The organism is Methylomicrobium album BG8 (genome assembly GCF_000214275.2).
GTDB lineage: Bacteria > Pseudomonadota > Gammaproteobacteria > Methylococcales > Methylomonadaceae > Methylomicrobium > Methylomicrobium agile.
Genome location: NZ_CM001475.1, coordinates 1,489,712 through 1,544,565, shown reverse-complemented (window position 1 = coordinate 1,544,565; position 54,854 = coordinate 1,489,712). Strand labels below are relative to the sequence as shown.

The following is a 54,854-nucleotide window of genomic DNA, read 5'->3' as shown; positions in this document are numbered from 1 at the left end:
GCACATAGCGTGATCGGGTGGAGGTAACGGGATTGCGCCCGTTACCTCTTCCCCTCGGATATGCGGTTTTCCGCATCCGGCGGTTGAACCTGGCGACTCAAGTGGTCGCAAAATCGGATGGCCCCTAGGCCCCAACGTCGTAATCGGGCGTTGTTCAAGACGGTTTGCAGCACGGGGCTGCGCGCCAATCGCCATGTCCCAACCGAAACGCTGGCCTGTTTCAAGGGGTACGGCTTTATCTTCAGCCTGCGCAAAGCGTGCAGCCGGCCGTGCCGATTGTGCCTGCGCATCCCACTTTCCAGGATGATAATCGGACGCCGGTATTCGCAAAAACAGAAGGAGTTCCACCGCCCCCGGATGTAGCATTGCCAACCGGCGACACGGTCATCCCGCTTCAAGCTGAACTTGGATTGTTTATTTCACAGCCGATAGCGGAGCGGTTCCGCCGAATCATGATTGCCAATTGGCTACAGTTTGACCGGGTAAGATTCGCTGTAGGTCGAACCTTTCGTGCACGCATCCCGCGCGGTCGGGCTTTCGCAAGACGTGTCGCCGATTTCCGCCTTCAGGATTCCCGCCGACTGCGGCACGAAATAAAAGCGGAAATTCGGGTCGGAACTGATCGCGATATCGGTTTTCGCGGTCAGCACCGGCTTGCCGTTGAAGGTGACTTTCAGCTGCTCAATGAAATGCGATTTCTTCACGAAACGCGTCAGCTGATCCATCTGCATGCCGGTAATGTTCGGATGGCTGATCAACAGTTGCGCCAGATTCGGCTCGCCGGCTTTCACATCGCCGTCCAGCCTGAATTTCATTTTGCCGAGCCGTTTCATCGAAGCGTCCAGATCGGCCCCGATCGGAACGGAGCAGCCGCCGCTGGCTTTCACGAATTTTTTCGTCATGATCAGCCTGCCGTCGTTCATTTCCGCGATCGCCCGGATGTAACTGTAGGTGTTGACCCGGACCCGCATCGCCAGATCGGCCTTGCCGCTGTCGGGCGTCAGTTCGAACTCGCCGACGAACGGAAACGGATTCTTGTCGACCAGCACGAGAATTTTCCTGATATAAATGTCCTGCGTCTGCGGAATCTTGCTGACGATTTTCAGCGGCACCAGCGCCGGATCCTCGGCCCGGGCGGGTGCTTCCAGCTCGATCACATCGTTGCTTTCGGTGATCGTTTTACCGGAAAAATACTGATTTCTCAGCGTCGCGTTCCATTCGTTTTCATCACCTTCGGCCATTGCGGTCAACGGCAAGGCCAGCAACAGCACGATAGACAGGAGTCTCGATATTTTCATTTTCTATATCCGATGGTTCAGTAACTTTTCCATTATGGGCCTTGAGGCAAACGAGAGCAACCTCGCCGGTGCATGACTCCAATACAGCCGAACCGCTATTCCGTATTTGCTTTAAAATACCGCCAACCCTTACCCCGCTTTCTGTTTCCATGACGATAAAACTCCTGCATTGCCATTCCGCAACGCCGAACGATTCGATAGACTCCTTGAGCGTCGAGATTGAACGCGACGCGGAAGCCGGTCTGACGCTGCGCTACCGGCTTGCAGGCCACCTGGAAAAGATTCTGATTCCCGCGGCCAAACCGTCCGCTGCCGGCGACGGCTTATGGCGGCATACCTGTTTCGAAGCCTTTGCCGCCGCTGCCGGAACTTCCGCTTATCGCGAATTCAATTTTTCGCCGTCAAGGGAATGGGCCGCCTATGCGTTCGGCGATTATCGCGCGCGCAGGCCCTGGAGCATCGGCACGCCCCCCGTTATTGAAGTCTCGCAGCCGCAGGATCAACTGCTGTTGACCGCCCGCATCGCGGCAGACGACCTGCCCGCCGGCGACCGCCTAACGCTGGGCCTGACCGCGGTTATCGAATCGATCGACGGCAATCTGTCTTATTGGGCCTTGCACCACCCGGGCGAAAAACCCGATTTTCACGACCGTGCCGGCTTCGTCTATCCGCTCGACAGCATACTTTCCGACAACCCTTTAAAATAGCGACCCGCCCATGAAATTCGGCATAGACCGCTTACTCGAAGACCGCCGCCTGCGCGCGCCGCTGGCCGGCCGACGCATCGCCCTGCTCGCCCATCCCGCCTCGGTGACCGCCGATCTGACGCACAGCCTGGACGCCCTCGCCCGCCTTCCGGACCTGAAGCTCGGCGCCGCCTTCGGCCCGCAGCACGGCCTGCGCGGCGACAAGCAGGACAACATGATCGAATCGCCCGATTTCGTCGATCCAGTGCATGGCATTCCGGTGTTCAGTCTGTACGGGGCAGTGCGCCGACCGACCGAGGCGATGATGGACACGTTCGACGTACTGCTGGTCGACTTGCAGGATCTGGGCTGCCGGATTTACACCTTCATCACCACCCTGCGCTATGTGCTCGAAGCCGCGACCCAGCATCGAAAGGCGGTCTGGATTCTCGACCGCCCGAACCCGGCAGGACGTCCCGCCGAAGGGTTAGCCCTCCGGCCCGGCTGGGAAAGTTTCGTCGGCGCGGGACCGATGCCGATGCGCCACGGCCTGACGATGGGCGAAATGGCGCGCTGGTTTGTCGCCACATTCAAGCTTGACGTGGATTGCCAAGTGATCGCGATGGAAGGCTGGGACCCGGAGGCCGCGCCCGGCCACGGCTGGCCGCTCGGCGAGCGCGCCTGGATCAATCCAAGCCCGAACGCGCCGAATCTCTGGATGACCCGCTGCTATGCCGGCACGGTGATGCTTGAAGGCACCACCCTCTCCGAAGGCCGCGGCACGACCCGGCCGCTGGAGTTGTTCGGCGCGCCCGATCTCGATGCGCGCCGTTTGATCGAAACGATGCATTCGCTCGCTCCGGTATGGCTCGAAGGCTGCCGTTTGCGCGCATGCTGGTTCGAGCCGACTTTCCACAAACATGCCGGCAAATTGTGCGCCGGCCTACAGATCCATGTCGAGAATCCGTCATACCGCCATGAGCGGTTCCGCCCCTGGCGCCTGCAGGCGTTGGCCTTCAAAGCCTTGCGCCGCCTACAGCCGGATTATCCGTTGTGGCGCGATTTTCCTTACGAATACGAACTCGACCGTCTGGCGGTCGACGTAATCAACGGCTCGCCGCTGCTGCGCGAGTGGGTCGACGATGCCGGCGCGGCCCCAGGGGATCTGGAGAAACTGGCCCAGCGGGACGAAAACGCCTGGCTGGCCGACAGGCTGGAGTTCCTGCTTTACTAAAGACTGGGTCGATACCCCCATCGCGATATAACCCCGTCCCCACTGTTTGAAAATTCTCCAAACACAAAATCATCCTCCCTGTCCATCCCACTTTAAACGTTACGGACGGAATAAATATCCCGTCCGGCATGCCGCACCGTAGGGTACGCTGTGCATACCATTGGAAGTTGACAAGGTACGCAAAGCGTACCCTACGTGACGGAGCTTGCAAAATAGGGGGTGTTTAAAAGACGTATCTGCCCCGCTGCCGCCACGAGGTGTCTCATGGCGCGCGCCGCCATTTTCCAGGCGCATGATTTTGCTCTCAAAGCCGATGAACGCCGGGCTTGAACGGCTGTCATAAATTTGTGATTATAATTTCTCAGCCCGGCGGCGCAGAAGCCTCTCGCTCTCATTTTTGCTTAACCAGGAATAACATCACCGCGATTTGCGTAACGAAATCAGCCGAAAACTTCGAATTTAACGATGAGGCCATCATAGAGCCGGACAGTGCGCGTCGCCGAACTGAAACCCACGATAACAATAGCCGTCTGACTTTGAAGATGAGTCCGGAGCTTTTAAACCGGACCGGGAGTTCGCAAATGACAGAAGAACAAAAAATTGCCATTGACCGCGCATTGATCGCACCACGACCAAGACGCAAGAGAAGCTCGACGCAGGAATTTGTTCACCGTTTTTTTGAAGAAGCCGATATCCGCCTCAACGGCCACAGGCCTTTCGACATCCAGGTGCGCGACCCTCGATTTTACGAACGCGTGCTGACGGACGGGCCGCTCGGTTTCGGCGAAGCCTACACCGAAGGGTGGTGGGACTGCCACGACATGGCCGAAATGATCGCCCGCATTACCCGCCACGACATCGAAAAAAACCTGAAACTCTCCTGGAAACTGTTGTGGGGAGTTCTCCGCTCCCGCCTGGTCAATCTGCAATCCCGAAGCCGCTCGCCTACCGTCGGCCGCGATCACTACGACAAAACGCTGGACGCCTACGAATGCATGACCGGCAAATGGCAGGCATTGAGCTGCGGCTACTGGAAATCGGCAAAGACGCTGGACGAAGCCCAGGAAGCCAAATTCGACCTGATCTGCCGAAAGCTCGACATCAGCCGCCACGACCGCGTGCTCGACATCGGCTGCGGTTTCGGCTCGTTCGCCAAATTCGCCGCGGAAAAATACGGCTGCAGCGTGACCGGCATCAATATCTCTCCCCAGCAGGCCGAACGCGCGCGCAGCAACTGCACGGGACTTCCGGTCGACATCGTGACCTGCGACTACCGGGACACCCGACACTATCTGTCCGAAAAGAAATTCGACAAACTCGTTTCGATCGGCATGTTCGAGCATGTCGGCAATAGAAACTTCCGCACTTATTTTCAAATCGCCAACCGCTGCCTGAAAGACGACGGCCTCTTCCTGTTGCATACGATCGGTTCGAACGTTTCGCTGCACCATAACGATCCCTGGTTCGAAAAGTACATTTTTCCGGGAGGGCTTCTGCCATCGATCAAGCAAATCGGCGCGGCGATCGAGAACGTCTTCGTTATGGAAGACTGGCATAATTTCGGCTACGACTATTCCTTGACGCTGAACAGTTGGTACAAAAATTTCGCCGCGGCCTGGTCCGGTGACCCAAACGACCCGTTTTACCGGATGTGGACCTATTATCTCCTGTCCTGTTCGGGCTATTTCAAGGCCCGGCGCGTACAGTTGTGGCAGGTCGTACTGTCCAAATCCGGCCATAGCGGCGGCTATACCAGCATTCGATAACCGCCCGGACTCACGCTTCGAATGCCAGGGAAGGCGCTCTTTCATCGTCAAAATCCGGCCTTCGGCGTATACTGGCGCGGTTTTCCACGAACTCAGCCTCCGCCATGCGCCTCCCGTTACCGTTCGACCTGCTCGCGTTTGCAGGCAGCAGCGGCCTGATACTGATCTACTACCTTTTTTTGCGGCTGCGCACCCGCCGCGATCCCGATTTCAGCGTACACCGGTTTAACCGGAAGGTGCGCGCGGCGTGGGTCGATATGGTGGCGCAGAGCGGCAAGATGGATGTCCTGGCCGTGCAGACGCTCCGCAATTCGGTCATGGCGGCCAATTTCATGGCGTCGACTTCGGTGCTGCTGATCATCGGCACGCTGAATCTGAGCGACCGGATCGAAAAATGGGCCGGCGCCTGGCATCCGGAGACGGCCGCCGCAAGCCGGGCGGGTGAATTATGGCTGATCAAGCTCGGCCTGTTGCTGCTCGTTTTTTTCATCGCCTTTTACTGTTTTACGATGGCCATACGCTTTTTCAATCATGTCGGCTACATGATCAACCTGCTGGCAGGACTGCCCGAAGCCGACATTTCGCACGCGCAAGTCTGCACCTATCTGAACCGGGCGGGAGCCTACTACAGCTACGGCACGCGCAGCTTTTTTTTCAGCCTGCCGCTGATTCTCTGGTTTTTCGGTCCTTATCCCCTGATTCTGGCAACGATCGTGCTGATTGCGGCACTCTACAAGCTGGATCGGGCGCCCTGACGGCGCCTGACAGGCGTTGCGCGTGTCATCGATCTTTAGCATGCCGTTTATGGCGGCCTGCGCTACAATCATTTATTTGCAGAAACCCAATGAAAGATCAATCCTCCGCTTTACCAAGGGCTTTCGTTTTCGGAATCGCCGGGCTGTTGCTGCTCGGCTGTTCGACGCTGGCCGAAAAGACGCCTGCACGAGCCGAAATCAAAAACGTGATCATGGTCATCGGCGACGGGATGGGGCCGCAGCAGGTCGGCCTGCTGCTGTCTTATGCGCGGCAGGCGCCGCACGGCGTACTGAAGAATCATAAAACCGCGCTGGACAGGCTGGTGGCCGAAAGCGGACGTATCGGCGCTTCGCTGACCTATCCCGACGGCGCGCTGGTCACCGATTCGGCGGCGTCCGCGACGCAGCTGGCATCCGGCAAATTCGCCAAGACCGAAATGGTCGGCCTGGACGCGGACGGATATCCGGCGGAAAGCGTCATCGAGAAAGCCAGACGCTGGGGCAAGGCGACCGGCCTGGTCTCGGACACGCGCATCACCCACGCGACGCCTGCCGCGTTCGCCGCACACGAAACCCACCGCAGCCGCGAAACCCGCATTCCCGAAGACTTGCTGGCCGCAAACGCCGACGTGATGCTGTCCGGCGGCCTCGATTATTGGCTGCCCCAGGCCGCCGCCGAAAAGAATTCGGCCATTCATCGGGAAATGGAGGCCAATATCGAGCATGCCTTTCGAATCGGTTCGGCGCGCAAGGACGGGAAAAACCTGCTGAATGAAGCCCGCAAACAAGGCTACCATCTGGTTTTCAATGCCCGCCAATTGCGGCAGGCATCCGGCAAAACCCTGGGGCTTTTCGCCGGCTCCGGAATGAGCGACGGCATCGCCGAAAGCCTGAACCGGCGGAACGCCGGCCATGCCGAACCGACGCTCGCAGAAATGAGCGAACAGGCATTGAAAATCCTGGAACGCAACGAACGCGGCTTTTTTTTGATGATCGAAGCCGGCCAGATCGATTGGGCGTCGCACCGGAACGATACGGGACTCCTGCTGCATGAAATGCTCCGCTTCGATGCGATGCTGCACAAGGTGCTGGACTGGATGGGCGGGCGCGAAGATACGTTGCTGATCGTGACCGCCGATCACGAAACGGGCGGCTTCGGCTTCGGCTACTCGGGCAAAAACATTCCCGCTCCCACAACATTGGCGAGCGGACATGTTTTCAAACCGAACTTCAATTTCGGCAATCCCGAAATTCTCGACAGGCTGTATGCGCAAAAGCTCAGCTATCACGACATCTTTGCTGAATTCGACGCCCTGCCGCCCAACCAAAGAACAGCAGCCGCGCTGGCCGAACGCGTCAACCGTCATACCGAATTCAAGATAAGCGCCAGCGAAGCCGCAAGCATTCTGGCAACCGAGGCGAATGCGGGCCACCGTCCCGATCATCCCTCCCTGAGCGAGAAAACCGTTCCCAAACTGGCCGCCAAAACCGCATTTTTCGTCTATACGAAGGACAACCGCGAAAATCTTCTGGCCGAGCTTGTCGGCGCCCGGCAGCAGGTCGTCTGGGCCAGCGGCACGCATACCAGCACGCCGGTTTTTGTATTTGCGAAAGGGGCCGGACGGGCCGTCGAGCCGTTCGCAAGCATTTTGCATCATACGGACGTCGGCCGCCTGACGATCGAGGCGTTACGGCCGGAAGATACCGCAGACTGAGGCAGTCTTACGCCTATTTAGGCACGATTCATCAAACTGTCATCGAATCGTCGCGCGATCGTAACGAACCTGCCGCACAATGTAATCCTTCGAAACTCGACAGGAGCATTGTCATGCAAACGCTCAAACGCAGCCCTTGGCAAAACGTCCGCCTCAATCTGCTCTATTCGGCGCTGGGACTGCCGGCGTTCAGCCTGCTGGTCGCCTGGTTGGTCGAACGGCTCGCCGAGGCTTTATTCCTGAAGTGGTAGATCCAGGTTCTTGTCCCGTATAAATTACGGGCGATACGATACTCCTCCTCGGATACCGTCCGGTCAGGACGGTATGCTCTCGCTCTGCATTCCCGAGCCGCAGAGTGGTTCGAACGGTACTCACCGTGATCCATCCTTTGCCCAGCTTGGGTACTCCCCGTTGTAGGGTACGCTGTGCGTACCTTTTCATCCCCATGGTACGCACAGCGTACCCTACAACTGCCTGCCGCCGGCCCGCCTGGGAGGCGTTCAGCCGGCCCCCAATGCTCGACCACCCGCCATTAACGTCAAAATCGAGAACGGCTTGGGGCCTTCTCCCTTCATCTCTCCGCATGCCTGCAATTTTCGCTGCGGAAACGGCTCCCTCATTCTCTTTATAGTTGCAAACGGTCTAAAATCAGGCTTCGAGCGGTTACCGAAGGAAGCAAATCCGTTAGCCTGATTTCAAGAAAAACCGGGCCATAAGCCGAAGCAATCGCGCCATAATCTCTATTATCTTGATTTAACAAAGCTTAACCGGAAGCACGCCTGCCCTTGGGCCATCAATCGTCAGAAAACCAAATGATCGATTATTTAGAATATACTAATGCTATTTTTCCAAACCTTATTTATCCCCGTTTTTTATTCTGAAGAGGCTGCAAATCATGGAAAATTTCACCCCCTACTCCGCCCTGGCGGGCGGCGCCCTGATCGGGATCGCCAGCGCAATGCTGTTGTTTTTCAACGGACGCATTGCCGGCATCAGCGGGATCATGAACGGCGTGTTTTTCGCGCCGAAAAACGATAGGACCTGGCGGCTGCTGTTTCTGGCCGGCCTCGTCGCCGGCGGAGGGCTCCTGCAATGGCTCGTCCCCGGCTTCAATGTTCCGCGTCAGGGTTATCCGGCCGAATTGCTGGCGATCGGCGGCTTTCTGGTAGGCGTCGGGACCCGGATCGCAAACGGCTGTGTCAGCGGCCACGGCGTCTGCGGAATCGCTCGCCTGTCGATCCGCTCGATCGCGGCGACGCTGACCTTTATCGCCGCCGGCATGCTCACCGTCTACGTAATCCGCCACCTGTCGGAGCTGACCGCATGAAGACTTACGCAATCACATTTCTGAGCGGGATTTTATTCGGCGCGGGCCTGGCGCTTTCGCACATGATCGATCCGAACAAAGTGCTGAATTTTCTCGATGTGACAGGCCGCTGGGACCCCAGCCTGCTGTTTGTGATGATCGGCGCGCTGGCCGTTGCGATGGCTGCGTTCCGAATCATCCTGAAACGCCCCGCGCCGCTCTGGTCCGGGTCTTTTCAACTGCCTCAAAAGACCGCCATCGATCCGAAACTGATCTTCGGCGCGGCCATTTTCGGCGTCGGCTGGGGCATGAGCGGTTACTGTCCCGGCCCTTCGGTCACCGGCCTGAGTCTGTTATCCCGGGAGTCGGTGATCATGGTCCTCGCGATTTATTCCGGCTTTTTCGTCACTCACCGCCTGCTGGACAAGCCCTGATCCCTCCCATCCGGCAACGCCCCTTGCCCGGACGTTGCCGCCTCTTTTCGGCATCTCGATCCGCCTTCGATTTATCAGGTGTCCGAAGGGAACAGGAATGTTAGAATTTCCTTTTCGCACGCTGCCTCGGCGCGGCGTCTTTTTTGCCCGAAAAAAATACCCTCGTATCCATGAAACGACTGATCGAAACCAAAATCGTAAACCCACTGCTCGAACAATACGGTGTTCCGTCCTATAAAACCGTCGGCTCCGCAGGAATCGATCTGGTAGCGTGCATTGCAGAGCCCGTCGCGATCGGCGGCCGGCAAAACCGGCTGATCGGCACCGGCCTTGCGATCAATATCCAGGATCCCGGCCTGGTCGCGGTCGTCGCGAGCCGAAGCGGGCTGTGCCTGAACCATCAGATCCGGGTCGGCCAGGGCGTCGGCATCATCGATTCCGATTACCACGGCGAAATCGGCGTAATCCTGCACAATGACGGCGAAAACGATTACACGGTCAATCCGGGCGAGCGGATCGCGCAGCTGCTTTTCATGCCGGTCGTCCAGGTGGCGCTTAAACTCGTTCCCGCATTCACGACCGTTACCGGCCGCGGAACCGGCGGCTTCGGCTCGACGGGAAAAGCCTGAAAAACCTGATGTTTTTTCCTGTTACCGGTGATTCTTAAACCGATTTGAAAGCGCCTGCACAGATGCCGCCCGGAGACGCGAGCCTCAAATCACTTTCCCAGGTACCGTACCGCGTGTTTCGGCTCCGTGCCAGCGCGACGGGAAAAGCGGGTTCTGGCCCGATCGCGGCCGATTGGCGCCCCGGACTTAAAACCCGCCCGTCCGATTTCCATTCATTTTAGGATATAGAGGATGTTTCGACTTTTCTCTTATTTGGCCGCCGCATCCCTCCTGCTGCTTCTGATTTCGAATGCGGGCGTCTTCTGGATCGCATCCCACGCAATCAAGCAATCCAGGGAGGCAGCGCTCGGCGCCCTCGCCCAAGGCATCGGCCTGTCGATATCCGCACAGATCGAGCTGCTGGATAAAAGTCTGGACAAACTGGCGCAAGCTCCCGAAACGCTACAGGCCATCGCCAGCCAAAATCCGGAAACGCTGCGGCAAGCGGCTGGCCGACTGCTGCCGCTGCTCCCGAACGCTCTCAGCGTCAGGCTCCTGCTGCCCGGCATTACCGAGCTGGACAACAATGGCTCGCCGCCGATGACTTATGCCGATCTGAACATGGTTCGCGAAACGTTTTCGAACAACCGCAACCCGCTGCCGGCCGTTCAAGGCGAAAACCCGGGCGCCCGGCATCTGGCGATAGCCCGAAAGATCGTCCAGGGAGAACAGACGGTCGGCGTACTGTTGGCCGGTTTCGACGACGACCTTATCCGCAAAAGCATCGCGCGGGCCAAGATCGACGAAGGCTATATCCGCCTGCACCAGGGCAAGCTCCCGTTAAGCGCCGCCGGTCGTGCGCCGGAAGAAAAAGGAGAAGGAGACGGCCGCCTGCAGATTCCGGTAGCGAACACCGACTGGGTTCTCCATTACGGGCATGTCGATGAGAACGCGCCCGTCACGCTCGACGCCGGCTTGATGTTCGGCTTTATTCTGGTTCCGTTGGGGCTGATGACGGTTTTATTCCTGCTGAGCTACCGTCGACTATCGAAGATGCTGAGCGAAGATCTGAGCAGTACAATGCGCGCCTTCAAGGACCTGATGAAAAACAATTTTCAGGGCAATTACGCGACCCGGCTCGGCGAAATGAAAGGTTTCATCTCGATTTTGTCCCAGTACAAGCGAGTCATGGACCACGACGGCAACGAAGTGGCCGTCCCACCGAAGCAGGCGATAGACTCCGGCCTCGGATTTACCGATTTTTCCACCGACACCGATTTCGGGTTCGCCATAGAACCGGCCGCGAAAGCCGCCCCCAAAGCACCGGAGAGCTCCAAAGTCTTCAAAAAACCGGCCGCCGGCCAGAAACCGGAACCGCAGGCCGCCAGCACTCCCCCCGTTCTGGATAAACCGCCCGCCCCAAAAACTGCGGCTCCGGCCGAAGCCGTCGACGATCCGAAAAACGCCATTTTCCGCGCCTACGACATTCGGGGCATTGTCGGCGAATCCTTGACTCAACACATCGTGTACGATATCGGCCGGGCGCTCGGGACCGAAGCCAAATCGCAGGGCTGCCGCACGATCGTACTGGGCCGCGACGGGCGGAAAACCAGCCCCGGCCTGGCGACCGCGATCGCCAAGGGAATCCTTTCCACCGGCTGCAGCGTGCTCGATATCGGGATGGTGCCGACGCCGGTACTCTATTTTGTTGCCCACCACGCCGAAGACCGTTCCGGAGTCATGATCACCGGCAGCCACAATCCGGCCGAATATAACGGCATCAAGATGGTGATCCAGGGCGAAACGCTGGCCGAAGAACGTATCCGGAACCTGAAAAAATGCATCGACAGTCAGGCCTATACGGTCGGTGAGCCCGGCGCGATCGAAAAAAACAGCCGCTTCGCCAACGAATACATCGGCACCGTATCCGAGGACGTCCACTTGGGCAGGCCGATGAAAATCGTCGTCGATTGCGGCAACGGGGCAGCCGGCGAGATCGCGCCCAAATTGCTCAAAACGATCGGCTGTGAAGTGATCGAATTGAACTGCGAGATCGACGGAAACTTCCCGCATCATCATCCCGACCCGAGCAAACCCGCCAATCTGAAAGAACTGATCATGGCGGTCGCGCATTACCAGGCCGACCTGGGCCTGGCCTTCGACGGCGACCGGCTTGGCGTGGTCGACTCGAACGGCAAGATCATCTGGCCGGACCGGCAGATGATGCTGTATGCGCAAAACGTGCTGGCAGCGCGTCCCGGAGCCGAAATCATTTTCGACGTCAAATGCAGCCGCCATTTGGCCAGCCACATCAAAGACCGCGGCGGGCGCCCGACACTCTGGAAAACAGGCCACGCGCTGATGAAGGCCAAACTCCGCGAAACCGGCGCGGCGCTGGCCGGCGAGATGAGCGGCCATATATTCTTCAATGACCGCTGGTTCGGCTTCGACGACGCCTTATACGCGGCGGCCCGCCTGATCGAAATCCTGTCCGAAGACAGCCGCACCAGCGCGGAAGTTTTCGCCGAGCTGCCTGACAGCTTCAATACGCCGGAACTGAGCATCATGCTGAAAGAAGGCGAAAATGTCCAATTCATCGAAAAGCTGAAGCAGGTCGCCGCGTTTTCCGATGCCGAAGTCACCACCCTTGACGGCATCAGAATCTACTATCCGGATGGCTTCGGCCTGGTGCGGGCCTCGAACACGACGCCTTCGCTGGTGATCCGCTTCGAGGCCGATACCCGCGAGTCATTGACAAAAATTCAGCAGCACTTCAGGCAGATGATTAAAACCGTAGATTCTGATTTAGTACTTCCCTTTTAATTATGGAATCCCAAAAAACGATGCAAAACCGAAAAGCCCACCAGATCGCCGATGTCCTGATCGAAGCCCTGCCTTATATTCAACGCTTCAAGGGAAAAACCGTAGTCGTCAAGTACGGGGGTAACGCGATGATTGACGAAGCGCTCAAACACAGTTTCGCCCGCGACATCGTGCTGATGAAACTGGTCGGAATCAATCCGATCGTGGTGCACGGCGGCGGCCCGCAAATCGGCCAGTTGCTCGCGAAACTGGGCAAAACGACCGGCTTTGTCGACGGGATGCGGATTACCGACAGCGAAACGATGGACGTGGTCGAAATGGTGCTCGGCGGACTGGTGAACAAAGAGATCGTGAATCTGATCAACATCCACGGAGGCAAGGCGATCGGTCTGACCGGCAAGGACGGCGACTTCATCCGGGCAAAAAAAATTCATCTGACCAAGGCAGACCCGAATGCGCAGTCGCCGGAAATCATCGACCTGGGCCATGTCGGCGAAGTCAGCAGCATCGATCCGTCGGTCGTCGAAATGCTCGGCCAGAGCGATTTCATTCCAGTGATCGCCCCGATCGGCGTCGGCGCGGACGGCCACTCGTACAATATCAACGCCGATCTGGTTGCAGGCAAGGTCGCGGAAGTGTTGAAGGCGGAAAAACTGATTCTTTTGACCAATACCGCCGGCATTCTGGATAAGGAAGGCAAGCTGTTGACCGGCTTGACGTTGAAAGACATCGACGAGCTGATCGCGGACGGCACGATTTCGGGCGGCATGATTCCGAAGACCCGCTGCGGAACCGATGCGCTGCGCGGCGGCGTCGGCAAGGTGCATATCATCGACGGCCGCGTCGAGCATGCGGTGCTGCTCGAATTATTCACCGATCAGGGCGTCGGCACCTTGCTGCTGAGCCGTTAGTCGGCCTTCGCGTCCGTTACGGCGTTTTCGATATACGTTCTGAAAGACGTCCGGATGTCGCGCACTTTGTCGCCGGCGCAAAGTTCCCTGCCCAGCGACGACTGCCGGCAGCGGATGTCGAGAAACAACTGTTGCTGATGATTGCCCATGTCGACCTTCGACACGGACAGGCTTAAATCGGAGTCTGCCGCCGGTTCGGCCGTCATCAGCAGCTTATCGTTGTCGATGTCGGTCGGCGTCGTCGAAAAGCGGCGCACGAACTGATGCGCGCTTTCCCAGGCCTTTGCGCATTGGCTGGCGCTATTGCAAAGATACAGGCCCAGTTCAACCGCGGCTTTCATTTCCGCCGTTTTGCCGCTCAACGCCTGCGGCGCCTCGGTATCGGAATGCGTCAGAAATTTATAGCGTTCGATATCCGCTTCGAACACGGCTTTTTCCTGTTTTTTCTTGGTTTCCTGATTGTCGATCTCTGCCTGTACCGCTTTGACTTGCGCCTTCGCCTTATCGATATCCCGGGTTAACGGTGCAGGAATCTTCTCGCCGCTGCGCTCGAGATGGGCCGCACGCTGAAGATGATTTTCCAGCTCGACCTCCGCCTGATGTTTGTTGCCGCGCAAAAACCCGATCCGCCCATCGATCGCATGCATTTTTTTCTTTAACGTATCCTGCATATCCCTTAAATTGCGGAACGTGCTCAATAAGACTTTGTCGTTCGCCTTTTGCCGGGCGATGAGGCTTTCCTGCTGCTTTTTCAAGGCTTCGAGGCGCCGGTCGAGCTCGATCTGCTCCCTGGTTTTTGCCTTCTCCGTAATTTGGACGACGCGGCCCTTTTCGCTCAGTTCTTCGCGCCGGTGTTGAACCTGTTCCGGCGGTACCTGATCGGACAAAAACGTTTTACCGTTCTCGTCGACCCAGCGGTACATTTTCTTGGCATGAGCCTGCCCCCCGGCCAGGCAAAATGCGGCAAACAACAGGCTGATAAAAAAAGCGCGGTCTTGCATGACGTTAAAAGAAATAAAAATGCCTTCTAAAGTATAGTGAAAGTTCCGCATCTTAAAACGGCTGCCGAGGTTTGTTTCTCCCCTGCGGGCACGGCATGTTCCCGCAGTGAGAAGAGCGATTACCAGGCGATCAGAGCCGCCAGCTGGCTCAACGGGGGAAGGATGACCATTCTGGCGACCTGCAGAAACAGTAGCGCGGCGAGCGGCGACAGATCGATGCCGCCCAGATCGGGAATGACTCTTCTGAAAATGTTCAGCACGGGCTCGGTCAGGCTGTAAAGAATCGACGAAGCCGCGTCGAACCGGCCGGGATTCAGCCAGCTCAACAAGGCACGGGCGATGATGGAGAAGATAAAGACATTGAACAATAAATTGATCAGTTCCATGATCGCGATCAAAGTCAGGGCGCCGATCCCCAGCGCCCCGCCCTGCAACAGGCCGATCAGAAAATTCGCCAGTATCTGCAGGAACAGCATCAGAATCAGCGAAGATGTGTCGATCTTGCCGATCGGCGGAATGTACCGGCGCATCAGGCGCAGCGGAGGCTGGGTCGCCCTGACCAGAAACTGCGAAATCGGATTATAAAAATCGGCGCCGCACCACTGCAGCAGGAAGCGCATCAATACCGCCAGAATGTAAAGCGAGGACAGCGCCTCGATAATCAGGACGAGCGGATCGGTAAAATAACTTGCACCCATTAATTGAACTCCGGTTGGTTGGACATTTCGACCGAACGGTCGCGTGCCGCATGGAGCGCTTTCGAAACCAGTGCCTCGAAACCGCCTTGCTGAAAGGTTTCGATCGCCCGCTGAGTCGTGCCGCCCGGCGAGGTCACGCGTTTGCGCAACAACTCAGGGGTTTCGCTCGATTCCAGCGCAATTTTTGCCGCGCCCAAGGCGGTTTGCAGCACCAGCAGGCGCGCCGTTTCCTCGGTCAGGCCCAGCTCCGCCGCCGCTTTCTCCATCGATTCCATCAGCAGGAAGTAATAAGCCGGTCCGCTGCCCGATACGGCCGTTACCGCATCCAGTTCTTTTTCATCCTTGACCCAAAGCGCAATACCGACCGCACGCAAAATGTTTTCGGCCATGCTGCGCTGCTCGGCACCGACTTTGTCGTTCGCATGCAGGGCCGTGGCGCCGGTCAGCACCAACGCCGGCGTATTCGGCATGCAGCGGACGATCGCGATGTCCGGCCCCAGCCAGGCGCTGAGGCTGCGCTCGCCGATGCCGGCGGCAATCGAGACGACCAGTGGTTTACGCTGCTGAATCGCCGGCGCGATCTGTTTCGCCACATCGCGCATGATCTGCGGCTTCACCGCCAGCACGACGACGTCGGCCTCGCTGACTGCCGTTTCGTTCGATGCGGTCACGTTGACTTTCAGACGCTCCGCCAGCGACTTGAGCTGCTCGGAGTTGATGTCGGAAACCCAGATGCTGGAAGGCTCATGACCGGCAGCGATCAGGCCGCTGATCAGGCTCGTCGCCATATTGCCGCCGCCGATAAATCCAATTTTTTGTGTTTTCATTTTCACCCTGTGTTGATTTTCCGAAAATATTTTACCCTATATAAGGTTCGGAACATCAATCACAAGGTTATCGTGAGAATTTCCTGGAAAAAATGCCGGCCTGCATCGATCGGACATTGCCGGCGACGGCCTATAAGCGCCGCGCGCGGAAACTATTAAAAAAGGACATAATGATGATTGTGGAGCAAAGCGTAAGCCCGGCACATTGACCCTGAACAGGCTTATTTCCCCGCACCGCAGCATCGCTTGAACTTTTTGCCGCTGCCGCAGGAACAAGGCGCATTTTTGCCCAGATTGACGGTCGAGCCGATCCTGCCGAGCGATTTGATCGCCCCGTCCAGATAAAACCAGCGGCCTTCCTTTTTGACGAATCGGCTCACCTCATGCAGAACACAGGCTTCCCCGTCCTGCAGATAGTAAGCTTTGAATTCGACGAGCCCCTTGTCGTCCCGAGGCCCGCCCTTTTTCGTATCGACGATTTCAAGGTGCTGCCAGACCGCCGTCTCGCGGGAAAAATCGATGCTGTCCGGGCATTTACCGCTGTCCCAGGTCGCGCGTAAATAATCGGCATCATGCAATGCATAGGCAGTGAATCGGGAACGCATCAAGGCTTCTGCGGTGGCCGGAAATACCTCGTCGTCATGGTATTGCCGACAGCATTGGTCATAGCCGAGCCCCGATCCGCACAGACAAGCGATTTGAGAATTGGACAAAAGAAATCCCTCGATCTTCTATAATAAATAACGTTGATTTTTCATCATTCCCCCCGCATTGCACTCGTCATACTCCCGTCCTGCAAAACACAAACAGTGGAATTCAAAGCGGATTTTGAACGGCGTATTCAGGATCGCTCCAAAGCCAACCTGCAAACCCGCGCCATTTGAGCGACGAAATCTGCGATTTGACCGGCTATACCGCCCTGGATCAGATCAACGAAAAAGCGCGGATGCCGATGAGTTTGGACGACCATTCGCCGGTTCAGCCCATTCCGTTGTTCGACTTCTGTACGATCCGGCCGGACGGTCCAACCGGCTCGTCGATCCGAATGGCATCGCGCTCATCCGTTCGGCCTTGAACAATAAAGCGTTCGGGCGATTGCCCTGGGTCTCCCGGTACAAATTACCAGCAATCCGGTTCCCCTCCTCCTTTTTCGCCCGCGCTGGTATAAGTCAACGCATCACATCGGTCACCATCAACGGAAGTGGCTTTCAAAGTGTAAGCGCTGGCTGTTACAGTAGCAATCTCCAAACTGTATATTTTAGTTCCGCCAGAAACGGGGACTTGATCGGAGAGAATGTCTGCCGCTGTCGGATCGTTGACTCCATCCGTATAGACTCCATTACTGTTCAATTTCCATAATTCCATCGCGCTTGCGAGAGATACAAGTGCCGCTTGTGCTTCGGCGCGTTTGGCTTTTTTAATATGTTCGATATAAGTGGGATAGGCTATGCTGGCTAGTATGCCAATGATTGCCATAGTGATCATTGCCTCAATTAATGTAAATCCTTGAAAAGAAGCTCTCATAAACATTGAATTAAACGTGATGCGAATATCCTAAATAGTTTTGCCATTCAGGTTACGGGTCAATGCCGTTAAGTTTAGCTCCCCCAAAGAGTTGCAAAGCTGGCTTTGCAACTCATCAAGGCGATTGACAAAGCGAGCTTTGCCAATCCATCAAGCGACCGGATTGGCTTATCTTAACGACATTGAATTACGGGTTGGTTATTTTAATTTTCCCCGAAGGGGCAATGGTTAATGTGCGTTGTGCGGAGCCAACGGTCGAGGTAAAAGTCATCGTGATAACATTCACAGAATTTAAACGACCTTCCGGACGGAAAATAGGATTGGAATTCCCCTCAACCGCCACACTTATGTTAGTAGCAGTCTTGTATCGTTGCACTACATTGTCCTGACTCTCCACAAAGACTTCCCAAGAATTACCGTTAATCGATACGCCCGCAAATTTAACACGTTTGGTAGCTTCACTACGCGCGGCCTGCAAAGCAGTAAGCATGTCATTGGCCGATGTTGTTAAACGATTGTCGACGATAAAAGACTGCAAGCTAGGTACGCCAATAGCCAAGGTAATACCCATGATGGCAACAACTACCAACAGTTCCAATAGAGTAAAACCTTGTGTAAATATTGAATTAGAGTTACCCATGAGCAAGGCAGACATTTAAACTTTATGACATTAATATTTTCTACGCCTATTTGTCTTTTAAAACAATAGAAAACTCGACTTTGGCGATCTTCACCGTATCGCCCACAAGGCTTACATGGAAGATGGTACGGTACGTTCACTCCAGCTTTGGCGTCCACCAGCACCTTTGATCTTCTCAGTTCCATCCGTTCCATCAGGAGTAGGATCAGTTTCTGTAGGGGATGTTCCCTCAGTACCGGTATCTATGTTGATCAACGTATCGACACCCTCTATAGCGTCGAAGGGATCGACACAGATTGCCAATATGGCATCGTTGAAGTCGTTATCGGAAACATAGCCATTATCGTTGTACGAACTACTTTGACGGTTAAGGTCTTCGATGCTGATAACTAAAACTTTCGATTCAGGATCCGACAATAATACGGTATGGTAATTCAGCTTTTGGCTGCTAGGCTCCGGATTAAGATTTTTAACAGTGCGAAATATCTGGTTGTCGGTACGATCCGATCTTACCTGGTTGGATTGCCAACCATTCGATACTACCGTAAAACCGACTCCCTTTCCGGCTGCGATTGTACCTAAATCGACGGTATCGCCAAGCGATAAATCGCCTCCTGAGTTTTTCGCAGAAAAGTTTGGGAATACGATTTTTTCAACGATAGAGGAACTGGTCAAACTGGTCAGCTTGGTTTTGTCGAAACTAAAGAAACCCAGTGCATTGGTGTAGCCCGCTCCCTCACCAACAAAGGCTACTTTGATATTGGCGTCTTTTTTTAGCAGGATGTTTGCTTGGGTGTCTTCCGTAAATAAAGGAGAATCAATAGCCAGCGCATTACCTTCAGGCAATAGCCTCAATACCTTGTCCATGATGCCGTCGGGCACGGTGCAACCTGACGCCAGTTTTTTGGGTTTGCCGGTATTGGTATCGTAATTGGTAGAGTTGTAAGACTTCAGATAAGTCCAGACTTTGCCGCTAGAGCTGCCGCCTCTGGCTAGAGCCGACTGTTCAACACTCAGAGCCACTAACACTCCACTTAGGGTCAAAGTCAAGATTTTCTTTTGCATGTTCATAATATTCACCTCTGTGAGTTAAATGAATGGAAGAGCGTAGCCGTTTTAAGCAAACACCGAGCAGCCTACTGCGTATTTGGATCGAATAGCCCGTTCAGCGCCCGTATTACTATTGATCAAAGTAACGTCTAAGATGTATACCTCCGTAGGACATTGTGCATTCGCTAGTCTGGCGCAGGCAGTAACATTCTCTGCAGAATCGCTCTTATGGGCTGTATAGCTGTTTTCGCCAACACAGCGGTATTCGAAGCTGTTGACGACACAAAAAACTGCTTTGATTGTTGCAGTGGCCGGAATTGATTCGGGCAGGGTCAATTCGCTGTTTTCGAATAGTCGGCCACTAATCCCACAGTCATCCTGTTCGTCAGGCCTGGTAGGATCGTCTTTATTAGGCTTGCGACTGGTTTCAATAATGGCTTCCGCTACATCCAAGACCATTTCCGTGCGCGAAAAAGTTTTGATTTGTTCGCCAACATTGTTTGTAATGGCAAGCTGTATTCTATTTTGCTGAATCATGCTTACAGTAACCAATGTCAACAATAACAGCATACACAAGCTGAATATTAAAACTGCGCCGCGTTGAATATTGAGCGATCTTAATAGCATTTTTTTCCTTCATAGCTGATTACGTAAAGCAATAGTGGTAGTAAACACGCGATACAAACTGTGATCACTCGGCGTAATCTCTGTTTCTTCTACCTTATAGGGACGTACTTGTTGAACCAAATGCGTATTTTCGCTTTTTAATACTACCGATAACCGCATGCTAACCACGTTTTGCCATACGTCCGGCTCAACGCCAGCTGCTTCGGCATAATAATTGGCGGCATGATCAGCGTCCGCATCAATGCCGTAGAGAACTGTCAAACTTTGGACGTTTTCTATCAAAGTGACTGGCATATCTGTTAGGGCGCAGTTTTTGCCGGAATCGGTATTACATACTCCAGCGACCGAACGTTGGGAAGTGCAAAGCAGGCTGCCGTTGTTAACGAAAAAATAAATTCTTACCACATGTACCGCCTCCGCGGGGTCTTCTCCCGTATCCAGCAGGCTATTCACCGTACAGGGCGAACTACTGTTGCTAAGATTGGCCGGACTTAAATCATCAGCATCAAGCAGCTGATAACGAATGACGAAGGCATCATTCGCCGGATTATCCTGGCTAACTCCTTTAACATATTCTGCAGCATTCAAATCAAAAGAAATGCCGGTATCCGGTATTTCAATTACGTCTTCATCGAGGAACACCCTGCTGATAATTCCGTCATTATCCATTCTGCTGCGTAAGCCGCCCGTGCGACGAATTTCTTTTTGCAGTATTTCCTGAACATAACGGGCATCGTCTGTCATATTGTTAAGCGCTCGCTGGCTACGATTGATTTTTTGCATTTGCAAAAACAGGCTGCTGATACTCGCGATCAACGCCAGACCCAATACTAGACTGATCATTAATTCGATCAACGTCGCCCCTGTTTGCCAATTCTTCATGGCTGCAGTTCCAGTTCGAATTTTGCGCTACTTTGGCTACCGCTGGTCCAACTCAGCGTTAGGCAACGCATCGCGGAAGTTCCTGTGCAAACATCGCTACCCGACACAGGGCTAATACCAACCTCTACCAAAGCTGCCGGACCCAATTGGGCTTTAGCTTTTTCCATCCAAACGCAGTAATCGTATGATGCCATGACGCTTATACTGCAAGACTGGGCAGCACTGTTGCAATTATCCTCGCAGCTATTGGCCGCTGTCGGTAGAGTATCGGTATTCCATGCAGAGGCATTGGCATGAATGCGGTCTGCCATTTCATAGCTTAGCGCCATTGCCTGGCTATACAAATAAGCGTCCTGACTGTTCCTGATCGACAACATTTGCAGTGCGCCCAGCCCCAACAAACCTAAAGCCAAAATCACCATAGCAACTAAAATTTCGATAAGCGTAAAACCATTGAGGCGGCGAAAACCGAGTACAAGCATAATTAATACACCCGATGTGCTATTGTGGAGCCAGATTTAACTTTACCGCTCCGGCCTTCCTTGAAGTTCTTAATTTCAGTTTGATTTGGAACCCAAATAATATTAAGGGTTTTTAATAAGAATTAGGCTGAATAAAATTAAATCTTCAAAAGGCCGGTTATATCGTTATAAGGTAGACAGATTCTGCTATTTTTATCAAAATCTTTCTGCGACAAAGTTATCACTCTATAAAAAAACCTCTAAACTGCTGCGGTTTTCGGCCCGCAGCTTGCGCCGAAGCATTTTGCTTTCACACTCCCGCGCTCTGCGCAGGAATACCGCGCGAAATAAAGCGTTCATTGGCCCAATTTCTCTATTTAATCTGCTCCCGCTGATCCGCGCCGCTGTCCAGACGGCGATGCCTGCCGGCTTTGCAGTCGTGATAGCGCCCACCTAGTGTCACCTTCAAACGCCAGAATAGGCTCGCGATCCGGTCGAAAAACCAACGGGGAGCGCGCCAAAATGACCACAGTGAGCCGGGAAAGGATGGTGTTAAACGCGATGGTGATGACCATCGTAAACTCGAATGGCGTAAAGCCGGAACTCCTCCATTTTTTCATGTCGCCCCTACCTGATTTCTTAAATTTCAATGGATTACCGAGTAGGTATTTTTTATAAACAAGCGATTAAACAGAAGCTATCGGCTGTACGATGGCGCTTATTTATTCACAGACCCATTTCCACAATAACTATAGACGGTTGTGCGCTGCTTGTGTGAATGAATAGCTTAAAAGGGTGACTTAATTGAACATTTTTAGACGATTTGTTGGATTTACCTTGATTGAACTGATAATCGCCGTCGCTATTATTTGGTATCCTGGTATCGATCGCTTATCCCACTTATACGGAGCATGTCAAGCGAGCCAACGGTAAATCCGCTTTGTTGAACGCGCAGATGGCCCAGGAAAAATACCGGACGACGCATACCGCCTACAGCGCCTCCCGGTCTAGCCGTAGGCCGTACTCCATCCCCTATCGTCATTCCCGCGCGTTGCGTATCCAAAGGGCATCATTATGGGAATGCCGCTTAAGCCGCTCCGACGACTCGAAACCGCCGGACTTCCTTCAGCCGGTTCCCATGCCGCGCGCTCGCCGTTATACCCCGTCCTGCAAAACTCAAGCAGTGGAGTTCAAAGCTGGCGTTGAACGGCGTATTTTAGGCGTGATCCCAAGCCAGCTTTGGCCGCCTGCCGGTCCGCTGTCGATTGGAACCTTCGCAATATTAAGGCCAAGGAAAGTCACTTACCTAACTTAGCCGTTACTTTCACATCGCAGTTGGCTTTAGAACCTGCAAGCAAATCCTGGGTTTGGATTGTAAAGTTTGAACTTCCGGTTATCTTAACGTTTTTGAAACCCGCGTTATTTAAAAGTTGCGTTGCTTGAACCTCTGTTTTTCCAATAATGTTAGGGACCAAGCAGAGCTCTTGAATGTTTACCTGCGCATTCGCATCCAATTGAATAGGGAGCGCGACGTTGGCTTTGACGCAAACCAGATCGGGCGGCAGCGGCAGAAGGCTTCTGAGAAGCGATTCCACCGGCCCTATCACGCCTTGTAGCGGCAGATCGTTGAGCGCCAGATTAACGCTTAAGTCGACTTTATTGCCGCCGATGTCAAGCCCGACAATAGCGGGATTTAAGTCTTCCAGACTGCAAATATAGGTACCTTTCTTTCCCAGAGACAATAAATCGAGCGGGTTACTAAGGCCAACCGACACCACTGTGCAAACAGCCAGAGGGTTTGTGTCGATCTGCAGACGCGCACCCAATGTAAGCCGCTTTTGGCTTACATAATCGCCCGCGATAATGCCTGCCGTAATCAGCCCCGTACACGCGTTTCCTCCTGGCGTCGGGTCGGGCGTCGGGTCGGGCGTCGGATCGGGCGTCGGATCGGGTGTCGGATCGGGTGTCGGATCGGGTGTCGGATCGGGTGTCGGATCGGGCGTCGGGTCGGGCGTCGGGTCGGGCGTCGGATCGGGTGTCGGATCGGGTGTCGGATCGGGTGTCGGATCAGGCGTCGGGCTAGGAGTACTCGCCGCCGCCAGTACGATACCGCCTTTCACGGGCTGGTCGCCGGCGATGTAGGATGTTAACTGCACGGTCTGGGTAACGCCCTTGACATCCACCCAGGTCGTGGTCACGCTGATCTGTTTACACTTCACCGAATTAGGGCAGTCCGAAATTACCCAGGCCCGGCTGAAAGCGCTGCTGTCGCCTCCTTCGGCCATCGGGGTATCGTTGCCCGAAATCATGCCTTCGTAAGTATCCTGATTGGCAAAGCCGCGCAGTTGTTCGATTTTGTCCTGCGACAAATTCAAGGCACGGGTTTTCATGCGGCTGTCGCCGCTGCTGATCAGGGTCAGTCCTTGCAGCTTGGCCATCCCCAGCATCGCCACCGCCACGATCAGCGCGGCGATCAACGCTTCCAACAGGAAGAAACCTCGCAACGAGGCAGGCAATAATTTCTTCATGGCGATTCCCCTTAAAAAATCAAAAGTCTTTCCAGGTGCCGGGAATGCGGGTAGCGTCTTCAATAAAACTGCTGACGTCGTTACCGCCGCCACCAATACCATTACCGATGTGTTTTGAATTAGCGGTTACCTTGGTAATATTTCCTTCCGAAACAATCGTTCCATGAATAGTCGCATTTCCCCAGCCTTGATCGCTACATGTCGCAGAAAAGTAGACAAAACCGTAAATCGTGACATTTCCTTGAATTTTAGGGCATCTGCCGTTCTGGATAATAATGACGACGGGGCGAGTTGCCGAACCAAAATTACCGCTAATATGAGAATCGCTATCCCATACATAAAATGGCTCTTTCTCTTCCCCCGGAGTGGCGGGTAACGAATGAGCAGGATAGTTATACTCATTGGTCATGGCGATATGGGTCGCGGTACTTAAAGTAACCGTAAAAAGATAATCCCATGCCGGTGTCGATGTGCCCGGAAAAGTATTATCACTCACGACAGATCCAAGACTTGGCGGCGGATGTTTGTTAAAAAACCCCGTATCAATCGCACTCACAGGCTGCGATGTTATGATCGCCGTTCCCGGAGGGCTACCCGAATCAATATCCGGATTTCCGGTGACATTGGCTAAACTGCCATTGATTACAAAAGGAGGAGCGGCTTGCCCTTTTATAGTCAAATAGTTTGTTTGTGTAACCCATGCCTCGGATATTGCGGCAATAGTAGAATCATTAACCCCCTCGGCGGACGATTCGACTTTAATGTAAGTCTTGTTCGCAATTATTTTTTTCGTGAAAGTCAGCGTAAAGCTATAGCTCTCGCCGGTCGACGAACCAGTGACCATGCTCAGTGCCGTCGGACATCCCGTCGGCAAGGAGCCCGAGGAACAGGTCACGGCATTCGGAATGGTATTCTTTTGCGCCCAGGCCACGCCGTATTCCAGCCCGGCTTCGGCCGCTTCCTGCGCTTCGCGGGCACGCAGATCGTTGCCAGTGATCTTTTGCTCCATCAGACCGGTTCGCGCCGTGGTCACAGAGACAACAGCCATCACGATCGCCAACATCAGCGCCACGATCAAAGTAACGGCGCCCCGCTGGCGGGCCTTGGGATTGCGGTTCGGAAACTTCATGGCTAACTCCAGGAAACGAGGCGGTTAAGGAACGGCGGCCAGATATTTGTCGTTGCGCACCCGCACCTGCTCGACGATGGTTTGGGTGACCGCATGATCGTCGTGCAAACGGCCGGTCAAGGTAATTGTGACATTGCGGACATACAGGCAGGCGGGGGCGGGGCTGCCGTCGCGGGTACAAATATTGCAAACTTCGCCGGTGTCGCAAACCCCGTTATTGTTATCGTCGCCGTACGGGATACCGTCGGAATCGGAGGCTTCCATGATGCCGTCGCCGTCGTCGTCGTTGGTCATGCTGGTCACATTGAGCTCCGTCGAAGTCAGCGCGAACGTCAATCCGGTAATTTCCACCTCCACTTCGGTGATGGACTCCCAGGCGCTGTTAGTGCAGTTCTCGTTGGTGCTGCCGCTTCTGCGCATTTCCAGTTTGCCGTCATCGCTCAAACGGAACCCAAAGTATTCATTACTGCCGACGTCGGGCGGACTGTCATTATTACGATTGTAGGTATAAACGATGCAACTGCCGTCGTTATACACGGCCAGATCGGTGATTGTGTCATCAAAAAAAGGATTATTCCGCAATGAATCTAAATTGGTGTCCGGATCGGACGTCACAAAACCCGCACGCCGAATATCGCGCACCATGATATCCATCATGGCACGCATGTCCTGGTTCAAGCGGGAGAGTTTGACATTGTCGGCCTGCCCTCTGACCGAGGCAGTAAAAATACTGAGGCCACCGGCGACAACGATCAAGCCAACCAACATGCCGATCAGCAGTTCGACCAATGAGATACCGATTTGCCCTTTACGGTGCGTTAACATGCTTCGTAGCCTCCGATTGAGCCGCAAATCCGCGCCCGGCCTAACGTGCTGACCTTGACGCCGACGCTGAAGTGATTGGAAGTGATCGTGGCGGTACCATTGTTGGGATTAATGCCACGTATCGGATCGAAAGTAGTATAGGCAACGCCGCCGGCAAAACTGGCCGAGGCCAAGGTGGTCGCGGGAAAGTCGCTGCCGTTGACGGTTTTGAGCAGGGTGTTGCTGCCGCCAGGGCCGACCCGGATGGCGTAACTCCATGCGCCGCCGGTGGTAAACGTGACTCTGATTTTTTGATTGCGCACGATGGCTTCGGCACGCGCCCAACGCAGGTCGGCCAGCATCGCTTCCGCCGCACTAATGAGACGCTGCTTTTCGAGGGTGGCATTAAACGAAGGCCCAGCCATCGCTGCCAGAATGGCGACGATGGCGATGACTATCATGAGCTCGAGCAGCGTAAAGCCGGAATTCCCCAATTTTTTCATGTCGCCCTACCTATTCTTTAATTTCAATCAATTGCCGCGAAGGTATTTTCTATACCCAAGCGCTTAAACAGAGGGGCCATCGCCTGCACGATGACGCTTATTTATTCGCCGGCCCATTTCCACGATAACTATAGACTGTTGTGCTATGCTTGTGCGAATAAACAGTCTAATAAAGGTAAATGAATGGACACTTTCAGGCGACTTGCAGGGTTTACATTGATCGAATTGATGATTGCCATCGCCATTATCGGCATTCTCGCATCGATCGCCTATCCCGCTTATACGGAGTATGTCAAACAAGCCAAGCGCGCCGACGGTAAATCCGCTTTGTTGAGCGCGCAGATGGCTCAGGAAAAATACCGGACGACACATACCGCCTACAGCGCCTCGCTCGATGCCATCGGCGTTTCCGGTACATCGCCCGATGGCTACTACACGGTTGCCATTACCGGAACGCCGAATGCGACGACCTACACCCTAACAGCAACGCCCAGAAGCCCGTTTACCGATTCTACTTGCGGCACGTTTGCCGTAAATCAGGACGGGAAAGACTATACGGGCTATGCAAGCGCCGATTGCTGGAAAAAATAGCCCCGTGCAGTCCTATGTATCATTACATAGCCCTTCGATAATCCTCGGCCTAGCCGTAAGCCGTACTACATCCCCTATCGTCGTTCCCGTGCGTTACGTATCCAAAGGGCATAAATAGAAGAATGTAGCCCAAGCTCGAAACGCCGGGATTCTTCCGTCAACCGGTTCCCAAGCCGCGTGCCCATCATTATACCCGGTCCTGCAAAACTCAAGTAGTGGAGCTCAAAGCTGGCTTTGAACGCCTGCCGGTCCGTCGTCGATTGGATCAAGCTAGCCGAGGCGTATCACGATGAGCGCCGCGTGTGGAAACCTTGCAGAACCAAGCTTCAGCTATTATAAAGCGTTCACTGGCTCAATTTTTTGTATTTGATACGGTGCGGATTGTCCGCGTCGCTGCCCAAACGGCGATGCCGGTCGGCTTCGTAGTCCTGATAGTTGCCTTCGAACCAGACCACCTGGCTATCGCCTTCGAACGCCAGAATGTGCGTCGCGATCCGGTCCAGAAACCAGCGGTCGTGCGAGATGACCACCGCGCAACCGGGGAAAGCCAACAAAGCTTCTTCGAGCGCACGCAGCGTTTCGACGTCCAGATCGTTAGTCGGCTCGTCCAGCAGCAACACGTTGCCGCCGCTTTTCAACAGCTTGGCCAGATGCACCCGGTTACGCTCGCCGCCGGACAAGTCCCCTATCCGCTTCTGCTGATCCGCGCCCTTAAAATTGAAACGCCCCACATACGCGCGCGACGGTGTTTCGTATTTGCCGACGGTGATGACATCGAGCCCGTCCGAGATTTCTTCGAAGACCGTATGGTTCGGATTCATATCATCGCGCAGCTGATCGACATACGACAACTGCACGGTCTGGCCAATCGTCAAAGTCCCCGAATCCGGTTTTTCCAGCCCTGCCATCATTCTGAACAAAGTGGTCTTACCGGCCCCGTTCGGGCCGATGATGCCGACAATACCGCCGGGCGGTAGTTTGAAGCTCAGCTCGCTGATCAACAACCGGTCGCCGAACCCTTTGCCGATATGGTCGGCATGAATCACCACATCGCCGAGGCGAGGTCCCGGCGGAATATAGATTTCTTGAGTCTCGTTGCGTTTTTGCACCTCGACCGAGGACAACTCTTCGAAACGCGCCAGACGGGCCTTGCTTTTCGCATGGCGCCCCTTCGGATTCGAGCGCACCCATTCCAATTCGGCCTTCATCGCTTTCTGGCGGGAAGTTTCCTGCCTTTCTTCCTGCTCCAGACGTTTTTCCTTCTGCTCCAGCCAGCTCGAATAATTGCCTTCCCACGGAATGCCCGCGCCCCGGTCGAGCTCCAGAATCCAGCCGGCGACATTGTCCAGGAAGTAGCGGTCGTGCGTCACCGCCACCACGGTGCCGGGATAATCGTGCAGGAAACGTTCCAGCCAGGCGACCGATTCGGCGTCCAGATGGTTGGTAGGCTCGTCCAAAAGCAGCATATCCGGGTTGGAAAGCAACAGCCTGCAAAGTGCGACCCGGCGTTTTTCACCGCCCGACAATTTCGTTACATCGGCATCCCAATCCGGCAAGCGTAAGGCGTCGGCAGCGATTTCGAGCTTCCTGTCCAGTTCCCAAGCGCCGGCCGCCTCGATTTTTTCCTGCAGCTCGGCCTGCTCGGCCAACAGTGCATCGAAATCGGCATCGGGATCCGCGAACGCATTGTTCACTTCATTGAAGCGGTCCAGAACGGCCTTGATGTCCGCGACCGCTTCTTCGACGTTGCCGCGCACGCTCTTGTTCGGATCCAGTTGCGGCTCCTGCGAAAGATAGCCGATATAAATGCCCTTTTGGGGAATCGCTTCGCCTTCGATTTCCTTGTCGATGCCGGCCATGATTTTTAACAACGTCGATTTACCGGAACCGTTCAAGCCCAAAACGCCGATCTTTGCGCCGGGAAAGAATGACAGCGAGATGTCTTTCAGGATGTATTTCTTGGGCGGAACGATTTTTCCGACCCGATTCATTGAATAGATGTATTGCGCCATTTTATTATTAAAGTGCAAGTGGGGAAAAGAGGTTCGATGAGGGCGAATTATCCCATGTTTCTTGTGGGGAGGTAACCCGGCTGCCCGCTAAAGCGCTGCCCATCCCTCCAAACATACTATTGGGATACTTTCAGTTTTTCAATGTCTTCAGAAAAAACGTAAAAAAGCAACCGAAAAAAGTGCAAAGGAAAGATTGTATGCAAAAAACCCGCCACAATGAAAAGATGTCCGATTAGATTTTCAATTATCAAAAATTGATGTTATAATTTCCGCTTATGAGTTGGATGCTGTGAAGAACAGTGAGTTTTCAATGTGATTAGGGAGAGAGGCTATGCTTATCTTGACTCGTCGGGTAGGTGAGACATTAATGATAGGTGATGACGTAACCGTCACAGTGCTTGGAGTCAAAGGCAATCAAGTACGCATCGGAGTTAATGCGCCGAAAGAAGTCTCTGTTCACAGGGAAGAAATCTACGAACGCATCAAAAAAGAGCAAGCTGAATCTACTGATACAGACAACTCAAATTAAAACCGATCTGGAGGGATGGCCGAGAGGCTGAAGGCGCTCCCCTGCTAAGGGAGTATGGGCCTATAAAGCCCATCGAGGGTTCGAATCCCTCTCTCTCCGCCACGTTTTAAACTACTCATAAAAATACAAAGGGATTTGTTGACAAAGAGATAAAAACCAAGGATAATGGGAAAATAAATTAGGCGCCCGTAGCTCAGCTGGATAGAGTACTCGGCTACGAACCGAGCGGTCGGGAGTTCGAATCTCTCCGGGCGCGCCAATTAGCAATTTTATCGACATTCATTCCCCTGTAGCTCAGTCGGTAGAGCAGGTGACTGTTAATCACCGGGTCGGCGGTTCGAGCCCGTCCGGGGGAGCCAAATAAATCAAGGGCTTAGACGAAAATCTAAGCCCTTTTTTATTGCCTGAATTTTTCGGGTCAATGCCGGGGCAAGTTTGGGAACAAATAAGAGCGATTGCTGTTGTCCTTCCTCTCTTCGCAAAAACTCCCACTCCGTCAGTACGGAACCCTTGGGGAAACTTCACCATTGTCGGCACGTACCGGCTGCGTACCTCGGCATCTATCTTTATCCGTTTTTGAAATTGTGCCCGACGTGTACCGGCCTCGTTACCAGTGGCGTCATGATGTGTCAACACTTTACCGGACACACGGTTAAGCAGCTTTTTGCTGCAATTCGTAGTCTACGGGCGACAAATAGCCGTTGGCAGAATGGAGTCGCTCGCGGTTATAAAACACTTCGATATATTCAAACACAGCCTGCCTAGCGTCATCCCGATTACAAAAAGTCTGATGATGAATCAGCTCAGTTTTCAAGGTATGAAAGAAGCTTTCCGAGACGGGTCGAGTCAGCCGAAGGGAACCTCCCCCTTCAGCTGCCCAAGGAATCGTACGTGAACCTCTCGATTCATACGGCTCTTGTTATTCAGCCAAACGCGCCAATGTGCAAATAACGTCGGATTTTGTCGGTAGAGCTCCCGCAACCATTGACCGGCACGCCATTTCCGGCGCTTTAGCGGTTTGAATTTCCGCCGTATCCAGTTCAAGAGTTTGTCGTTGATATAGCTATAAATGGCCGACATGGCCGATTTTCTAAACCTGCCGTAATAAGCGATCCATCCCTGGATGATCGGATTAATGACCCTAGCCAGCTCCTCAATGCTTCGAGGGTAGCCCGCTTTTATCAACGGATGTCCTTTCAGCTTTGCTCTCATAGCTTTCAGCGCTTTACGGCTGACGGCCGGTGAAAAGCTGACAAAGAACCTGTCGTTGCTATCGCGAACGCTTCTGGGTCTGAAGGTGTACCCCCAGAAAATCGAAGCTCTGATTTGGATAGCTTCCCCTTCGGTTTGAGTCCTTACAGTACACGATCTTGGTTTTCTCCTCGCAGAGTTCAAGACCGCACTGGGTAAACCGCCGCCTGATTTGATGCGCGATCATTTTCAGCTGACTCTCACTCCGGCAATGCACCACAATATCGTCGGCATAGCGTTCGAAATGGATACATGGAAAGTGCCTTTGCATCCATTGATCGAAGACCAAATGCAGAAAGATATTGGCCAGTAACGGACTGATGACGCCGCCCTGCGGCGTGCCTTTCTCGCGGCTTAGCCGCTCTCCACTCGGCAGTACCACATCGGCCTTTAACCAGCGTTCGGTGTACAGCAATGTCCATCTACAGCCGGTGTACTTGGCAACCGCCTTCATAACCCAGTTATGATCCAACGCATCGAAGAAACCGCGGATGTCCATGTCCAGCACCCAGTCATCCCGCCAGCAGCGTTGCCGCGCCTGCGCGATTCGATCGGCGATGGTCGGGATACCCAGGGGCCTCAACTTGCCGTTCGCCTTGGGAATTTCGACGCGTTTTACCGGCGGAGGAAAATAGCTGCCCGATGACAACCGATTCCATAGCTTATACAGATTGTTCTTTAAGGAAGCGCTGATTAAATCTCCGGCCGCCAGATGAGATAATAGAGGCATCAGACCGCAGCCAGGACAAGCCGATGAACACACCGACGCAAAGCAGTTTTGCCAAACTCGAATACAGCAGCAAAAAGCGCCAAACCCGACGGGAAAAATTTCTGTCGGAAATGGAGCCAGTGGTGCCGTGGGCGTTATTGTTAGCCCAGCTCGAAGCGCATTATCCGCAAAGCGGTCGGCGCGGGAGGCAACCGATGGCCTTGAATCGCATGTTGCGCATTTACTGCATGCAACAATGGTTCAGCTACTCGGACCGCCAGATGGAAGACGCACGATATGAAATCGACAGCATTCGCCGTTTTGCCGGCTTCGGCAGCGTCACCGAAGCGCTGCCGGACGAAACGACGATCCTCAACTTCCGTCATTGGTTGGAAAAGCACAAGCTGACTGAAGTGCTGTTGGCGACGATCAACCATTATTTGAAGGAACGCGGCCTGTTGGTCTCCAAAGGCACAATGGTGGATGCCACGATTATTCATGCTCCCAGCTCGACCAAGAACCAAGCGCAGCAGCGTGACCCGGACATGCACCAAACCAAGAAAGGCCACCAATGGTATTTCGGGATGAAAATCCATGTCGGTGCCGACGTGAAGTCAGGCGCGGTCCACCGCGTGACGGTGACGGCGGCCAATACCGCCGACATCGTGGAATTGCCCAAGCTATTGCGTGAAGACGATCAAGCCATCTTTGCCGACGCCGGCTACACCAGCGACGACTATAAGAAGGGCTCGCACTATCTGGGGCTGAACTGGTGTGTCAACGATAAGCGGAAACCGGGCAAAAACCTGTCGAACCGCCAACGTAAGCGCAACCGCCAATACGCATCGGTCAGAGCGCGCGTCGAGCACATCTTCCGGATCATCAAATGCCAATTCGGTTTTCGCAAGACCCGTTACCGGGGGTTGAAGAAAAACACCGCTCAAGTCAATGGGCTGGTGGGCTTGGCCAATTTGTATTTGCTGCACCGCCAGTTGATGGCGGCCTAGGCCGAAATCCGTCTACCGTGTGCCCGAACACGGTAGACGGTGATAACAATCGAGCAAGTTTGGATTATCTGATTAACGGGTAAGCACTTTTTAAAAAAACGACGCTTAGGTCGAGGGGGAACGCTCGGAGTTGGATTAGTTCAGCGGTTCCTTAGTAATGCCCGGTGGCTTTCGGAAGCATATTGGCTCCCTCGGTCGGTATGCCAGAGTCGGCCTTTTGCCGGTTTACGCTTCCAAATGGCCATCAATAACGCATCATTCACCAGCTTGGTCCGCATCTGTTCGGCCATTGACCAACCAACGATTTGCCGAGAAAACAAATCGATGACTACCACTCAATACAACCAACCTTCCGGGGTATGAATGTAAGTGATGTCGCCCGCATAGACCTGATTCGGTCGCTGTACTGCAAATTGCCGATCCAAGTGGTTATCGACAACCGGAAGATTATGCTTGGAGTTTGTCGTCGCTTTAAATCTCCGCCGTGTTTTTCAGCAGCCGCAGCACGCGCAATTTGTTATCCCGGCCGCCGGTCAGCTTGGTGCGCTGTGCCAGCACCTTATCACGGGTGATTTCGCTGATCGGTTTATCGAGCCAGTCGGGGAAGCCTTGTTTGATCTTTTTGGTATAGTCCAGCACGGACGCTTCGCGCAAGTCGGTTTTGTCGGCCAGATACTTATCGAGCAATTCTTGCAGGGTAATGTTGCGGTGGCGTTGCTTGCGTTTTTCTTCGGTCGGGTTGACGCCTTGGGCAAACTCGCCCAACGCATCCCGCGCCATCCACCGCGCATCATCGACGGTCAGATCAGGAAAGCGTCCCAAAGTGACGCGCTGCGCCGTCCGCCCCGTCCATTTCAGCAGGACGAATGATTTCACGCCGGTACTGCTTACCCGGCAAGTCAATTTTGGGCAGCCGCTGTCGTAGTATTCCAAACGCCCGCTTTCCGGTATCGGAAGTTCTGCGATCCGCTTTTGAGTGAAGTTGAGTTTTTCCGCCATAGTGCCCTCTGGGTCAAGAATGAAACAAGATTTAAGGCATTTTTAGAGAATGTTAGCGAAATGTCAAGAAATGAGTAATGCGATAATAAACAATAGCTTGCATTGAATTTATATTGTCAGTCAATAGCTTAAAAAATGCCATGATGGGTAACCGTTAATCACCGGGTCGGCGGTTCGAACCCGTCCGGGAAAGCCAAATAAAGTAAAGGCCTTGCAGAAATGCAAGGCCTTTTTTTGCCCTGCTTACGGTCAAACTCCGGTCCTTTGGACAATTTAGGTGCCCCACTCTCAAATTGTCGTTAGCTGAATCTAGTAGCGCACCAAACTTGCTTTGATAAATAGTTAATGTAATATTTTAATTTCCTGCAGCAAGCCAATGAAATTTAAAATAATTAAACTATGCCAGCAAAAAAATATCGCGTAAAACTGACTGAAACCGAACGAAGTGAGTTAATGGGGTTTCTCAATAAAGGCCGCGCATCGTCACGAAAACTCACTCACGCCCGAATACTCTTGCAATGTGATGAATCGGGAGGCACGCCGGCCAAAAAAGATCAAGATATCGCAGAGGCTTTGAACATCAGTGCCAGCAGCGCCGAACGCGTTCGCCAGCGGTTTGTGGAAGAAGGCTTGGAATCCGCTCTCAACCCAAAGGTGCAGGCGCGTTTCCGCTCGAAAAAGCTGGATGGTGCCGCCGAAGCCTTTCTGGTTGCCACAGCCTGTACGAATCCTCCCGAGGGGCGAGCGGAATGGAGCATGCAATTGTTGGCTGACAAACTGGTTGAATGCAAGCTGGTCGATTCAGTCAGTGATGAAACGGTGAGGACCACTTTAAAAAAAATGCGCTTAAACCGTGGTTAAAGGAGTGTTGGTGCATTCCCCCGCAAGCGAATGCCGATTTTGTGTGTGCGATGGAAGAGGTTTTGGAAACGTATCAGCGAACCTATACCGACGACGAGGTGTTGGTTTGCCTGGATGAAACCCGTAAACAACACATTAAAGAAACACGAACCCCGTTGCCAGCCAGACCCGGCGAACCCGGAAAATATGATTTTGAATATGAACGTAACGGCGTCAGCCATTTATTTATGCTGTTTGCACCGCTTGACGGATGGCGTCAGGTCAAGGTGACCGATCATCATACCCAAGCCGATTGGGCACAGGTTGTCAAAGAGTTAGTCGATGAGCATTTCCCTGAAAAGAAGAAAATCGTTTTGGTGATGGATAACCTGAACACTCATAAGCTCAGTTCGCTTTATACCGCATTCAAGCCGGAAGAAGCGCGCAGCATTGCGGAACGGATTGAGATTCACTATACCCCAAAGCATGGCAGTGGGTTGGATATGGCAGAAATAGAAATTGGCGTTATGGCTCGACAATGCCTAAATCGGCGCATACCCGATCAAGACGCGTTAAAGCGTGAAATAAAGGCTTGGCAAGATCAACGGAATCAGAGGGGCGTTCGTGTGGATTGGCGGTTTACGACTCAAAATGCTCGGGTGAAATTAAAATCCCTCTATCCAGCAATATAAGCTTGGCGGACTACTAAGAGCCTATCCCGGTAACGTGTCATGAACCTGGAATTAAACGCCGCCGAACGCCTCACCTTGGAGGAGCTTTCCATCCATCACCGGTATGCGGATTTCCGCTGCCGGGCCTTGGGCGTATTGGCGTTGGCCAAAGGCCATCCTTTACCGGTAGTGGCCGATATTCTCGGTGTCACGCCGCCGACCGTTTATCACTGGCGCAAAGCGTGGCGCACGCGAGGCCTGATGGGGCTGCTGGAGGGCCATCAAGGCGGCGGCCCTGCTGGATACCGCTGAAGCGATAGCCCGTGCTGCCCCTGCCACCCTGGCGGAAATTGCCCGGCAAGTCCACGCGGCGCATCCGGAGGCGCCTGATTTTAGTCTCGACCGCTTATCGGCGGGCTTGCGGGCGCGTGGACTGTCATTCACGCGTACACGGCTGTCTTTAAAAAAAGCCGGTGTCCGGTCCAGTTCGAGGCCGCCCGCGCCGGCAAAACCGCTCTGTTTTACCTGGACGAAAGCGGCTTTTGCACGATTCCCAACGTGCCGCGCGCCTGGAATCCCAAAGGCAAACCGCACACGGCCGATGCCGGCCTCACGCACCAACGGGTGAATGTCGTGGGCGTCTTGGACTATGCTACGGGGGAAGTCTGGCATGAGGTGCACACCCAGTCTATCCGCCGTCAGGCCGTTGTCGAATTAATCGACCGTCTCGCCCAACGCGAGCAGCAGATGCCGCTGACGATTGTCGTGCTGGACAATGCCGCGATCCATCATGGCATTGACCCGGAAAAACTCGACGACGGGTTGGTCAATCATCGCTTGGTGTTGATGCATCTGCCGCCCTACAGCCCGGAACTGAACCCGATCGAAATCGTGTGGAAGCAGGCCAAATACCACTGGCGCCGATTTGCCACCTGGACCAAGGAGCAATTGCTCGAAGCCGTGCACAATCTGATGGCAAGTATTGGCTCAACTTATAAAATCAGTTTTACGTGGCGAGGAACAGGTCGTGCTGGGCGATCGCGCCTATACGCGCAAGGACCGCAATTTGGCGGCGGAACGTCAGGAAGGCGAGCCGGTCTGGGCGTTTCCGTTCAAGCGCAAGAAGGGCGAGGACTTGCCGGTGGAACAAGCCCTTTGCAACCGCATGCTGGCCCCTTTGCGAGCCGCGGTCGAGCATCCGTTCCGGATCGTCAAGCGCCAATTCGGCTATACCCAAGTGCGCTTGTTTGCCCTCGGCAATCTTTACTCCATCCGGAAGGCGTTGAGGCCGACCTAGGGAGACATCCGTCCTGCGTCCTGGAAAACCCCGGGGCAAAGGGTGAAAACGGCCCCACAGGGGCCGCTTCTCGTCGAAAATCGGACGATTTTTCGGCCACGCACCCCATTGATTGACCGGTGCTAGCAATAAAAACTACTTATTCAGAGCTTCCTTAAAGTGGTTTTTCATTAATTGTGCCACACGCTATAGGGATCTTTGACATAAATAATGAAAATTTCAAAGCTAAGGATTGGCAGCCGACATATAAAAAAAGCTCCGCCTTTGCTTTGGAAAACCGATTATCTGGCATTTCCTACCGTAGGATAGCTCGATAGAAATGCAAGATGCTAAACGGCCTCAATAAAACCCTTCATCGCAATCCTGTGGATGCAGTACGACGAGTTTGATCTCGTTTTGCTGGGCCATCCGTAATGTGTACTGCCAATAGAAGCGTTTGCCTTCTTTCGGAAGCAAGAAACCCCGACTTCCCCCTTCGCGAGCAAGCACTTTCTGGGATCGCCAAGCCTCCTTGAAAACCGGACTAACTGCTTGGAGCTCATCAACCAGCGCTTGGTGTACGGCGTCATGGCGCAAACCGGCGCTATCGGCGCGATATTCAGCCACGAGGCGCCAAGCGCGTTCTTCCCAATCCAGGATCAAATTTGGCGCGTTGGAGTGAAGAAAAACATAGCGCAACAAATTGGGGGCAAACTTTTCTCTTTGACCTAATGGCGAAACTAACCAGTCGCAAAATAGTTTGGCCGCTGCCTGATTCCAGGCAATAGCATCCCAATAGCGATCGAGTATATAGGCTGGCGAGCGGATGGCTGCGACGAGCGCTTCGTAAGGCGCAGGCCCTTCGTGCTTTTCATGAGGAAGCGCCGGATCGGTACGGCCCGCGAGTTGAAACAGGTAGGCGCGTTCCGCTTCTGTAAGCCGCAAGCCGGTTGCTAGCTCGGCCAGAGTGGCAACCGAGATCGCTGTGGTTCTGCCTTGTTCCATCCAAGTGTACCAAGTCGTGCTAATGCCGCACAAATCGGCGACCTCTTCGCGCCGCAAGCCTTTAGTTCTACGGCGCTGTCCTTTGGACAAGCCGAAGTCTTCAGGCGCTAAGCGTTCGCGTGCCGCTCGCAGAAAGTCGCCAAGCGCGCTGGCTTGGTTGTCGTGTTTATCGAAATCGTTGCCGTGTTTCACAATGGCGTTCGTCTGTCGGGTAACCTATATAATAGGATAAACTATTATCTTGTACCATGATATTTTTCATTTTATCGTAAAGGCTCTTTCCTTTCTACGGAGTATTTACGATGATGACACATCGCCAATCAGTTCATGAGCAATTCGACCCACAGGCCAAGGCTTATCTGACCAGCGCGGTTCATGCCCAAGGCAACGATCTTGTCAGGGCGCAAGCCCTCGTTAAACAGGCCATTCCCAGAACCGGTGTAGGGCTCGATATCGGCTGTGGAGCGGGCCACCTGAGCTTCGCTTTATCTCCATTGGTCTCACGCATCGTTGCCCTGGATCCCTCCGAAAGCATGCTCGCTACCGTACGTGAAGCGGCCGGCCAGAAAGAGCTCGCCAACATTGAAACGAAGCAGGGCAATGCCGAGGAGCTGCCTTTTCCCGATGCATCCTTCTGCTTGGTGGCCACGCGCTACAGTGCCCATCATTGGGTCGGTCTTGATCGGGCATTGGCAGAAATGCGGCGGGTACTGCGACCGGACGGATATATCCTGGTCATTGACGTCGAGACGTTTTCCGACCCGCTGGTTGATTCACACCTTCAGGCGCTCGAATTGCTCCACGACCGCTCGCACGTCCGCGATCGTTCCGAAGCGGAGTGGCGACGCCATTTTCAAGAGGCGGGCTTTGCCTTGCTCGAACACTCACGTTGGCCTGTGCGTCTCGAGTTCGCCTCCTGGGTGGCGACCATCCGTACGCCGCCGTCGAAGGTGGCGATGATCCGGGAGATTCAAATCGAGGCGCCACGAGAAGTACGCGAAGCACTGGCTATCGAGGAGGATGGGTCTTTTACGATTCAGACTGGCTTATTATGGGGATGCCTTGATTCCTGATAAAATGGAAATCCGGCCGAATAACTGATCCGTAACAGGGGGAAATCCCCATCCTGTCATCAATCCGATTCACAGGACGCCCGCTTTACATTAGCTGACGTCCTGTGAAAAAAGTAATGGCTTCTTAGACGCGGGTATTAGATGACCTCGGCTAGAGCATTTTCGCTTTGGGAATATGGCCTTCGTAAGGAAAACACGAAGGAAAACACGTCATTCCGGCAGGGATTGCCGGACAACTGCAATGATGCAGGAGGAAGTATCGTGGAATTATCGAGCGTCATCCATTGGGGCCGATCGTTAAGCGAGTACAAAGCAATGTTCTCGCTTTCAAACCATGACCTCGGCAAGAAAATCCTTGGCTGTGGCGATGGACCGGCATCTTTCAATGCCGAATTGACCGAGCAAAACGGCCATGTCATCTCAGTTGACCCGATCTATCGGTTTAATGCCAATCAAATTCGAGCGAGAATTGATGAAGTGTACTCCCAAGTTGTCGAGCAAGTCTCTAAAAATAAAGACGACTATGTTTGGAAGCACATTCCCCATGTTGAAGCGCTAGGAAAAGTAAGGATGCAGGCGATGCGCCTCTTTCTCGCTGATTACGGAGTAGCAAAAGAGAGTGGCCGCTATCTGAATGCTTCCCTGCCCACGCTTCCTTTCGATGATGGTGAATTTGAAATCGCGCTTTGTTCGCATTATTTGTTCTTATACAGCGAGCACGTAAATCAGAGTCAACACATTCTTTCGATGAAAGAGCTGTGCCGCATAGCCAAAGAAGTCCGTGTTTATCCTCTTCTATCGCTTAGCGACAATCAAACATCACCGCATCTTAAGCCCGTCATCGCCGAATTGGAGGCAGACGGGATCAGTGTCGATTTGGTCGAAGTGGGCTATGAATTCCAAAAAGGTGCCACAAAAATGCTCGTGGCAAAAAGTGTATAATAAAGCCTTCCCGCGAACGCGGCCGTTTAACGCACTTGCTCGGCTAAAGGCAAGATCAGGTACAGACCGTAACCAACAACCCCTCCCATGAACAGAGAACTCGCAGAACGCTTCGCCAAGAACTGGCTCGATGCCTGGAATGCGCATGACCTACCGCGCATCCTGGCGCACTACACCGATGATTTCGAAATGTCCTCGCCGGTTATCATTCAAGTGACCGGCAATCCGGAAGGCCGGCTTCAAGGCAAGCAGGCAGTCGGCGCCTACTGGACCAAGGCGCTGGCCCTTTTCCCGAACTTGCGTTTCGAGCCCATATGCACGCTCATTGGGGTCAACAGCATTGTCATTCACTACATGGGCGCCACCGGCAAACGTGTGGCCGAGGTTTTCCACTTCAATGAAGCCGGCCTGGTCTGCCGCGCTCAGGCGCACTACGAGCCATAAAAACTTCTTGCCTCCCCACAAAAGTACAGCCCATGAGCAATCCTAAGACCCCCATCGCAGTGCAGGCCGACGAAGTGCCCCCGCGTACCAAGCCCTCGACTTATCCTGAACCGTTTGCCTCGCGGATGAAGGGAAGAGAGAAGCGGCAACTGGGCGATGTCTTCGGGCTCACCCACTTTGGCGTCAACTTGACCCGCCTCGCCCCGCGAGCGGTCTCCGCCCTTCGCCACAGTCACACCCAACAGGACGAGTTCATCTACATCCTCAGCGGCCACCCGACGCTGCGAACGGACGCGGGCAATACGCCGCTCGCCCCTGGCATGTGCGCCGGCTTTAAGGCCGGCTCGGGCAATGCGCACCACTTGATCAACGACACTTCCGAAGTCGTCGTGTATCTCGAAATCGGCGATAGAACCCCCGGAGACCGGGGCGCGTACCCGGACGATGATCTTCAAGCCGATCTCAAGGACGGCAAATGGCACTTCACCCACAAGGACGGAACGCCTTACTGAGGCTTTCACTGCAGCCCGCCCAGGCGGCTAACCGTACCTTGACCGGACATCCGGCTGCGCATGCTGCCGGTGAGTTTGTGAACGATGAATTATTGCCGCCAAAGACGGTGTACGTAATCACGCGTCCGGAAAAATGTTGGCGCATCAGGGAATTAATTTTCCTCGCCATCTACTTCGTCCTTGAGATTGCCGACCGAGCGCCGGGCGCCATGCCCTATTTCCTGAGCCGCATCCCGGGGTTCCATGGCCGATGGCCTTGACGACATCGCGCGTGCCATGCCCGATTTCGCAAGTCACATCGCGCGTGGTATGGCCCACAACCCTGCCGGTCTGTTTGATTTCGGCGCAAGCGTTCAGCAGCGAGCAGGGTAACAACAAAGCGCGGGTTGCCCACGGGGTAATAGCCATAGCGATTTTCCGATCATTTGTCCGAAAGGCGATTTTACAGCAAGCGCCCTCCGCCAATCTTAAACATGCCTTTGCACTCCGGACAGGCAAATCCATGCGGCCGACGGACAAGACATCGGAGCCGGCTTCGGAAACCTTCACGACGCAACCCACTCAAAGAACTGGCAACAGATCGACTCTACAATTTACACTTCATAAGGCTATGCCATGACCTCATCCTACCGCATCGAGAAAGACAGCCTCGGCCAAATCCGTGTGCCCTCCTCCGCTTTATACGGCGCGCAAACGCAGCGCGCGGTCGAGAATTTTCCGGTCAGCGGCCTGACTTTGCCGCCAAACTTCATCCAGGCCATCGCGCTGATCAAGAAAATCGCGGCGGAGATCAACGCAGAGCTGGGCGAGCTGGATGAAGCGCGGAGCGCGGCGATTGTCGAGGCCGCGCAGGAGATTATCGACGGCCGGCACGCCGACCAGTTTCCGGTCGACGTATTCCAGACGGGCTCCGGCACCAGCACGAACATGAACGTGAACGAAGTGATTGCGTCCCTGGCAAGCCGGAAGGCGGGCGTCGAGATTCATCCGAACGACCATGTGAACCGCGGCCAAAGCAGCAACGACGTGATGCCGACCGCGATTCATCTGAGCGCCGCGCTCGCCTGCCATCGCGACCTGCTGCCTGCGCTGACGCATCTGGCCGAAGCGGTCGAAACGAAATCGGCCGCCGTTAGCGAAATCCTGAAGACCGGCCGCACGCACTTGATGGACGCGCTGCCGCTGCGAATGAGCCAGGAGATGGGCGGCTGGGCGCTGCAGATTCGGAACGGCAGGGAAAGAATCGAGGCGGCGCTGGTCAGGATTTACCGGCTGGCGCAGGGCGGCACCGCAGTCGGCACCGGCGCCAACGCACATCCCGAATTCGCGGCAAGGTTTACGGAGGCGTTGCGCAACGGCACGGGCCTGCCGTTCAGTCCGAACGGCTCGTTTTTCGAAAGCCTGAGCTGCCAGGACGCCAGCGTCGAATTATCGGGCCAGTTGAAAGTGGTTGCGGTGAGCCTGCTCAAGATCGCGAACGACCTGCGCTGGATGAACAGCGGTCCGTTGGCGGGCCTTGGAGAGATCGAACTGCCCGCCTTGCAGCCGGGCAGCAGTATCATGCCGGGCAAGGTCAATCCGGTGATTCCGGAAGCGGCCGCGATGGCCGCCGTCCAGATAATCGGCAACGATGCGGCGATTGCGCTGGCCGGCGCATCCGGCAATTTCCAGTTGAACGTGATGCTGCCGGTGATCGCCTACAATCTGCTGCAAAGCATCGAGATACTCGGCAATGCCTGCCGACTGCTGGCCGACAAGGCAATCAAGGAATTCAAGGTGCGGACTGAAAAACTCGCGGAGCCGCTGGCGAAAAATCCGATGCTGGCGACCGCGTTGAATCCGGTCGTCGGCTATGGCAAAGCCGCGGAAATTGCGAAGGCCGCTTATCGGCAACGGCGTCCGATCATCGACGTGGCGGCGGAAATGACCGGTCTGTCGCGCGGAGAACTCGAGAAACTGCTGGATCCGGCCCGTCTGGTCGGAAAATAACCCGGCAGGCGAGCGATTACTTAATGCTTACTCGCCCGCCGCACTGTCCGTTGCACTCGGACGGCATATCAACAATTCATATAGCGATCGCCCTGGAACTGATTGTGGTCACGCTGGATCTGGCTGAGGATTTCCCTCTTCGCTTCGAGCCAGTCGTATAATTCGTAGCCCGGCGAAAACGCCCGCTTTTCGGCTTTGTAGTACGCCGCTTCGGCAATCATGGTGTGGATATTCACCGTGACCGCGCCGGCACAGGCAGGAACCGGTGCCGGCGGTGCGGTATTCACGAAACCGAATTTGACCAATCCCCACACCGTTGGCGGCACCGCTTGCTCGATCCCGACGGCTGCCGGCTCGACCTCTTTACGCGACAGAAACAACCAGTCCCAGATCGAAAGGATCGCCCCGTAATTACTGTCGTGCTCCGACCGTTCGCGCGAATGATGAACGCGATGCAGATGCGGCGTCACGATCATCTGGCCGAGCCATTTCTCGCCCGGAAAGGCGATATTCGTATGGTGGAACATCACGAACAGCGGATAGACCGTTTCGTAAGCGAATACGACCGTTTTGTCGATGCCGAGCAGGATAATGTATAAGGCTTTGAGCACGGTGGTCATCACCATCTCGACGATATGAATCCTGAAAGCGGTCGATACATTCAGATAGGGATCGCTGTGGTGGACCTTGTGGAACAGCCATAATCCGTCGAACCGATGGCAGACCCGATGCCATGCATACAAAAGCAAATCCAGCAGCAAAAAGCCCAGCAGCGCTTTCCAGCCGTGGCTACGGATTCCGTCCAGCGGGCCTTCTCCGGAAAAATGCTCCAGCGCAAACCACAGGCCGGTTATCGACAAAGCAGACATCAGCACGCTGTTGACGACAAAGAGTCCCAAATTAACGCGATAGGCGGCAAGGGTTTGTTCGGGCCGCTGCGGCAGGGTGGGCCGCTGAACTTCGGCAAACGACAGCAGAGTAAATCCCAAAATCACACAAACGAACGGCCAATTGTCGGGGAACTGCATGTGCCAGGCCGACAGAGAGGATTGCAGGGTGGAATAAATTTCGATGATGTTTAGCATGACTTTACCTCAATTTACCGCAAATAACTTGATGGAAAGTGCATCACAAAATTATTCTAATTATTGCATGTGACGAAGTGATGAAAATTTTCCTCTGGGTTTCGGCCGGACTTCCACTATTTCCTCACTACGGTCCACAGCAATTTCAATGCCATAAAAAACTGCAGCCATTTTTTTAAGGAAAAAATCAAACAACAAAAATTTAAATACCTGATTTTTTTGTACTTAAAAATCAAGACCTTAAGTTTTTGAAAAAGAAGAATAAAAAGCTCAGTCCCCCGATGACAGCATGCACCTTCATTGTGCGAGTGAATTGTTGTTTTAGGTGCAATTATTGTTGTAGATCTGCATCAGAACCGAAAGTTCCTGCGGGCAAATGTCGGGTATTCGTTTCAGCGAAGGCATCGCCGATTTTTTTGCACCGGCGAGGCAGGATTCAACGGCATTTGAAAACCATCAACGTAATATCATCCTTGAACGAATCGGTCCGGCAAAACTGCTGCAGGCGAGCCAGAAAAGCATCGATCAGCGCTTCAGGATCGTCCCGGCAATGTTCGAGCAGCAGGTTCTCGACCCGCTGTATTCCGAAAAAATCGCCGCCATCGTTTTCGGCTTCGATTAAACCGTCGGTGTAAAACAAAATGATGTCTCCCGGTTCCAGCGGCAGGCATTTCTCTTCAAAAGCGACCTGTTCGGTAACGCCCACGATCAAACCCTCGGCATCCAGCGGGAAGCAGGTCTGGTGGCGTTGCCGACATAATAAAGGCGGAGGATGGCCCGCATTCGCATAACGGATCAGCCGGTTGTCGATGTCGTATTGCAGATAGAACAGGGTCAGGAAGAAGTCCGATTTGTCGAGATCCTCAAACAGGAAATTGTTCAACACGCTCAGCTTCGCCGCCGGCGACTCGACCCCGCCCGCATTCGCGCGGATCGCGCTGCGCGTCTCGACCATAAACAGCGCCGGCCCGATCGCATGGCCCGATACGTCGGCAATCACCAGTTCCAGATGGCGGCCGCCGTGGCTGAAATAGTCGTAATAGTCGCCGCCGACCCGGTCGGCCGGCAAACAGCGGCCCACGACTTCGAATTGGTCGTTGCGGATCGGGCTTGACGGGGAGAGTGTCGTCTGAATCTTGCGCGCAATCTCGATTTCGTTGCGCGCGACCGCCAGTTTGACCTGAGCCTGGCGAATCTGCTGTTCGGCAGCCTTGCGCGCGCTGATATCGTGGATGAATCCGCTGAAGATGAAGGTATTGCCTTCCCTGAGCGGCGAGATGCTCAGTTCGATCGGAAACTCCGCGCCGCTGCGGCGCAAGGCGGTCTGTTCGATCAGGCGATTCAAAACGGGGCCCTCGCCGCTGCGCAAAAAATTCTCCACGCCCTGCCGATGCGCCCTGCGGAACCGTTCGGGAATGATCAGTTCTTCCAGGCGCTGGCCGAGCGCTTCTTCGCGGCTCCAGCCGAACATCTGTTCGGCCTTTTGATTCCAGTCCCGGATAAGCCCGTGAGCATCCATGATTACAATCGCATTCAGCGAACTTTCGATAATCATCCGAATGCGCTTTTCGCTTTCGATCAAGGCATCCTGGAATTGCTTTCGGGCCGTAATGTCGCGGTCGACGCCGCGCCACTTAAGCAGTTTTCCGCCGGCGTCGACGATCGGCAAGCCGGTGGACTCGGTGATCACTTCATGGCCGTCCCGGTGCTGGTAGTGGTTGATCAGGCTGTAGAACGGATCCTGGCTGGTCGCGTAAAACAGTTGCTCGGCCTTGTCCTGCGCGGTTAAAAATTCGGTGTAGTGCTTGCCGATGACCTGATCGGGCCGGTAACCCAAGATCTGGTAAACCGCCGTGCTGGAGTAAATATAGAAACCGTCGGGATCCTGTTCCCAAAGCCATTCCCCGGTCATCTCGGCCATCTGCCGAAAACGTTTCTCGCTCTCGATCAGCGCCGATTCGACATCCATGCACGCTCCCGAGGCCGCGGAAGAAAGCCTGGATTCCTCCTCTCCTGTGGCATCCAAAAGAAGTTTATTGCCGAATTCCCGGATCAGGATCAATACATTGATCAAATCCGGATCTTTTGTAATCAAGCGCGACAGCGATAGTTGGGATTTGATCAGCCGTCCGCTACGGGTCGCCACGCCGGCGATCACATACTGATCGTCGCCCGATTCGAGCAAACGCGAAAAGACTTGCTGCCAGGGTTGATTTTCGTTTTCCGGACAGAGCAGATGGAAAGATTTGTCCGCCACTTCCTTCTCGTCGAAGCCCAAAAGCTCGGATGCCGCGACATTGATGTGCTTGATCCGCGGAGGCCAGACGCAGGCATCGTCCGAACATTCCCATTCGGCAATCACGATCTTGGCTTTCGGAAGTTCATTGGGCTGATGCAAGCGTTCTCTCCTGATAACTTCAGCTGAGACTTTCTGGTTGGGTGAAAAAATCCTGGTCGAACAAGGCAAGATTAGGTTCCGGAACTTTTCGGATCATAACACAATCGCCTCCTTTCGATCTTCCGCCGCGCCTTCCATTTGCTATCCGATCCTTGAATGCGAATTAAGTGCTGCATTCAACGTTGCTTAAGCAACTATTTGCAAAGCAAATCCCCCCTGCCCCCCTTTTTCAAAGGGGGGAGAAAGCGGCATTGGCCAAGACAATATCCCCCTTGAAAAAAGGGGCCGGCAAGACAATATCCCCCCTTTGAAAAAGGGGGGCAGGGGGGATTTTATAGGGGGGCTTTCACAGCGTAACAGCCTTTAGCTCTTAATTCGCATTTGAATTCGCCGGATAATCGCTGACGCCGTTTTCCTTTTCTGACCCGCAGCCAACCGGCATTGGCGGTCAAAGCGAACAACTGCTGCAAAAACACTTCAGTTCATAGTAAAATGGCCGATATAGCTTCTTTTAACCGAATCATGGACCCACGCACTGCTCGCGTCGAACGCAACACGCTCGAAACGCAAATCAAGATCAGCCTGAATCTGGACGGGACCGGCAAAGCCCGGTTTGTCACCGGCGTTCCGTTTCTGGACCACATGCTGGATCAAATCGCCAGGCACGGCCTGATCGATATCGAGGTCGATGCGCAAGGCGATCTCGAAATCGACGCGCACCATACCGTCGAAGACATCGGCATCACGCTCGGCCAGGCCTTCGCGCAGGCGGTCGGCGACAAGAAGGGCATCGTTCGCTATGGTCATGCGTATGTACCGCTCGACGAAGCCCTCTCGCGTGTCGCAATCGATCTGTCCGGCCGCCCGGGGCTCTTCTATGAAGTCAAATTTCCGCGCGCCATGATCGGACGCTTCGATGTCGATCTGTTCAGGGAGTTTTTCCAGGGTTTCGTCAACCACGCCGGGGTAACGCTGCACATCGACAATTTGAAAGGCGTCAACGCTCATCACATCGCCGAAACGATCTTTAAAGCCCTGGGACGCGCGCTGCGAATGGCGGTCGCTCACGACCCGCGCATGGCCGGCATCATGCCCTCCACGAAAGGCAGCCTTTAACCACGCGCATCTCCAGCACATTTTATCGGCAATGATCCCTGAATTTTTTTCCTTTTAGTCCGAGCCTTTCGTCTTAATCTTATGTCATCCGTCGCTGTTATCGATTACGGAATGGGTAATCTGCATTCCATCGTCAAAGCCTTGCAGCATGCCGATCCTGAAACCGAAGTGATCTGCACCGCCGACTCCGAAACCATTCTCGGCGCGGACCGGGTGGTTTTCCCCGGTGTCGGCGCGATCCGCGACTGCATGCGCGCCTTGAACGAAAGCGGACTGGACGCGGTGATTCGCCGGGTCGCCGAAGCCAAGCCGCTGCTGGGCATTTGCCTCGGAATGCAGGCGTTGTTGACTGACAGCGAGGAAAACGGCGGCACTCCGGGCTTGAGCCTGATTCCGGGGCATGTGGTCCGTTTCGCCGAGAATCTGGCCGACAGCGACGGCCATGCGCTCAAAATTCCGCATATGGGCTGGAACCAGGTCCATCAGATCCCGCACGCTCTATGGCAGGACATTCCGCAGGACAGCCGGTTCTACTTCGTACACAGCTATTACGCCCGGCCCGACGATGCCAATACGACGTCCGCCACCAGCGCCTACCCCGAAACTTTCGCCTGCGCACTGGCGCAGGACAATATTTTCGCGGTGCAGTTTCACCCCGAAAAGAGCCAGACGGCCGGCTTGCAGCTGCTGCGCAACTTTTTGCGCTGGTCCTGTTGATTGACTTTTATCTTACTGATCTTTCATTAATTATTATAAAAATTGCTGTTGAGGAAATCCGCGTATGTTGTTGATACCTGCTATTGACCTGAAAGAAGGCAAATGTGTCCGTTTGCGGCAGGGGCGTATGGAAGACGATACGGTATTCTCCGAGGATCCGGTCGCAGTCGCGGGCCGCTGGGTCGGCCTGGGCGCCAGACGGCTGCATCTGGTCGATCTGGACGGCGCGTTCGCGGGCAAACCGCGCAATGCGGACGTGATTCATGCGATCGTCGAAGCCTTTCCGGACATACCGATTCAAATCGGCGGCGGCATCCGGGACGAAGAGACGGTTCAGGCTTATCTGAATGCGGGCGTCGAATACGTGATCATCGGCACCAAGGCGGTCAATGCGCCGCATTTCGTCCGCGACATGGCGATCGAATATCCGCGCCGGATCATCGTCGGACTCGACGCGAAAGGCGGCAAGGTCGCGATCGACGGCTGGTCCAAACTGTCCCGCCATGACGTGATCGACCTCGCCCAGCATTTCGAGGAAGACGGCGTCGAAGCGATCATCTACACCGATATTTCGCGCGACGGCATGATGTCCGGCGTGAACATCGAAGCCACTGCGCGGCTTGCGCGCGCGATCCGGATTCCGGTAATCGCCTCGGGCGGCATCACCAATATCGACGACATCCGCGCGCTCGGAGAGATTGCCGTCGACGGCGTGATCGGTGCGATTACCGGCCGCGCGATCTACGAAGGCACGCTTGATTTCGCCGAAGCGGAAAAACTGGCCGAATCATTCTAATCATTATGAGCCTTGCCAAACGCATCATTCCCTGCCTGGACGTCGACAACGGCCGCGTCGTCAAGGGCGTCAAGTTCGTCGATATCCGCGACGCCGGCGATCCGGTCGAAATCGCCCGGCGCTACGACCGCGAAGGCGCGGATGAAATCACTTTTCTGGACATTACCGCAACCCACGACAACCGCGCCACGATGGTGCATGTGGTCGAACAGGTCGCCGGCGAAGTTTTCATTCCCTTGACGGTCGGCGGCGGCATCCGCACGCTCGACGACATCCGCCGGATGCTGAACGCCGGCGCGGACAAGGTCGGCATCAACAGCGCGGCCGTGTTCAATCCCGAGTTCGTACGCGAAGCGGCCGAACGCTTCGGTTCGCAGTGTATCGTCGTCGCGATCGACGCGAAAAAAGTCTCCGCCTCCGACGAACCAAACCGTTGGGAAATCTTTACGCACGGCGGCCGCAAACCGACCGGCATCGAAGCGATCGGCTGGGCAAAAAAGATGGTCGATTACGGCGCCGGCGAAATCCTGCTGACCAGCATGGACCGGGACGGCACCCGCGAAGGTTTTGACCTGCCATTGACCCGCGCGATCAGCGAAGCGGTCACCGTTCCGGTGATCGCCTCGGGCGGCGTCGGCAATCTGGATCATTTGGTGGACGGCATTGTCGAAGGCAAGGCCGATGCGGTGCTGGCCGCCAGCATCTTCCATTTCGCCGAATATTCGATTCAACAGGCCAAAGCGCACATGGCCGCGCGCGGGATCGAGGTAAGGCTGACATGAACGAAGCCTGGCTCGACGAAATCCGCTGGACCGCCGACGACTTGGTGCCGGCGATCGCCCAGCAGGCGGACAGCGGCAAAATATTGATGTTCGCCTGGATGAACCGCGAATCGCTGCGCCTGACGGCCGCCGAAGGCTACGCGGTGTATTGGTCCAGGTCGCGGAACAAGTTGTGGCGCAAGGGCGAAGAATCCGGCCACCGGCAAAAAGTGCTCGGCATCTACCTCGATTGCGACGAAGACGTCGTTTTGCTCAAAATTGAACAGCAAGGCGGCATTGCCTGTCATACCGGACGTGAAAGCTGCTTTTACCGGCAACTGCAGGGTGATCGATGGCAGCCGGTCGAACCGGTACTGAAAGATCCCGAAGCTATCTATCGAATATCATGAGCGAAATACTGCGGCAACTGGCGGACGTGCTGGAACAGCGCAAACAGCAATCGGCGGAGAAATCCTATGTCGCGAGCCTTTACGCAAAGGGGCTCGACACGATCCTGAAAAAGATCGGCGAGGAAGCGACCGAAACGGTGATCGCCGCGAAAGGCGGCGACAAGCAGCAAATCGTCTACGAAACGGCCGATTTGTGGTTTCACTGCATGGTGCTGCTGGCCCAACAAGGACTGGGGCCGGACGATGTGTTGAACGAGCTGCAGCGCCGTTTCGGACTGTCGGGCATCGAAGAAAAGGCACAGCGGCAAAAATAAGCCGAAATTTCACTGCGGTACGGATTCGAAAAACTGTCCGCCCGGCCTTCGATATCCCTTTTCACGATAATGGCACCGGGGCTTCCTTGAATGAATCCCGTGCCAACGGCGGCAATACCGGAAATCCAATCATCATTCCCACCTGTCTGAAAGAGGTTAGCCCATGGGCATCAGCATTTCCGAATTATTAGTCTTGTTGCTGATCGTGGTGGTGCTATTCGGCACCAAACGGTTGCGCAATGTCGGCTCCGACCTGGGCGCGGCCATCAAAGGCTTTCGTAACGCGGTCAAGGACCAGGACAATCCGACGCTTCCAGCCGAGGACAAGCCGCCGATCGAAGGCGAAACGGTCGCCAAACATCAGGAAAAAACCTGACGATGTTCGAAATAGGCTTTTCCGAAATCGTCATGGTCGGGCTGGTCAGCCTGCTGGTGATCGGGCCGGAGCGGCTTCCCAAAGTCGCCCGGGTTGCAGGCTACTGGATCGGCAAGACCCGGCGGATGATTGCCGCCGCCAAGGCCGAAATCAGCGCCGAGCTTCATGCCGAGGAAATGCGGCAGGCTTTACAAGAACAGGACGACTTGAAAGAACTGCAAAACCTGATCGATGAAACCCGCGGCGCCGCCCGTTCGTTCCCATCCTCTCTCGAAAGTCTGCCGCAAGACAGCCTGAAGCCGGACGCAGAGCAGCATCATGAAAAATAACCCGAACGACGGCCAGGAAATGCCTTTCCTGGGCCATTTGATCGAACTGCGCAACCGCCTGCTGCGGGGAGTCATCTTCGTGCTGGTGGTCTTCCTGGCGCTCAGCTATTACGCAAACGATATTTATGCGCTGCTGGCAGGCCCGCTCATGAAGTACATGCCCGCCAACAGCAGCATGATCGCAATCGAAGTCGCCTCGCCGTTCTTTACACCCTTTAAATTGGCGCTGGTCGTCGCGATCTTCATCTCGATTCCGTATCTGCTGTACCAGTTCTGGGCCTTCGTCGCGCCGGGACTCTATCAGCACGAACGGCGCTTCATCCTGCCGCTGCTGATCGCCAGCACCCTGCTGTTCTTTCTCGGCGTCGCGTTCGCGTATTTCGCCGTGTTTCCGCTGATGTTCCAGTTTTTGACCGCGGTCGCGCCCGCCGGCGTGACCGTGATGACCGACATCAGCCACTATCTCGACTTCGTGCTGACCCTGTTTTTCGCTTTCGGCATTTGTTTCGAAGTACCGATTTTTACGGTCGTATTGGTCTGGGCCGGCCTCGTGACGCCGCGCAACCTTGCCGAACAGCGCCCCTATGTGATTGTCGGCGCTTTCGTGATCGGGATGGTGCTGACCCCGCCCGACGTGATTTCGCAGACCTTACTGGCGGTACCGATGTGGCTACTGTTCGAAGCGGGCTTGTTGTGCTCCCGGCTGTTTGCGCCCAAACCCGCCTCCGATTCAGACAAGCAACTGACCTCTTCCTGAGGCAGGGTGGGCCATCACTTGCCGATGAAGACCTGGCAGGTCTGATTCAACCCTTTAACTCTGCTGAACGATCCGGAGAGAGTGGCGGCCTTTCAGCGCATCATCCGGTAAACGCCGATACCAAGCCAGGTCAATCCGAGCAGCAACCAGGGCAGCCAGTGCTGTCCGTAAACGATCGTTTCTCGGGTCGACGGGCCGGTTTCCGCTTGCTCGGATTCCGGCCCGCTCGAATGCGCGGCTTTCTTGCGTCGCTTGTTCAGTTCGCGGGATTTTTCCTTTTGCTGTTTTTTATACTGCTCAATGCCTTTCTGGATGCCTTGGGCGATCAGTTTGGTCTGTTCTTTCGTCTGCGCCGGCCGCTGGGTAGCCCGGGCGATTTTCATCGCCTCTTCCTGGGTTTGCGGTGAAGGTTTTTGATAATTTTTGTTGGCCATAAGGTGTACGGGAAGGGAAATATATTTTATCAAACAGATCTGCCGGCTTCGCTTGACAGCATGCCGCAGCAAAAAACCATCGGCGGCGCTTAAAACTTCCGGTTCACCGCAAAAAGCCGGGGGGCGGCCCGATCATCCGGTTTAGCCTCGATCAGCTCAAATTCAAAGCGTCCGGAGTCCAGCCGCGCACACCACTGCCGGACCTGTTCGCATTCCTGTGCGCCGCCGACATGGCCGGGATAGGCGACGATCGTGATGATTCCTTCAGGACTCAGCAGCCGGCTTGCGGCCGATAACGCCGCCAATGTCGACTCGGCCCGGGTGATTACCGATTTATCGCCACCGGGCAAATAGCCGAGATTGAACATCACGGCGCTGACCAGGCCATGCTGCGCCTGAGGCAGCATTTCATCCATTTCGGCATGACTGCGATGAAACAGGGTTAGGCAATCCCGAAAATCAGGGTTTGCCATTCTATCTTGCACTGATTCAAGAGCCAACTGTTGAATATCGAAACCGTAGACCCTGCCCGCCGGCGCGACTTTCTGTAACAGAAACAGCGTATCATAACCGTTCCCGACCGTCGCATCGACGGCGACCGCACCCGGGTAGAGCCGCGCACCGACCAGTTGATGCGCTATATCAACCAAAGAAATGCGTTTTTTCATAGCGTCTAATATCGCAACGTTCGGGCAAGGCTTCGCCCGTTAACAGATAATCGGCAAAACGGCGGCAATGCCACGGAATGGACAGACTGCCTTTCGTGCCGAACCCGTTGAAAATACTCAAATAAGAATAACGCGGATGGCTGCCGACAAAAGGCCGCCTGTCCATCGTACACGGGCGGACACCCGCCTCGTGCGCGATCGGGCCGGCATTCCGCAAGCCGGCAAAAAGCCTCTCCCCCGCTTCAGCCAATTCCATTCTCGCGGCAGAGGTGACATGCGTATCGACATTGCCGTGATCGAAGGTTGCGCCGATGCGTACCCGCCTGTCACCGATCGGGATCAGCCAATGGCCGTCGTTCAACATCCGGTCGGGTATGGCAAGGTGGTGCTCAAGAGTCAGGATTTCGCCTTTGGCAGGCTGCAGCGGCAGCCACGAAAACCAGGGATTATCCCGCATATGAAACCCTTCGCAAAATATCACTTTCCGAATGCTGAAATCCCGCCAGCCGGGTTCGGCATCCAGGCGAATCTCCCGATAGTCTAAAGCGGCCTGTAGATAAGCCTGACGACTTTGCAAGAATTCCTGCAGGCGGGCCAATAACGGCCGGATCAGCAAATAGCCGGTCTGTTTCTGCTCCAGATACCCCGGATAACCTTCGCCGCTTGCCGTGGAAGAGTATATATTGCCTAAATAAGGCCGGTACGCGTCATCCTGAAGCCGTTTCCGGCAATGAACGGCCTCGACGCTGCTGCAGAACACGCGGCGCATCGGCTTTTCGATAAAAAAAGACCGGCCGAACGCCTCGGCGATTACCTGGTAAAAATCTTTCGCGGCAGGCAATAATCGGTCGACCTCTTCGGTTTTGACGAAGCGGCGGCCGGTGAGCGGATTAATCAGACCGGCCGCCACTTGCGAAGCATTGAGATCTCCGCGGTCGACGACCAGAACGCTGCCGCCGCGCCGCATGAGCTCCCAGGCCAGCAAGCCGCCGGCAAGGCCGAATCCGACAATCAAAAAATCAATCCGTTTTTTCATAAACAAACCGGTGCTCTTAGATTCAACATACAGAGCGAAATCCAAGATTCGTCTAACTTTTGTTCAACATGATGGTATAATGCCTGAACAATCGCCAACGCTTTTTAAATATCAATAACTTACACTATAATTGAACGATAGGCATGGAATTTCAGCCGCCTGATGCCTAATCTTCTTACTCACCGACCGATATGACTGATATTAAGGACAATCCGGAACAGTATTCGATCAGCACTGTCGCCAAACGATCCGGCATCAAAACCGAACTGGTCAGAGCCTGGGAGCGGCGCTATCAGGCGGTCACTCCAACCCGCACGGCCGGGGGGCATCGCATTTATACCGAACAGGACATTACCCGCCTGACGCTCCTGAATCAGGCCACGACCCATGGCCACAACATCAGCCGCATTGCCCACTACTCGCTCGATGAGCTGAAAAAATTACTGCAAGCCGAAGAGGCAGTAATGCCGACCAAACTGATCCCGATTACGCCTGTGCATCCCAACAAAGCGTTAGCGGAAGAATATATCCACAAGTGCTATGCGGCTGTCATCGCATTCGACGGCAAAACCCTGGAATCGCACTTCGAAAACGCAATCGTCGAATTCGGCATCCAGAATTTTATCGAAAATTTGCTGGATCCTTTGTTTATCCTGATCAGCGAGCGCTGTAAAACCGGCGAACTTCGGCCCGTGCACGAACATATGGCCTCTTCGATCATTCGCTCGCTGATCTATTTATTGCGTAACAATGCACCCTGCCCGCCTTCAGCGCCCAAAATGGTCGTTACCACGCCCGTCGGCCAATTGCACGAACTCGGCGCACTGCTGGCGGCTATTATCGCCGAATTGAAAGGTTGGCAAGTCACCTATTTAGGCGCGAATCTACCGGCTGAAGAAATCGCGGCCGCGGCCAAATTTACCGATGCGGCAGCCGTTACGCTCAGCGTCAGTTCCTACGCAGGCGACAATGTGGTGCCGAAAGAACTGAGAAAGCTAAGGAAACTGGTAGGCATTGACGTTGCAATCATCGTGGGAGGCCGTGCAGCCCCCCATTACGAATCCATACTGAATGAAGTCGGCGTGGTCAAAATGCAGAACTTCGCGCATTTTCGAAGTTATCTTGACGAACTGGAAATCCAGAAAGGCAAAAAGCGCGCATAAAATTAGACTCGATGGGCGACTCAGCGTTGCCCATCCTCTACTTTAAAGCGCCTTGGCAGAAACTCTGGTTTTGAAAACACATCCATACGGTTCGGCTTATTCCGGAGTCAGGGGAAGGGCCGATCTTCTCGCTTCGACCGGAATCACCTCGCCTATCCGGGATAAAAGCCAACACCCCATTACCCGAAATTCATCCGGCGAAAAAAAGGGGGGTAATGAGCCCCCCGTAATGAGCGCACCTCAAACCTGTCCGACCGGTTTATTTTTATTTACGTTTACGGTCTTATCGTCGCCCTTATCGGGTTTGTGCAAAGCCGTGGGGCCGGAGGCATCGCTGTCGTCGAGCGGCGGCCGCGGCTCCTGGCCGGCCATCAGGTCGTCGATCTGGCGCTTGTCGATGGTTTCCCACTTCATCAACGCCTCGGCCATCTGGT

At 54.6% G+C, this 54,854-nt stretch carries 60 protein-coding genes, 3 tRNA genes and 3 pseudogenes (1 of these 66 cut by a window edge); 38 read left to right on the top strand and 28 right to left on the bottom strand.

Annotated features, from left to right (window positions below):
• Window positions 1-467: 467 nt before the first annotated feature.
• Window positions 468-1,298, bottom strand: a complete 831-nt coding sequence (locus tag METAL_RS06745; RefSeq protein WP_005370862.1) for a quinoprotein dehydrogenase-associated SoxYZ-like carrier — start codon at window positions 1,296-1,298, stop codon at window positions 468-470.
• A gap of 149 nt (window positions 1,299-1,447) precedes the next feature.
• Here METAL_RS06745 and METAL_RS06740 point away from each other — a divergent pair, with 149 nt between their 5' ends.
• The 11 genes from METAL_RS06740 to argB all read left to right on the top strand — a co-directional run bounded on the left by METAL_RS06740 (window position 1,448) and on the right by argB (window position 13,536).
• Window positions 1,448-2,005, top strand: coding sequence for a DOMON-like domain-containing protein (locus METAL_RS06740; RefSeq protein WP_005370861.1), 558 nt, complete (start codon window positions 1,448-1,450; stop codon window positions 2,003-2,005).
• Window positions 2,006-2,015: 10 nt separating this feature from the next.
• Entirely contained in the window at window positions 2,016-3,218 is a 1,203-nt protein-coding gene (locus METAL_RS06735) for an exo-beta-N-acetylmuramidase NamZ family protein (RefSeq protein WP_005370859.1), read from the top strand.
• A 581-nt stretch (window positions 3,219-3,799) separates the two neighbouring features.
• Window positions 3,800-4,984, top strand: a complete 1,185-nt coding sequence (cfa, locus tag METAL_RS06730; protein WP_005370857.1) for a cyclopropane fatty acyl phospholipid synthase — start codon at window positions 3,800-3,802, stop codon at window positions 4,982-4,984.
• 104 nt (window positions 4,985-5,088) lie between these two features.
• A complete protein-coding gene (locus METAL_RS06725; protein ID WP_005370851.1) occupies window positions 5,089-5,739 on the top strand; it encodes a DUF599 domain-containing protein in 651 nt (216 codons plus the stop codon).
• Window positions 5,740-5,828: 89 nt separating this feature from the next.
• Window positions 5,829-7,454, top strand: a complete 1,626-nt coding sequence (locus METAL_RS06720; protein ID WP_005370849.1) for an alkaline phosphatase — start codon at window positions 5,829-5,831, stop codon at window positions 7,452-7,454.
• 113 nt (window positions 7,455-7,567) lie between these two features.
• Window positions 7,568-7,705 carry a hypothetical protein gene (locus METAL_RS20595; RefSeq protein WP_005370847.1) on the top strand — a complete coding sequence of 46 codons (138 nt, stop codon included), beginning with the start codon at window positions 7,568-7,570 and terminating at the stop codon, window positions 7,703-7,705.
• A gap of 644 nt (window positions 7,706-8,349) precedes the next feature.
• Window positions 8,350-8,781 carry a YeeE/YedE family protein gene (locus METAL_RS06715; RefSeq protein ID WP_005370846.1) on the top strand — a complete coding sequence of 144 codons (432 nt, stop codon included), beginning with the start codon at window positions 8,350-8,352 and terminating at the stop codon, window positions 8,779-8,781.
• On the top strand, window positions 8,778-9,194 hold the full coding sequence (locus tag METAL_RS06710; protein ID WP_005370844.1) for a DUF6691 family protein: 417 nt from the start codon (window positions 8,778-8,780) through the stop codon (window positions 9,192-9,194). Before METAL_RS06715 ends, METAL_RS06710 begins: the two co-directional genes overlap by 4 nt.
• A gap of 170 nt (window positions 9,195-9,364) precedes the next feature.
• The gene (gene dut, locus METAL_RS06705; RefSeq protein ID WP_005370843.1) at window positions 9,365-9,823 is read left to right on the top strand and encodes a dUTP diphosphatase; all 459 of its coding nucleotides are present in this window, start codon (window positions 9,365-9,367) and stop codon (window positions 9,821-9,823) included.
• 231 nt (window positions 9,824-10,054) lie between these two features.
• Window positions 10,055-12,625, top strand: coding sequence for a phosphomannomutase/phosphoglucomutase (locus METAL_RS06700; protein WP_005370841.1), 2,571 nt, complete (start codon window positions 10,055-10,057; stop codon window positions 12,623-12,625).
• Window positions 12,626-12,645: 20 nt separating this feature from the next.
• Entirely contained in the window at window positions 12,646-13,536 is an 891-nt protein-coding gene (gene argB / locus METAL_RS06695) for an acetylglutamate kinase (RefSeq protein WP_031431342.1), read from the top strand.
• Here argB and METAL_RS06690 read toward each other — a convergent pair.
• The 4 genes from METAL_RS06690 to METAL_RS06675 all read right to left on the bottom strand — a co-directional run bounded on the left by METAL_RS06690 (window position 13,533) and on the right by METAL_RS06675 (window position 16,775).
• Window positions 13,533-14,537 carry a DUF4124 domain-containing protein gene (locus METAL_RS06690; RefSeq protein ID WP_005370831.1) on the bottom strand — a complete coding sequence of 335 codons (1,005 nt, stop codon included), beginning with the start codon at window positions 14,535-14,537 and terminating at the stop codon, window positions 13,533-13,535. The two genes, argB and METAL_RS06690, sit on opposite strands and share 4 nt — an antisense overlap.
• A gap of 119 nt (window positions 14,538-14,656) precedes the next feature.
• Entirely contained in the window at window positions 14,657-15,235 is a 579-nt protein-coding gene (locus METAL_RS06685) for a YggT family protein (protein WP_005370829.1), read from the bottom strand.
• Entirely contained in the window at window positions 15,235-16,062 is an 828-nt protein-coding gene (gene proC / locus METAL_RS06680; RefSeq protein WP_005370828.1) for a pyrroline-5-carboxylate reductase, read from the bottom strand. The genes METAL_RS06685 and proC overlap by 1 nt, the downstream gene beginning before the upstream one ends.
• 221 nt (window positions 16,063-16,283) lie before the next feature.
• A complete protein-coding gene (locus METAL_RS06675; protein WP_005370826.1) occupies window positions 16,284-16,775 on the bottom strand; it encodes a YchJ family protein in 492 nt (163 codons plus the stop codon).
• Window positions 16,776-16,942: 167 nt separating this feature from the next.
• Here METAL_RS06675 and METAL_RS06670 point away from each other — a divergent pair, with 167 nt between their 5' ends.
• Window positions 16,943-17,137, top strand: a complete 195-nt coding sequence (locus tag METAL_RS06670; protein ID WP_031431339.1) for a hypothetical protein — start codon at window positions 16,943-16,945, stop codon at window positions 17,135-17,137.
• Between the two features lie 44 nt (window positions 17,138-17,181).
• Here METAL_RS06670 and METAL_RS06665 read toward each other — a convergent pair whose 3' ends face one another.
• The 6 genes from METAL_RS06665 to pilV all read right to left on the bottom strand — a co-directional run bounded on the left by METAL_RS06665 (window position 17,182) and on the right by pilV (window position 21,267).
• Window positions 17,182-17,592: a type IV pilin protein gene (locus METAL_RS06665; protein ID WP_051040354.1), complete on the bottom strand. Its 411-nt coding sequence runs from the start codon at window positions 17,590-17,592 to the stop codon at window positions 17,182-17,184.
• Between the two features lie 181 nt (window positions 17,593-17,773).
• Window positions 17,774-18,241, bottom strand: coding sequence for a GspH/FimT family pseudopilin (locus METAL_RS19870; RefSeq protein WP_051040353.1), 468 nt, complete (start codon window positions 18,239-18,241; stop codon window positions 17,774-17,776).
• A 96-nt stretch (window positions 18,242-18,337) separates the two neighbouring features.
• The gene (locus METAL_RS06655) at window positions 18,338-19,297 is read right to left on the bottom strand and encodes a DUF4114 domain-containing protein (RefSeq protein WP_005370822.1); all 960 of its coding nucleotides are present in this window, start codon (window positions 19,295-19,297) and stop codon (window positions 18,338-18,340) included.
• Between the two features lie 45 nt (window positions 19,298-19,342).
• The gene (locus tag METAL_RS06650) at window positions 19,343-19,813 is read right to left on the bottom strand and encodes a hypothetical protein (protein WP_157203445.1); all 471 of its coding nucleotides are present in this window, start codon (window positions 19,811-19,813) and stop codon (window positions 19,343-19,345) included.
• A 99-nt stretch (window positions 19,814-19,912) separates the two neighbouring features.
• Window positions 19,913-20,785 (bottom strand): PilW family protein, encoded by an 873-nt coding sequence (locus tag METAL_RS06645; RefSeq protein WP_005370820.1) that lies wholly within the window; start codon window positions 20,783-20,785, stop codon window positions 19,913-19,915.
• Complete coding sequence (pilV, locus tag METAL_RS19865) at window positions 20,782-21,267, bottom strand: type IV pilus modification protein PilV (protein ID WP_005370819.1); 486 nt, start codon at window positions 21,265-21,267, stop codon at window positions 20,782-20,784. Before pilV ends, METAL_RS06645 begins: the two co-directional genes overlap by 4 nt.
• A 783-nt stretch (window positions 21,268-22,050) precedes the next feature.
• Between pilV and METAL_RS21505 the strand changes: the two genes are divergently transcribed.
• Window positions 22,051-22,179, top strand: a complete 129-nt coding sequence (locus METAL_RS21505) for a prepilin-type N-terminal cleavage/methylation domain-containing protein (protein ID WP_342633133.1) — start codon at window positions 22,051-22,053, stop codon at window positions 22,177-22,179.
• 365 nt (window positions 22,180-22,544) lie between these two features.
• On the opposite strand, the gene METAL_RS06635 is transcribed toward METAL_RS21505, so the two are convergent.
• From METAL_RS06635 to METAL_RS06620, 4 genes are read right to left on the bottom strand one after another with little or no spacing between them, the layout of a single operon-like run.
• Window positions 22,545-23,774: a hypothetical protein gene (locus tag METAL_RS06635; protein ID WP_005370817.1), complete on the bottom strand. Its 1,230-nt coding sequence runs from the start codon at window positions 23,772-23,774 to the stop codon at window positions 22,545-22,547.
• 19 nt (window positions 23,775-23,793) lie between these two features.
• Window positions 23,794-24,903 carry a pilus assembly PilX family protein gene (locus METAL_RS06630; RefSeq protein ID WP_005370815.1) on the bottom strand — a complete coding sequence of 370 codons (1,110 nt, stop codon included), beginning with the start codon at window positions 24,901-24,903 and terminating at the stop codon, window positions 23,794-23,796.
• A gap of 24 nt (window positions 24,904-24,927) precedes the next feature.
• The gene (locus METAL_RS06625; protein ID WP_005370814.1) at window positions 24,928-25,728 is read right to left on the bottom strand and encodes a PilW family protein; all 801 of its coding nucleotides are present in this window, start codon (window positions 25,726-25,728) and stop codon (window positions 24,928-24,930) included.
• Window positions 25,722-26,210, bottom strand: coding sequence for a GspH/FimT family pseudopilin (locus tag METAL_RS06620; protein ID WP_005370812.1), 489 nt, complete (start codon window positions 26,208-26,210; stop codon window positions 25,722-25,724). Before METAL_RS06620 ends, METAL_RS06625 begins: the two co-directional genes overlap by 7 nt.
• 216 nt (window positions 26,211-26,426) lie before the next feature.
• On the opposite strand from METAL_RS06620, the gene METAL_RS21490 reads away from it, so the two are divergent.
• Window positions 26,427-26,801: a type IV pilin protein gene (locus METAL_RS21490; protein WP_281023980.1), complete on the top strand. Its 375-nt coding sequence runs from the start codon at window positions 26,427-26,429 to the stop codon at window positions 26,799-26,801.
• Between the two features lie 344 nt (window positions 26,802-27,145).
• On the opposite strand, the gene ettA is transcribed toward METAL_RS21490, so the two are convergent.
• Window positions 27,146-28,813 carry an energy-dependent translational throttle protein EttA gene (gene ettA / locus METAL_RS06610; protein WP_005370809.1) on the bottom strand — a complete coding sequence of 556 codons (1,668 nt, stop codon included), beginning with the start codon at window positions 28,811-28,813 and terminating at the stop codon, window positions 27,146-27,148.
• A gap of 331 nt (window positions 28,814-29,144) precedes the next feature.
• Here ettA and csrA point away from each other — a divergent pair, with 331 nt between their 5' ends.
• The 4 genes from csrA (at window position 29,145) to METAL_RS06590 (ending at window position 29,701) form a co-directional block, all read left to right on the top strand.
• Window positions 29,145-29,342 carry a carbon storage regulator CsrA gene (csrA, locus tag METAL_RS06605; protein ID WP_005370808.1) on the top strand — a complete coding sequence of 66 codons (198 nt, stop codon included), beginning with the start codon at window positions 29,145-29,147 and terminating at the stop codon, window positions 29,340-29,342.
• Between the two features lie 9 nt (window positions 29,343-29,351).
• Window positions 29,352-29,444, top strand: a tRNA-Ser gene (locus tag METAL_RS06600).
• 80 nt (window positions 29,445-29,524) lie between these two features.
• Window positions 29,525-29,601: transfer RNA gene (locus tag METAL_RS06595), tRNA-Arg, on the top strand.
• 24 nt (window positions 29,602-29,625) lie between these two features.
• A tRNA-Asn gene (locus METAL_RS06590) sits at window positions 29,626-29,701 on the top strand.
• Between the two features lie 293 nt (window positions 29,702-29,994).
• Here the strand turns inward: METAL_RS06590 and METAL_RS20585 are convergent.
• The 3 genes and pseudogenes from METAL_RS20585 to METAL_RS06580 form a co-directional block, all read right to left on the bottom strand.
• Window positions 29,995-30,174 (bottom strand): annotated as a pseudogene (locus METAL_RS20585) (IS3 family transposase); the annotation flags it as partial.
• Between the two features lie 14 nt (window positions 30,175-30,188).
• Entirely contained in the window at window positions 30,189-30,554 is a 366-nt protein-coding gene (locus METAL_RS06585; protein WP_051040352.1) for a group II intron maturase-specific domain-containing protein, read from the bottom strand.
• Window positions 30,555-30,612: 58 nt separating this feature from the next.
• Window positions 30,613-31,323, bottom strand: coding sequence for a reverse transcriptase domain-containing protein (locus METAL_RS06580; RefSeq protein WP_051040351.1), 711 nt, complete (start codon window positions 31,321-31,323; stop codon window positions 30,613-30,615).
• 23 nt (window positions 31,324-31,346) lie between these two features.
• Between METAL_RS06580 and METAL_RS06575 the strand changes: the two genes are divergently transcribed.
• Window positions 31,347-32,309 carry an IS5 family transposase gene (locus tag METAL_RS06575; RefSeq protein WP_005370803.1) on the top strand — a complete coding sequence of 321 codons (963 nt, stop codon included), beginning with the start codon at window positions 31,347-31,349 and terminating at the stop codon, window positions 32,307-32,309.
• Window positions 32,310-32,458: 149 nt separating this feature from the next.
• On the opposite strand, the pseudogene METAL_RS21485 reads toward METAL_RS06575, so the two are convergent.
• Both METAL_RS21485 and METAL_RS06570 read right to left on the bottom strand, forming a co-directional pair.
• Window positions 32,459-32,800 (bottom strand): annotated as a pseudogene (locus tag METAL_RS21485) (DDE-type integrase/transposase/recombinase); the annotation flags it as partial.
• Window positions 32,781-33,308: an integrase arm-type DNA-binding domain-containing protein gene (locus METAL_RS06570; RefSeq protein WP_005370801.1), complete on the bottom strand. Its 528-nt coding sequence runs from the start codon at window positions 33,306-33,308 to the stop codon at window positions 32,781-32,783. The pseudogene METAL_RS21485 and the gene METAL_RS06570, both read right to left, overlap by 20 nt.
• A 399-nt stretch (window positions 33,309-33,707) precedes the next feature.
• Here METAL_RS06570 and METAL_RS20575 point away from each other — a divergent pair.
• From METAL_RS20575 to METAL_RS06550, 4 genes and pseudogenes are all read left to right on the top strand, one after another.
• Window positions 33,708-34,840 (top strand): IS630 family transposase gene (locus tag METAL_RS20575; RefSeq protein WP_213069474.1). Its coding sequence is split into 2 segments (ribosomal slippage): window positions 33,708-34,140 and window positions 34,140-34,840, totalling 1,134 coding nucleotides; the frame shifts between segments, so codons are not numbered across the junction.
• A gap of 39 nt (window positions 34,841-34,879) precedes the next feature.
• Complete coding sequence (locus METAL_RS06555) at window positions 34,880-35,131, top strand: helix-turn-helix domain-containing protein (protein ID WP_031431330.1); 252 nt, start codon at window positions 34,880-34,882, stop codon at window positions 35,129-35,131.
• A gap of 96 nt (window positions 35,132-35,227) precedes the next feature.
• Window positions 35,228-35,743 (top strand): annotated as a pseudogene (locus METAL_RS22100) (IS630 family transposase); the annotation flags it as partial.
• A gap of 103 nt (window positions 35,744-35,846) precedes the next feature.
• A complete protein-coding gene (locus tag METAL_RS06550) occupies window positions 35,847-36,116 on the top strand; it encodes a transposase family protein (protein WP_031431329.1) in 270 nt (89 codons plus the stop codon).
• 339 nt (window positions 36,117-36,455) lie between these two features.
• On the opposite strand, the gene METAL_RS06545 is transcribed toward METAL_RS06550, so the two are convergent.
• Complete coding sequence (locus METAL_RS06545; protein WP_005370792.1) at window positions 36,456-37,292, bottom strand: helix-turn-helix transcriptional regulator; 837 nt, start codon at window positions 37,290-37,292, stop codon at window positions 36,456-36,458.
• Between the two features lie 110 nt (window positions 37,293-37,402).
• Between METAL_RS06545 and METAL_RS06540 the strand changes: the two genes are divergently transcribed.
• The 5 genes from METAL_RS06540 to METAL_RS06520 all read left to right on the top strand — a co-directional run bounded on the left by METAL_RS06540 (window position 37,403) and on the right by METAL_RS06520 (window position 42,060).
• Window positions 37,403-38,173 carry a class I SAM-dependent methyltransferase gene (locus METAL_RS06540; RefSeq protein ID WP_005370785.1) on the top strand — a complete coding sequence of 257 codons (771 nt, stop codon included), beginning with the start codon at window positions 37,403-37,405 and terminating at the stop codon, window positions 38,171-38,173.
• A gap of 141 nt (window positions 38,174-38,314) precedes the next feature.
• Entirely contained in the window at window positions 38,315-39,115 is an 801-nt protein-coding gene (locus METAL_RS06535) for an SAM-dependent methyltransferase (protein ID WP_245549486.1), read from the top strand.
• Window positions 39,116-39,202: 87 nt separating this feature from the next.
• On the top strand, window positions 39,203-39,559 hold the full coding sequence (locus METAL_RS06530; RefSeq protein WP_005370781.1) for a nuclear transport factor 2 family protein: 357 nt from the start codon (window positions 39,203-39,205) through the stop codon (window positions 39,557-39,559).
• Window positions 39,560-39,591: 32 nt separating this feature from the next.
• Window positions 39,592-40,071 (top strand): cupin domain-containing protein, encoded by a 480-nt coding sequence (locus METAL_RS06525; RefSeq protein WP_005370779.1) that lies wholly within the window; start codon window positions 39,592-39,594, stop codon window positions 40,069-40,071.
• 615 nt (window positions 40,072-40,686) lie between these two features.
• Window positions 40,687-42,060: a class II fumarate hydratase gene (locus METAL_RS06520; protein WP_005370777.1), complete on the top strand. Its 1,374-nt coding sequence runs from the start codon at window positions 40,687-40,689 to the stop codon at window positions 42,058-42,060.
• A 68-nt stretch (window positions 42,061-42,128) separates the two neighbouring features.
• Here METAL_RS06520 and METAL_RS06515 read toward each other — a convergent pair whose 3' ends face one another.
• Together METAL_RS06515 and METAL_RS06510 are read right to left on the bottom strand one after the other, a co-directional pair.
• Entirely contained in the window at window positions 42,129-43,145 is a 1,017-nt protein-coding gene (locus tag METAL_RS06515) for a sterol desaturase family protein (protein WP_005370774.1), read from the bottom strand.
• Between the two features lie 436 nt (window positions 43,146-43,581).
• A complete protein-coding gene (locus METAL_RS06510; RefSeq protein WP_005370772.1) occupies window positions 43,582-45,543 on the bottom strand; it encodes a PAS domain S-box protein in 1,962 nt (653 codons plus the stop codon).
• Between the two features lie 522 nt (window positions 45,544-46,065).
• Here METAL_RS06510 and hisB point away from each other — a divergent pair.
• The 9 genes from hisB to tatC all read left to right on the top strand — a co-directional run bounded on the left by hisB (window position 46,066) and on the right by tatC (window position 51,119).
• Window positions 46,066-46,659 carry an imidazoleglycerol-phosphate dehydratase HisB gene (gene hisB / locus METAL_RS06505; RefSeq protein WP_005370770.1) on the top strand — a complete coding sequence of 198 codons (594 nt, stop codon included), beginning with the start codon at window positions 46,066-46,068 and terminating at the stop codon, window positions 46,657-46,659.
• Between the two features lie 81 nt (window positions 46,660-46,740).
• Window positions 46,741-47,376 carry an imidazole glycerol phosphate synthase subunit HisH gene (gene hisH / locus METAL_RS06500; RefSeq protein WP_005370768.1) on the top strand — a complete coding sequence of 212 codons (636 nt, stop codon included), beginning with the start codon at window positions 46,741-46,743 and terminating at the stop codon, window positions 47,374-47,376.
• A gap of 64 nt (window positions 47,377-47,440) precedes the next feature.
• Window positions 47,441-48,172, top strand: a complete 732-nt coding sequence (gene hisA, locus METAL_RS06495; RefSeq protein ID WP_005370767.1) for a 1-(5-phosphoribosyl)-5-[(5-phosphoribosylamino)methylideneamino]imidazole-4-carboxamide isomerase — start codon at window positions 47,441-47,443, stop codon at window positions 48,170-48,172.
• Between the two features lie 5 nt (window positions 48,173-48,177).
• Window positions 48,178-48,954 (top strand): imidazole glycerol phosphate synthase subunit HisF, encoded by a 777-nt coding sequence (gene hisF, locus METAL_RS06490; RefSeq protein ID WP_005370766.1) that lies wholly within the window; start codon window positions 48,178-48,180, stop codon window positions 48,952-48,954.
• Window positions 48,951-49,343: a phosphoribosyl-AMP cyclohydrolase gene (gene hisI / locus METAL_RS06485; protein WP_005370765.1), complete on the top strand. Its 393-nt coding sequence runs from the start codon at window positions 48,951-48,953 to the stop codon at window positions 49,341-49,343. Before hisF ends, hisI begins: the two co-directional genes overlap by 4 nt.
• Entirely contained in the window at window positions 49,340-49,657 is a 318-nt protein-coding gene (locus tag METAL_RS06480; RefSeq protein WP_005370764.1) for a phosphoribosyl-ATP diphosphatase, read from the top strand. Before hisI ends, METAL_RS06480 begins: the two co-directional genes overlap by 4 nt.
• A 163-nt stretch (window positions 49,658-49,820) precedes the next feature.
• Window positions 49,821-50,033, top strand: coding sequence for a twin-arginine translocase TatA/TatE family subunit (gene tatA / locus METAL_RS06475; protein ID WP_005370763.1), 213 nt, complete (start codon window positions 49,821-49,823; stop codon window positions 50,031-50,033).
• A gap of 2 nt (window positions 50,034-50,035) precedes the next feature.
• On the top strand, window positions 50,036-50,362 hold the full coding sequence (tatB, locus tag METAL_RS06470) for a Sec-independent protein translocase protein TatB (RefSeq protein WP_005370761.1): 327 nt from the start codon (window positions 50,036-50,038) through the stop codon (window positions 50,360-50,362).
• The gene (gene tatC / locus METAL_RS06465) at window positions 50,352-51,119 is read left to right on the top strand and encodes a twin-arginine translocase subunit TatC (RefSeq protein WP_005370759.1); all 768 of its coding nucleotides are present in this window, start codon (window positions 50,352-50,354) and stop codon (window positions 51,117-51,119) included. Before tatB ends, tatC begins: the two co-directional genes overlap by 11 nt.
• 92 nt (window positions 51,120-51,211) lie before the next feature.
• Here tatC and METAL_RS06460 read toward each other — a convergent pair whose 3' ends face one another.
• The 3 genes from METAL_RS06460 to METAL_RS06450 form a co-directional block, all read right to left on the bottom strand.
• Window positions 51,212-51,553: a DUF2956 domain-containing protein gene (locus METAL_RS06460; protein WP_005370757.1), complete on the bottom strand. Its 342-nt coding sequence runs from the start codon at window positions 51,551-51,553 to the stop codon at window positions 51,212-51,214.
• Window positions 51,554-51,642: 89 nt separating this feature from the next.
• Window positions 51,643-52,203 (bottom strand): tRNA 5-(aminomethyl)-2-thiouridylate-methyltransferase MnmM, encoded by a 561-nt coding sequence (gene mnmM / locus METAL_RS06455; RefSeq protein ID WP_245549485.1) that lies wholly within the window; start codon window positions 52,201-52,203, stop codon window positions 51,643-51,645.
• On the bottom strand, window positions 52,196-53,257 hold the full coding sequence (locus METAL_RS06450) for an NAD(P)/FAD-dependent oxidoreductase (RefSeq protein ID WP_005370753.1): 1,062 nt from the start codon (window positions 53,255-53,257) through the stop codon (window positions 52,196-52,198). Before METAL_RS06450 ends, mnmM begins: the two co-directional genes overlap by 8 nt.
• A gap of 191 nt (window positions 53,258-53,448) precedes the next feature.
• On the opposite strand from METAL_RS06450, the gene METAL_RS06445 reads away from it, so the two are divergent.
• Window positions 53,449-54,420: a MerR family transcriptional regulator gene (locus tag METAL_RS06445; RefSeq protein ID WP_005370750.1), complete on the top strand. Its 972-nt coding sequence runs from the start codon at window positions 53,449-53,451 to the stop codon at window positions 54,418-54,420.
• 240 nt (window positions 54,421-54,660) lie between these two features.
• Here the strand turns inward: METAL_RS06445 and ftsH are convergent, their stop codons facing one another.
• A protein-coding gene (gene ftsH / locus METAL_RS06440) for an ATP-dependent zinc metalloprotease FtsH (protein WP_005370748.1) crosses the window boundary here: on the bottom strand, window positions 54,661-54,854 show its 3' portion. It continues 1,711 nt past the right edge of the window; only the last 194 of its 1,905 coding nucleotides appear in the window; its start codon lies beyond the right edge, outside the window — the gene reads right to left on this strand; its stop codon occupies window positions 54,661-54,663.

What these genes read in the sequence shown, in the direction of transcription:
- hisF (WP_005370766.1), top strand. Translation starts at nt 48,178, where the DNA reads ATGAGCCTTGCCAAACGCATCATTCCCTGCCTGGACGTCGACAACGGC.
- METAL_RS06645 (WP_005370820.1), bottom strand. Translation starts at nt 20,785, where the DNA reads ATGAAGAATTGGCAAACAGGGGCGACGTTGATCGAATTAATGATCAGT.
- METAL_RS06725 (WP_005370851.1), top strand. Translation starts at nt 5,089, where the DNA reads ATGCGCCTCCCGTTACCGTTCGACCTGCTCGCGTTTGCAGGCAGCAGC.
- argB (WP_031431342.1), top strand. Translation starts at nt 12,646, where the DNA reads ATGCAAAACCGAAAAGCCCACCAGATCGCCGATGTCCTGATCGAAGCC.
- METAL_RS06530 (WP_005370781.1), top strand. Translation starts at nt 39,203, where the DNA reads ATGAACAGAGAACTCGCAGAACGCTTCGCCAAGAACTGGCTCGATGCC.
- METAL_RS06460 (WP_005370757.1), bottom strand. Translation starts at nt 51,553, where the DNA reads ATGGCCAACAAAAATTATCAAAAACCTTCACCGCAAACCCAGGAAGAG.
- METAL_RS06635 (WP_005370817.1), bottom strand. Translation starts at nt 23,774, where the DNA reads ATGAAGAAATTATTGCCTGCCTCGTTGCGAGGTTTCTTCCTGTTGGAA.
- tatA (WP_005370763.1), top strand. Translation starts at nt 49,821, where the DNA reads ATGGGCATCAGCATTTCCGAATTATTAGTCTTGTTGCTGATCGTGGTG.
- METAL_RS06520 (WP_005370777.1), top strand. Translation starts at nt 40,687, where the DNA reads ATGACCTCATCCTACCGCATCGAGAAAGACAGCCTCGGCCAAATCCGT.
- tatC (WP_005370759.1), top strand. Translation starts at nt 50,352, where the DNA reads ATGAAAAATAACCCGAACGACGGCCAGGAAATGCCTTTCCTGGGCCAT.
- METAL_RS06745 (WP_005370862.1), bottom strand. Translation starts at nt 1,298, where the DNA reads ATGAAAATATCGAGACTCCTGTCTATCGTGCTGTTGCTGGCCTTGCCG.
- METAL_RS06665 (WP_051040354.1), bottom strand. Translation starts at nt 17,592, where the DNA reads ATGTTTATGAGAGCTTCTTTTCAAGGATTTACATTAATTGAGGCAATG.
- METAL_RS06720 (WP_005370849.1), top strand. Translation starts at nt 5,829, where the DNA reads ATGAAAGATCAATCCTCCGCTTTACCAAGGGCTTTCGTTTTCGGAATC.
- METAL_RS06630 (WP_005370815.1), bottom strand. Translation starts at nt 24,903, where the DNA reads ATGAAGTTTCCGAACCGCAATCCCAAGGCCCGCCAGCGGGGCGCCGTT.
- METAL_RS06710 (WP_005370844.1), top strand. Translation starts at nt 8,778, where the DNA reads ATGAAGACTTACGCAATCACATTTCTGAGCGGGATTTTATTCGGCGCG.
- METAL_RS06580 (WP_051040351.1), bottom strand. Translation starts at nt 31,323, where the DNA reads ATGCCTCTATTATCTCATCTGGCGGCCGGAGATTTAATCAGCGCTTCC.
- pilV (WP_005370819.1), bottom strand. Translation starts at nt 21,267, where the DNA reads ATGCTTGTACTCGGTTTTCGCCGCCTCAATGGTTTTACGCTTATCGAA.
- METAL_RS06515 (WP_005370774.1), bottom strand. Translation starts at nt 43,145, where the DNA reads ATGCTAAACATCATCGAAATTTATTCCACCCTGCAATCCTCTCTGTCG.
- METAL_RS06715 (WP_005370846.1), top strand. Translation starts at nt 8,350, where the DNA reads ATGGAAAATTTCACCCCCTACTCCGCCCTGGCGGGCGGCGCCCTGATC.
- proC (WP_005370828.1), bottom strand. Translation starts at nt 16,062, where the DNA reads ATGAAAACACAAAAAATTGGATTTATCGGCGGCGGCAATATGGCGACG.
- METAL_RS06450 (WP_005370753.1), bottom strand. Translation starts at nt 53,257, where the DNA reads ATGAAAAAACGGATTGATTTTTTGATTGTCGGATTCGGCCTTGCCGGC.
- METAL_RS06445 (WP_005370750.1), top strand. Translation starts at nt 53,449, where the DNA reads ATGACTGATATTAAGGACAATCCGGAACAGTATTCGATCAGCACTGTC.
- METAL_RS06735 (WP_005370859.1), top strand. Translation starts at nt 2,016, where the DNA reads ATGAAATTCGGCATAGACCGCTTACTCGAAGACCGCCGCCTGCGCGCG.
- METAL_RS06585 (WP_051040352.1), bottom strand. Translation starts at nt 30,554, where the DNA reads ATGAGAGCAAAGCTGAAAGGACATCCGTTGATAAAAGCGGGCTACCCT.
- METAL_RS06650 (WP_157203445.1), bottom strand. Translation starts at nt 19,813, where the DNA reads ATGATTCAGCAAAATAGAATACAGCTTGCCATTACAAACAATGTTGGC.
- METAL_RS06540 (WP_005370785.1), top strand. Translation starts at nt 37,403, where the DNA reads ATGATGACACATCGCCAATCAGTTCATGAGCAATTCGACCCACAGGCC.
- csrA (WP_005370808.1), top strand. Translation starts at nt 29,145, where the DNA reads ATGCTTATCTTGACTCGTCGGGTAGGTGAGACATTAATGATAGGTGAT.
- METAL_RS19870 (WP_051040353.1), bottom strand. Translation starts at nt 18,241, where the DNA reads ATGTCTGCCTTGCTCATGGGTAACTCTAATTCAATATTTACACAAGGT.
- METAL_RS06555 (WP_031431330.1), top strand. Translation starts at nt 34,880, where the DNA reads ATGAACCTGGAATTAAACGCCGCCGAACGCCTCACCTTGGAGGAGCTT.
- cfa (WP_005370857.1), top strand. Translation starts at nt 3,800, where the DNA reads ATGACAGAAGAACAAAAAATTGCCATTGACCGCGCATTGATCGCACCA.
- METAL_RS06700 (WP_005370841.1), top strand. Translation starts at nt 10,055, where the DNA reads ATGTTTCGACTTTTCTCTTATTTGGCCGCCGCATCCCTCCTGCTGCTT.
- METAL_RS06575 (WP_005370803.1), top strand. Translation starts at nt 31,347, where the DNA reads ATGAACACACCGACGCAAAGCAGTTTTGCCAAACTCGAATACAGCAGC.
- hisB (WP_005370770.1), top strand. Translation starts at nt 46,066, where the DNA reads ATGGACCCACGCACTGCTCGCGTCGAACGCAACACGCTCGAAACGCAA.
- METAL_RS06570 (WP_005370801.1), bottom strand. Translation starts at nt 33,308, where the DNA reads ATGGCGGAAAAACTCAACTTCACTCAAAAGCGGATCGCAGAACTTCCG.
- hisI (WP_005370765.1), top strand. Translation starts at nt 48,951, where the DNA reads ATGAACGAAGCCTGGCTCGACGAAATCCGCTGGACCGCCGACGACTTG.
- METAL_RS20595 (WP_005370847.1), top strand. Translation starts at nt 7,568, where the DNA reads ATGCAAACGCTCAAACGCAGCCCTTGGCAAAACGTCCGCCTCAATCTG.
- METAL_RS06740 (WP_005370861.1), top strand. Translation starts at nt 1,448, where the DNA reads ATGACGATAAAACTCCTGCATTGCCATTCCGCAACGCCGAACGATTCG.
- tatB (WP_005370761.1), top strand. Translation starts at nt 50,036, where the DNA reads ATGTTCGAAATAGGCTTTTCCGAAATCGTCATGGTCGGGCTGGTCAGC.
- METAL_RS06625 (WP_005370814.1), bottom strand. Translation starts at nt 25,728, where the DNA reads ATGTTAACGCACCGTAAAGGGCAAATCGGTATCTCATTGGTCGAACTG.
- ettA (WP_005370809.1), bottom strand. Translation starts at nt 28,813, where the DNA reads ATGGCGCAATACATCTATTCAATGAATCGGGTCGGAAAAATCGTTCCG.
- METAL_RS06535 (WP_245549486.1), top strand. Translation starts at nt 38,315, where the DNA reads ATGACCTCGGCTAGAGCATTTTCGCTTTGGGAATATGGCCTTCGTAAG.
- METAL_RS06480 (WP_005370764.1), top strand. Translation starts at nt 49,340, where the DNA reads ATGAGCGAAATACTGCGGCAACTGGCGGACGTGCTGGAACAGCGCAAA.
- dut (WP_005370843.1), top strand. Translation starts at nt 9,365, where the DNA reads ATGAAACGACTGATCGAAACCAAAATCGTAAACCCACTGCTCGAACAA.
- METAL_RS06525 (WP_005370779.1), top strand. Translation starts at nt 39,592, where the DNA reads ATGAGCAATCCTAAGACCCCCATCGCAGTGCAGGCCGACGAAGTGCCC.
- hisH (WP_005370768.1), top strand. Translation starts at nt 46,741, where the DNA reads ATGTCATCCGTCGCTGTTATCGATTACGGAATGGGTAATCTGCATTCC.
- METAL_RS06655 (WP_005370822.1), bottom strand. Translation starts at nt 19,297, where the DNA reads ATGAACATGCAAAAGAAAATCTTGACTTTGACCCTAAGTGGAGTGTTA.
- METAL_RS06685 (WP_005370829.1), bottom strand. Translation starts at nt 15,235, where the DNA reads ATGGGTGCAAGTTATTTTACCGATCCGCTCGTCCTGATTATCGAGGCG.
- METAL_RS06690 (WP_005370831.1), bottom strand. Translation starts at nt 14,537, where the DNA reads ATGCAAGACCGCGCTTTTTTTATCAGCCTGTTGTTTGCCGCATTTTGC.
- hisA (WP_005370767.1), top strand. Translation starts at nt 47,441, where the DNA reads ATGTTGTTGATACCTGCTATTGACCTGAAAGAAGGCAAATGTGTCCGT.
- METAL_RS06620 (WP_005370812.1), bottom strand. Translation starts at nt 26,210, where the DNA reads ATGAAAAAATTGGGGAATTCCGGCTTTACGCTGCTCGAGCTCATGATA.